A 57,671-nucleotide genomic window follows, 5' to 3' on the forward strand; every position below is an offset into this window, starting at 1 on the left:
AATATCCAATAACTTCTCTTCCACTCTTCTGACTCTCCTTTCTACTCAGTTAAATGCTTTTTGCCACCGCAAGGTACGTCTGTGATAAATATCCCGAAAAAATCAGGAAACCAAACATCACCAAATTCAAAGTAATGAACCATGACAAAGCTTTATACCATTTTTTTCCTTTATTCTGTTTATAAAACTTACTTTTTTTCTGATAAACTTCGGTTCCCGCAAGCAGGACTCCATGGTACAGTCCATATAGAATATAATCAACGGTCAGACCATGCCACAGTCCCATGAGCAACATATTAACTATAAATCCTCCTGCGGCGGCATTTAAGCGGTTCTTAAACCATTTTCCCCTAATGGCACTCATCATAAATCGCGAGAAAACAAAATCCCTGAACCAATGGGATAATGTAATGTGCCATCTGTCCCAGAATTCTTTGATATCCTTGCTGATAAACGGCTTATTAAAGTTATCAGGGGTACAAATTCCCAGAATATAGCTTGTACCAATTGCCATAAGGCTATAGCCTGCAAAATCAAAAAACATGTATATACCGTATACATACGCATACGCAACCAAATACTGCGGTTTATATCTTCCGTCAATCATCTGAAGAATTTCAAAAGCAACAGAGGATAGGACAAACTTATACAAAAGCCCGGCCATAATCTTCCAGATTCCTTTTCCTGCCAGTTCCAAATATTCCTTCCGGCTTTTGATATATTCCAGATCTTCCTCAAACCTTCTGCTCCTGTCTATAGGACCTGAGCTGATAGACGGAAAAAAGAGGAGGAACCCCATCGTCGGTATAAATTGGCTTCTTACGATGATACCATCATAGCTTTCAATAATAATCTGCAGCGATTTAAACGTCACATAGGATATTCCTAAAAATGAAAACCAATGCTGACCGTAAAGACCGCTCAGCTTTGAAATAACCAACGGAAGCAACGCAAGAAAGACCGCATGATGGAACATCTGCTTCACTGCTCCATACCGACGGAGAATCCACTGGTATATGGCAATGATATGCCATTCCAAAAAAGTAAAAGCACCCAGATACAACAACTCTGACGGTGTATCCTTATAGACCAGCACAAGCATAACTACGGAAATAAAAACAATGTACAGTTTTTTCTTTTTTTCCACAATTCCCATTATAAAAGCTGGTATCAGAGCAATGATCAGCACCATAAAAAATAATAAGCTATCATAAAAAGACATCACTGTATCTCCTGTAATTTTTTTCTGTCCACTTTTCCATTGTTAGTCATAGGGATAGATTCCACAAATATTATTTTTCTTGGAACCATATAGTCTGGTACGAACTTAGCCATTTCGGCTTTCACTTTTTTCATTTCCCGACGTTTATCTTCTATATTATTTTCATAAATACAGCAAGCTTTTAGATATTTAACTTTGCCATTATCTGAAACAGGAACCACAGCCGCCTTTTTTACTCCAGGCACTTTCATCAGATTTTCCTCCACATCCTCTAATTCCATCCGGTAGCCGTGAAGCTTAATCTGCAAATCAATTCTGCCGCAGTAAAACAGCATTCCATCTTTAAAATATCCCTTATCCCCTGTCCTGTATGAGCGTAAGAGATTTCCGCCCTGATCTGTTACATAAAATGCCCTGTCATTTTCTTTTTGGTTCTTGAAGTATCCTGCACTGACTGTATTTCCAGAAATGACAATTTCTCCCTTTTCCCCCTCGGGAACAATCTTCTCCCCATCCATAATGTGAATCTGAGTTCCCGGCTTCACCCTGCCTACCGGAAGGGGCTGAAACTGCCCGTTCAGCTTTGAATCTACTTTCACTTCTGTAACCGCAACAGTACTTTCTGTAGGACCGTAAGTATTGTATACCTCTGCCTTTGGAAAACGTTGCAATAATGCGCCTGCTGTCTTATTCGTCAAGGTTTCCCCACAGAATAGAAATAAGCGGAGATTTGGAATCAGTTTCTGGTTAAACGAAGGGTCTGCCAAACAAACATCGGCGAATGAAGGGGTAGAGACCCAAACATCTGCATTCGTCACAGCCAGCCGTTCAAACAGCCTTTTATACTCCTGCTGTGCTTCTTTTTCCAGAACACACAGACAGGACTCACTTGCCAGGCTCATATATAAATCCATGACTGACAAATCAAAGGAAAATGGTGCCTGATTGATAATCTTCTTATGCTGCTTCTCTATCTGCCCCAGACTAAGTGCCCACTCCGTAAAATGGTTGAGTGCCCCATAAGTAATCTGTACACCTTTTGGCACCCCTGTACTGCCTGATGTGAATATAATGTAGAAGATATCTTCTTCCCTTACATATCCCTCCGGGCTTACTTTAGTGCCTCCGTGATATGTATTATGCCTGACATCATAACAGAAATAATCCCTGTATGCACCAAACTCCTCTGATGCAAGTATTATCCTCGGCTCTACAGAATCGATAATAGCCTCCACCCTGCTTTTGGGTACACTGATATCCACAGGAACATAAGCCCTGCCTGATTTTACACATGCAATAAAACACACCATCATCCAGGGGCTTTTATGTCCATATACGATAACCGGAGTCTTATCTGTCCCACACTTGTCATTGATATATGCTGCCAGACTTTCCGACTTCTCCCATAGCTCCCGGTAAGTCAGGGTCTCTGTTTCAGAAATCATAGCAAGTCTCTCTGACACCTTGTATGTTTCTAATAAATCCAGTATTTTCATCTGTCATCTCCCATCACGTCATTATACTTCATATATGTCAAAAATTATAGAAAACGGTATTAAACAATCAGCATAGCATCCCCAAAACTAAAGAATCTGTACCGTTCCTTTACTGCCTCTTCATAAGCCACCAGTACATGCTCTTTTCCAGCCAGCGCGGATACGAGCATGATCAGCGTAGATTCTGGCAGGTGGAAATTTGTGATCAGGCAGTCCAGTATCTTAAACTGATATCCCGGATAGATAAAGATCTCTGTCCACCCGCTGCAAGCTTTCAGACGGCCGTTCTCATCGGCTGCTGATTCGATTGTACGGCAGCTTGTCGTGCCTACGCAGACTACCCGGCCGCCGTTATCATTGGCACGGTTGATCTTTTTGGCCGCCTCCTCATCAATCTGATAGAATTCCGAATGCATATGGTGCTCCGTCACGTCATCTACCTTGACCGGACGGAAAGTCCCGAGTCCGACATGGAGCGTAACACGTGCAATCTCAATCCCCTTTTCCTGTATCTCCTCCAGCAGCTCCGGCGTAAAATGTAAGCCGGCCGTGGGTGCCGCGGCTGATCCTTCATGGACCGCGTATACTGTATTATATCTGTCTCTGTCCTGAAGCTGGTGAGTGATATAGGGAGGAAGCGGCATCTGTCCGAGCCGGTCGAGTATTTCCTCGAAAATACCTTTGTATTCAAAATGGATGAGCCGGTTGCCTTCTTCCACTACATCGATGACTTCTCCTACAAGCAGGCCGTCCCCGAAACTAATCCTTGTACCGGGTTTTGCTTTGCGGCCGGGTTTTACCAGAGTCTCCCAGACATCATTTTCCTTCCTTTTCAGAAGAAGTACTTCTATCTTTGCATCTGTTCCTATTTTAGAGCCTATCAGCCTTGCCGGAATCACCTTTGTATCGTTGATAACCATGCAGTCTCCCGGCCTGAGGTATTCTGTAATGTCGCGGAACATCCGGTGCTTTATTTCCCCGGTCTCCTTGTCCAGCACAAGGAGCCTTGAACCTGACCTGTCCTCCAGAGGGTCCTGGGCAATCAGTTCCTCTGGAAGGTCATAATAAAAATCACTTGTCTTCAATCTCTTTTCCTTCTTTCATCGTCAGGTTTCCTTACTGTCTCAGCTCGATTCCCATCTCTTCCAGTGCTTTCAGGATTTTCTTCATTGCCGCTGCAACATCTGCCTCTTCCAGCGTCCTGTCCTTTGCCCTGAACACAATGGAGTATGCAATGGATTTGAAGCCTGCCTTGATCTGTGCACCTTCATATAAATCGAACAGCTTATAGCTTTCCAGATAAGCTCCGCCCATTTTCTCGATAATTTCTTCTATCTGCCCTGCCAGAATGCTCTTCGGCACCACCATACTGATATCACGGGTTACTGCCGGGTATTTTGCGATACCGGTATACTTTCTGTCAAATGTGGCAAATTCCATGATTTCTGGCATATCGATCACCGCCACATAAGCACGCTCACCGATACCATAATTATCCGCCACCTCAGGATGGACTTCTCCAAGGAATCCGACAACTTTACCTTCATATATAATATTTGCCTGACGTCCCGGGTGCAGATATGGTTTACCTGCATTCGGATCGTAAGTTTCTTTCTTCTTCATACCAATCTTCTCGAAGAACTCTTCCACTACACCCTTCATGCTGAAGAAATCGCCGTCCCCGTACATACCCAGCGTAAACTGCATGCGTTCTTCTGGAAGTTCTGTCAGCGGAAGTGTCTTCGGGAGGTAAATATTTCCCAGTTCATACAGACGCACGTCTTTATTCCTGCGGTTATAGTTTGTCGCCAGTGAAGTCAGCATTCCATTTAAGGAGGTCGTTCTCATAATACTGTAATCTTCTCCCAGCGGATTCATTATCTCAACAGTACTGCGAAGCGGAGAGTCTGCCGGAAGCAGTAATTTATCAAATACCTTCGGGCTTTCGAAGGAATAACTCATTCCCTGGCTGAAGCCACAGAACTCGGCGATATCCCTCGCAACTTCCTCAACCCTGAGCTTGTAGGAAAGCTTTCCTGTTGTAGCCTCCCCTGTCGGAAGGGTTGTCGGAATATTATCGTATCCGTAGAATCTTGCAACTTCCTCAGCAAGGTCTGCAAGTCTGAATAAATCGTGACGGAACGTCGGTGCAATCACTTCTTTCGCTTCTTCATCATATTCCAGACCTATCTTCTCAAAATATCCCAGCATCTCCGCCTCCGGGATCTCTGTTCCGAGCAGGATATTTATCTTATCTGCATCGAACGGTACACGTACCGGTTCTTTTACTTTACCGTATACATCGACGGTTCCGCCTACCACTTCTCCTGCTCCCAGTTCTTCTACCAGCTGGCAGGCGCGGTCAATGGCAGCCTTTGCATTATTGGGATCAAGCCCTTTTTCGAACTTACCGGATGCATCGGTGCGAAGTCCGACCCTTTTACTGGATTTGCGGATATTTACACCGTCAAAGCATGCCGCCTCGAACAGCATTGTCTGCACATCATCAGTAATCATGGAATTTTCACCGCCCATGATTCCCGCAAGACCAATGGCTTTCTCACCGTCGCAGATCATGAGGACATCTTTATCCACGTTTCTTTCCTGTCCGTCCAGTGTTGTAAATTTATCGCCGTCCTGAGCAGTCTTTACTACAATCTGATGATCTGCGATCGTCTCAAGGTCATATGCATGCATCGGCTGTCCGTACTCTTCCATTACATAGTTTGTAATATCAACCAGATTATTGATCGGGCGAATTCCTACAGAAGCCAGCCTTCTCTGCATCCATTCCGGTGAAGGTGCGATTTTGACATTCTTTACGACTCTTGCACAGTAACGCGGGCAGAGGTCCGTGTTTTCTACGGAAACCTTGATGTAGTCGTTCACGTCCTCACTGTTTCCCGTCTCTGTTACAACCGGGGGAATGAACTCTTTGCGGAAAGTAGCTGCTGCTTCCCGCGCGATTCCTATTACACTGTAGCAGTCTACACGGTTGGACGTCACTTCATATTCAAAAACGACATCGTTCAGTCCGAGTGCCTCTATAGCGCTTGCCCCGATTTCGGCATCCTCCGGCATGATGTAAATTCCATTTTCCGGCGCATCCGGATACATCTCCTTTGTGGAGCCCAGTTCTTCGATAGAGCACATCATTCCAAAACTTTCAATCCCGCGCAGTTTTCCTTTTTTAATCTTAATCCCGCCCGGTGTCTTAGACCCGTCATGTCCTCCTGCGACACGTCCGCCGTCCAGTACGACCGGAACCTTGTCACCTTCGTGTACATTGCTTGCGCCTGTCACGATCTGTACAATCTCTTTGCCGACATTCACCTGGCAGATAATCAGTTTATCCGCATCTGGGTGTTTCTCAATCTTATCTATCTGTCCGATCACGATCTTGTCAAGATCGGCATCCAGTTCTTCGAACCCTTCCACCTTAGTTCCTGACAGCGTCATTGCATCTGTATACTCCTGCGCAGTCACATTTAAATCCGGAACATACGCTTTAATCCATGATAATGAAGTATTCATCTATAATTTTCCTCACTTTCTGATTCTGATCTTTCTATAATAAGTTTAGAACTGTTTCAGGAAACGGATATCATTCTCGTACAGCAGTCTCATATCATCAATCTCATATTTCAAAAGAGCGATACGTTCCAGCCCTACCCCGAATGCAAATCCTGAATATACTTCCGGGTCAATGCCGCACATCTCCAATACATGAGGGTGCACCATTCCACAGCCCAGAATCTCAATCCAGCCTGATCCCTTACAGAAACGGCATCCTTTCCCGCCGCATTTGAAGCAGCTTACGTCCACCTCGGCACTCGGCTCTGTGAACGGGAAATGATGTGGACGGAATTTTGTCTTCGTTTCCGGCCCGAACAGCTCCTTTGCAAATACCTCAAGCGTTCCTTTTAAGTCTGCGAATGAGATATTCTTATCAATAACGAGTCCCTCTATCTGGTGGAAAGAAGGAGAATGTGTCGCATCCACTTCGTCTGAACGGAATACCCTTCCCGGCGCAATCATGCGGATCGGAAGTTTCCCCTGCTCCATCACACGCGCCTGAACCGGTGATGTCTGGGTACGCAGCACAATATCTTTGTTTACATAGAATGTATCCTGCTCATCTTTGGCCGGATGGTCAGCCGGGATATTGAGCTTCTCGAAGTTGTACATGTCATACTCGACTTCCGGCCCTTCCACGACTTCATATCCCATACCCACGAAGATACGCTCTACCTCTTCCAGCGCGATCGTGTTCGGATGTCTGTGTCCGACTGTATTTTTTCTGGATGGCAGTGTCACATCAATTACTTCTGCTTTCAGCTTCTCTTCCCTGATAATCTTCTCCATTTTCGTTCTGGATTCTTCCAGAACAGCCTCTATCGCAGCCCTCGTCTCATTCACAAGCTGTCCGACTTTCGGCCTCTCCTCAGCCGGCACGTCTTTCATCCCCTTCAGGACTGCCGTCAGCTCACCTTTCTTCCCAAGAAACTTTACACGCACATCATTCAGCTTCTCCGGAACATCAGATGACTGAATCTGTGCAATCGCTTCCGCTTTGATTTGCTCCAATTTTTCTTTCATGAATCATTCTCCTCCTTCATACTAAAAAAGACCTCATCCCTAAAAAGGGACGAAGTCAGATATTCGCGGTACCACCCTAATTCCCACAGCATAAGCTATGGACACTTAGTCTTGTGTAACGTACAACATACGTCATTCTCTACTCTTCATTCATTTCAAGAATGCAGCTATCGTGGGAATTTCGATTGCCATCTGAACTAAAGAAAACTTTCAGCCAGTGATTTTCTCTCTCTGATAGGAAATGGGGCTCTACTGTACACGGTTATCGCTTTTTTCTGGTCTATTATATTCTTCGAAATATATCGAATTCACGTTATTATTGTAACATACGGTTTTTGAATGTCAAGGATTTTCTCACCGAATATACGGTAATAGGGCCGGAAACCACGGATGCCAGCAGGGCTGATACAGGGAATGAGTACCAGATTCCTGATAATCCAAATATACTGCCAAGTAAAAATGTAATCGGAATAAAACAGATCACCTGATTACACAGCACTAGAAACAGAGAAAGCAGTTTCTTCCCAACCGCCTGAAAATATGCTGACTGGATATTTAAAAGACCATTCAGTATCATTCCTGCATTCGTGAGTTTTAAAACAGTACTTCCCAGCTTCAGGATGCCTTCATCTGTTGTGAAGAGACGAAGGATCTGACTGGAAAACAGCAGGATCACAAGATATCCAAAAGCCCCGTACAGGACCGCAAGTATCGAAGATTTTTTCAACGTTTCGGCTGTCCTTACCGGTTTTCCGGCACCATTACTGTAACCTATAATGGGCTGTATCCCCTGGACAAGTCCCATGACAGGAAAAAGAAAAAGGGTATTAACCCTGCTTACAATTCCATATGTACTGATCGGCAGATCACCGCCATATTTTCTCAAAAACTGGTTCACGATGATGATAGATATGCTGTATCCTGACATCTGCAGAAAGGATGGTATTCCAATCAATATGACTTCCCTGATGATGTCTTTATCCGGTATAAAATCTTTCACTGAAAACTTCAGACAGCTTTTGCCAGACAGGAAAAAGTAATAAATGCTCATGAACATGGAAATTGCCTGTGCCATTACGGTTCCGGCCGCCGCTCCAATAACCCCCATGCGAAGTCCAAAGATAAACAGTATATCCAGTAAAATATTAGCAGACATAGGTATCACCCAGATATACATTGCATATCTGCTGCTCCCCTCCGCACGGATCAGACTGGAAAAACCGGTGCTGGTCACGGCTCCCGCCAGTATGATCCGGGTATAGCTTTTGGCATAAGGAAGCAGGGTATCCGTCACACCCATAGCATACAAAAACTGTTCCAGAAAGCAAAGGCCAAGGATGGTCACCAGAATTGCAGTTATATAAAACAGTAAAAAGGTATTTGCCGCCGTTTTAGTGGCTTTTTCGTAATCCTTCCGGCCAAATGCCCGTGACATCACAGATGCCGCCCCGCTGCCCAGCGTCGAGGAAACTGCTGACAGAAAGAGGAAAAGAGGGAACGAGACAGCCACACCACCTACGGCACTGCTCCCCGCACCTCTTGAAATAAAAATGGTATCAAACAGATTATAAAGGTTATACGCCATAACCCCGATGATGGAAGGGACAGACATTTTTCTTATTAACGTACTAACCGGGGCATTTTCCAAAAGAGCCTGATTATCATTCGTCTCCATAGGTGCCTCACTGTCCGAGTGCTTTCAGGCACTTCCTGATCTGGTATTTTGCCCACATCCCCTGTATTCTGGAATACGGGAAATCATAGCGGAATGTCTCAGCAGCCATAATCACTGTGATATACAGACGGTAGAGCTGATATCTTACTGCATCTGCTTCGCTATAGGCATCCTTTCCGGCTGCCTTCAGATACCCTTCCAGAAATGCTTTTTCTTTCCGAATATCATCGGTAAATACAAATGCCGTCGGAAAATCGGCGATGGGGTCTCCCCAGAACGCTCGCTCGAAGTCGAGAATCCCTTCGATTACATATTCGTCCCCGCATTTTTTCACGAAAACATTTCCTTCATGGCAGTCATACTCCACAAGCGCCGGAGTCAGAAGTTCGTCCAGATATCCGGCATTGTTTCTTAAAGCCGCTTCTATTTTCCCATATGGAATCCTGACCTGATGTTCCCTTGCATCTTCCAAAATCTGCTGAAACATCCGAAAAAATGCTTTCCTCCATGTAGGATACTGCTTTTTGGTATCTTCGCTGAAATAACCAAAATAAGGCCCCTTGATCTCATGGAGCTGTGCCAGATATCCTGCAAGTTCAGCCTGAATCTTATTCAGATTCTCCTTTGTCATTTTCTTTTTTGCTTTTTGCAGAGTCACACCGGTTAATGTACTCATGAAGAAATAATTGCTCTTTATATGTTCTTTACTAAAATCACAGGCCAGTACTGACGGTACAGGCACTGTAGTCTTCTCCCTGATCATCCGGTAACATTCGACTTCTGTAGGCATGACGTCCTGCTCATAGGTCAGCAGAGTTGTTCCGGGGATGACTCCGACCTTTAATACAATACTATCCTTTTCATGGAGACGGTGGATCAGGTAGATAGAATTGAACATACCGCCTTTTAATTCCTCAATGCCGCCCACTTCACAGGAACTGCCAAAATTCACCTTAACAAGATGTTTGATTTCATCCTCGGTTAACAGATTCTTTGTTTTACTCTTCATTCACGCGTGACCTCCTTATGCTTATCTAAATGCAGTATGCATAGACAATATCACGGAAGGTATGTAAAAACAATTTTCCCGGAGGACACCTTTTTTTCCTGAAAGGACATGTTAGCTCACCGGTCCCCGGTATAACTTTCGATACGCCGCAGGAGTCATATGAAATACATGCACAAATCTTTTATAAAAACCGGAAGTACTCTTATATCCGATCACTCCCGCAACCTCCTCTACCGGAATGTCCGACCCGTTCAAAAGCGATGCCGCCTCCTCAATGCGGATCCGCCAGAGAATATCTGAAAAAGTCCCGCCTGTTGAATCCGCGATCTTTCGGCGCAGCTGTCTCCCGCTGTATCCAACGTGACGGGCCAGATCCTCAAAATTCGCAGTACATATATTCTGCCGGATATAAGAACAAACCTCATGGAAAATACTGTCCTCTGCTTTTTCAAGACTGCTCCGGCCAAGTGCAATAAGCAAAAGCTGGAGGAGATTCTTGATTGCCGGAATCCTGTAAGAGGTTCCCCAATAGGTTTCATGCAAAAGATCATCCACCAGCCGTTTGATTACATGACTTGTCTCAGTACTATTATAAAATATATAGAATTCATTTTTTTTCAGAAGCATTTCCGGCAGTCCGGTTTCCTCATCTGCAAGTTCACCATCTTCCGCCTGCAGATTATGAAGAAACGTTTTCATCATAGGAACCGGTACAATAATTTTCAAAACAATATCCCCAGCCCCGCAGGGAAGCATGGTATGGACCATACCCGGAGTCAGGATGCACAAGTCTCCCTCATGAAGTTCTATCCGCCGCGGACTGCCTGGCAGCATCTGCCCGCCTGCCCCCTGCCACACATAGATTATTTCATAAAAATCATGGCTGTGGTAATAGGGAAGAAGACAGGATGTATGCTTTCTCATGCTGAATTCCGCTGAAATCCTGACCAGTGACTCGTTAATTGAAAACTCTAACAGTTCCGCCTGTGTATATGGTATGTGATTCTGAATCATCGGGATCAGCTGTTTTGCATTGCCAAATTCTTCACTCACTGAATTCTCAAGACTCTCTGTCATCCTGTACAGGTCTTCCGTTTCCTGCCTTGCAAACTCTGCTATGAGCCTTTTATCCATAAGATCACAAACCCCTTTCCTTTCGTGCACACTTTTTCGCATATCTTACGATCTGCCACTGGCGCCTTTACCTGCTCCCGTATCCTTCCAGCAGTGCATTCAGTTCCCCTCCCAGAAGGATGACATACATACAGAAATACAGCCACAGCATAATCAGTATAATCGTTGTGAGGCTCCCGTACATACTGGAAAAACCTGTAAATATATCCAGATATACAGAAAACACGAAAGATATCAGCAGCCAGCCACACGAAGTAAACACAGCTCCCGGAAGCTGCTGCTTCATCGTCGTCTTCGAAAGGTTCGTCCTGTTCGGCAGGAACTTATACACCAGATCCCAGAAAAGTGTCAGGACGACCAGCGTCAGCAGTGTCCTGATCCGTATGATAAGATCCATGATCTTTGTCAGCACCGGCGCATGTTTATAGACAAATAAACTGATGCTGTTGCCAAATACAGACAGCGTCAGGGAGAGTACAATTGCAAGAATAAATATAACAGTGTAAAAAGATGCCCTGAACCGGAGATATATATAATTTCTAGTCTCTGTATTTTCATAAATCAGGTTCAGTCCTGACGTCATGGAAAGTACTCCCTTCCCCGCAGACCACAGGGCCACGATGATCGTTATCGGGATCACACTGCCGGACTGTGCGTAAACCTGGTCCACAATGGATACGATAAGCCCTTCCACCGAGCTTGGAAACACTTGTGTCACCGCCTCCATCACATCCGGCCGGGTCACAGGGGTAAACTGGACGAGCGTCAGCAGCAATAATATAGTAGGGATTAAGGAAAGTACAAAAAAATAAGCCGCCTGTGCCGCATACGCCCCTGTATGGTGTGAACCTACTATACGTGCCAGTGAACTCACTTTTCCAAAAGTCTTCTTCATTCTTCCCTTCACCCCGCTCTTTTTGACCTTTTACCATGTCTTACACATTTATAAAAGAAATATTTCAAATCATACCATAAAGAGGAAATTTATTCAAGTCTGACCGCATTCTGGTCTGTTCAAACCGTGCCATAATGTTACTGTTCTCTTACAAGTATAACCGCGGTCTTCCCTGTATATGAGCAAAAGCCTCAAAAAGCTGTAAATTGGATAAAAAGAAAAGACAGCTGCACGCTGACAGCTGTCTTTATCTTTAGTAAGTTTCCCCAAAATGCCGGTCCTGTATTTTGACTCCTAGCCGCAGCTAGGTGGGCAACCGCATCTGCTTTTCTGTCTTCCACTGCTAATCGGAGGCCTGACATATTACAGAAATATAAGAATCCCGTTTAAAGTATTGTAGGTTCAAAATAACAGGGTTATCGAACATTCCAGGTTTTCTCTAAATGTATTATACCCCATTTAAATAAATTTTACAACTGGTATTGAATCCTAATTTTATTTCTCACATGCCGCGTGCATTTTCTACTATTATATGGTATAGTTATTTTTATACCCAAAACGTGCCGGGCATACTGTCAGGCGCGTATACTTATCTGATAAAGGAGTCTTAGTTTATGAAAATGAATGAGTTAAAACTAGTCTATTTCAGCCCGACAGGCACTACTCGCAAGGTCATCATGGAGGCTGCCAGAAATATCGATTTAAAGTCCGTCTCCTTCGATCTCACGGTGCACAAGGAAAAGAAACCTGTGCTGCAGTTCAAAAAAAATGATTTCGTAATTTTCGGTATTCCGGTATATGGTGGTCGTGTCCCCCAGACGTTTCTGGAATACTTTGACACACTCAAAGGTGATAACACCCCGGCCGCATTGATGGCTACATACGGATGCCGGGAATACGAGGACGCACTTCTGGAGTTAAAGACTGAGGTGGAGAACCGTGGATTCAAGGTAATTGGGGCCGGTGCTTTCCCTGTGGAGCACTCTATCGTACGTTCGATCGGTCTTAGCCGTCCAAACAAATCCGATATGAAGATCATAGCCGACTTTGGCATCCAGCTGAACAGACGCCTGAAACAGGAGGAATCTTTTGACGGCTTCAACATTCAGGTGCCCGGAAACTCTCCTTACAGAAAGTACAGCCGTACTCCCCTTTATCCGAAGACAGATGTGAGCCGTTGTACTGAATGCGGAGCCTGTGCAAAGTCCTGTCCATCCGGTGCGATTTCCTCAGCAGACCCGAAGAAGACTAATAACAAGAAATGTATCTCATGTCTGAAATGTGTGCGCGGCTGCAAACAAAAAGCAAGATATGTCAATAAATTTAAACTGAAAATGGCTCAGAGAAAGCTCACAAAAGTCTGTCAGAATGATAAAGCAGCAGACATCTTCCTGTAAAAAGAATTTCCGCCAGACTCTCTGCCCGCAGGAATAAGCAAAAGACCGGCCCGGCTAATGGAATGATTCGTCCATAAAGCCGGGCCGGTCTTTTATCTGGCTGCGTGAATGGAGAATGTTTGGTCACGCAGCCAATTTGTTTATTAGTTTAATTCGTCAACAACTTTCTGGATTGCTGCAAGTGCATCCTCAGGAAGCTTGTCATATCCTTCTTTTGCTGTCTCGAATGCTTTGATCTCGTTTACACGGTCATTCATGCGGGCTTTCAGCTGTCCAACATACTCTGGGTCGTTCATATCCGGAACGAATCCTTCCCAATCCATGATCTCGATGTCTGAGATTGGTCCCCACTGGTGGAACTCAGCCTTCTTCTCAACGATTGCTTCCAGAATTCCAAGTGTATCCTTTGGCTGTACTTTCTTGCCCATGAAGTCTCCTGTGTTGATGATGTAGCAGTCTACATTCTTCTCTTCAACCAGTTTTTTGAACTTCTCATAGTCATTAACCAGAGGATAGGTTCTGAATGGGTTAGCGTAAGGTACAACTACCAGCTTGTTCGGGTCTACGCCAGGAGCAAGTCTCTCTGCTGTAGATCTCTTAGTAGCAAGTGTAGCACCCATGACTGATGCAAGGGAAGATCCTTTTAACTTAACTACCGGCGGGATTGTCGGGTCTTTCATGATCCAGAAGATTGCATTTACAGGAGCGTCAATCTTATCTACACGGTTAGGTGACCATAATTTAGACTTGATAGCACGTCCGTTACCATTTCTGATATCTTCTGTTACTAATTGGATCTTTCCGTCTTCATCAAGTGTTGCTGAGCAGTTCTGGGCTGTCAGTAAGTACTTGTTGTCTTCGCATCCTGTCGGGTAATCCTGAGTCTTATCAAAATATGTCGGCTCAATCGCGATAGATGCACATGTATCTGTGTTGATGATGAAAGCATCATCATGAAGAACTTTGATCTCATACTTTCCATCATGCTTAGCATGTGTAATTGTAGACTTACCTGATCCTGACAGACCATATACAGATGCAACATATTTGCTTCCGTCAGCAAGTGTATATTCTTTCTGTCCGCCGTGGCATGAAGCATACCCGTTACGGTTAGCAATTGCCCATACCATTGTAAGTGTACCTTTTTTATGCTCTCCGAAGTATCTCATACCAAGGATGCATGCACAGTTTGTATCTGTGTTGAAGTAGCAAAGGGTCTGCGGGTCGCTTAAGCAGCTGTAGTCAACTCCCGGATGAGAAACCGGTGCCCACTGCGGGTCTGAGAAGATGTAGATGTCTGGTTCTTTTCCTTCGCCGACAGCTACAGAATCTCTGTACATCTTTACATAGTCATCTGACATGTACTGGAAGTTCAGCATCCAGGAATACATGATGTTCTCTTCGCCTTCCGGAATCAGGAGGTGTACTTTTACCATGAATTCAGGATCAAGTCCTGCATATACAGTTGCATGATACAGCTTTTTGTAACGTGCGCTGTAGATTGCATCCATAGCCACTTTGTCCAATTTCTCACAGTCTACTCCCGGCTCACCTGCGATGCGGCGTGCTGCTGCGTAGCGTCCTGTGATGGCACCATCGTTGAATAAAAGAACTTTAGCGTCTGCATCAAGGCCAAATTCTTCGCCTCTGTATACAGGCATATCTGTTACGATTGTTCCCGGAGAATTCTTTGCAAGGTTATAAGCCTCTTTTAATGTGTTAACTGGAACTACGTTGTTTCCGTAAAATGCTGCTTCAATAATAGATCTTGTCTTTGAAAATCCTGGTTTGCCTTTTCCAATTTCACTAATTGGATAATATGCTTTAGTTGACATAGTGTTAATTTCCTCCTTCAAATCGAAATTTGTTCAATTATCTCATGTTTATATTGAAAAGTCAATACTTTTACTGAAAGTTATATTGCCCATAGTTTCATTTATGCGTGCTAATACTTGAAAAAGAGTAAAAAAGAACGTGAAAATGCAAGTTCTATTTTTCATTCCTGCATTTTCACGTTGTTTATTTATCTTTTTCTTGATATTTTATTACTTTTCAGAGATTATTCTGCAACTTCCTTGTTAAATGTTTCACTAATACACTTTTTCAACGCTGACTAAAAATATTTATTTTTCAGCTTCGTCGTGTATACCATAAACCAGATCAGTACGACGAAAAATACCGCCATAGCAATCAAATCGAGTATCCTGACTGGTGTAACATAAAAATGAATTGCGTCAATCGCTCCATACAAGGTTGTGATAACCCCTAAAACCAATACGGCCGGTACTGCCTTCTGCATATACGCACTCTTATCCTTGCAGTCCCGCTCGGTGAAATTCTTGCCAAGCAGGAGCACTTCGTTGATATGGCCGTCTTTTTTCATCTTCGCCCACGCGTAAAGACTATATACGCCACAGCATAATATCAGAATACTAATTGCACCAAACATGCTGTCCATAGATTACACCTCTACTCCCAGAATTTCCTTCACGGTTTCTTTCATCTTATCAGCATCACATTCCATAGTGTGGAGAATCTCTGCATTGCGGATTTCCTCGATGGCTGCCGGAACTTCGACCCCAGATACCTTCTCCAGTTCATCAATCAGTGCAAATTCATCCAGCTCGTCATAAGAGCTGTCAATCGCAGTCATCACACTTCTTGCAAACTTGTACGGGCTTGCCGTAGACGCAACCAGCTGCTTACGCTGATCGCCGCTGCTTTCCCTGTAAGCCCTGCATACATGCGCAGCCACTGCCGTGTGGGTATCCATCACATAGCCCGTGGAACGGTAAGTTCCAGAGATTGTCTCTTTCGTCTCCTCTTCTGTTGCATAGCCGCCTTCAAAATCCTTCAGTTTTTCTTTCATCTCAGGAGTAATCTCATACACGCCTTCTGTCTTCAGCTTATTCATAAATTCTGCATTCTTCACAGCATCATTTCCTGCAATTGCATAAATCAGACGCTCCAGATTGCTGGAAATCAGAATATCCATTGATGGAGAAGAAGTGAGGACGAACTCACGGTTCCTGTCATAGGTTCCTGTGCGGAAGAAATCAAACAGTACTTTGTTTTCGTTGGATGCACAGATCAGCTTTGCGATCGGTACCCCCATCTGCTTTGCATAATATGCCGCAAGAATATTGCCAAAATTTCCTGTCGGGACAGTCACATTGATCTGTTCTCCCGCCTCGATCTCCTCGTTTAGCAGGAGTTTCGCGTATGCATACACATAATAAACCACCTGCGGAACGAGCCGTCCGATATTGATTGAATTAGCGGATGAAAACTGGTATCCCGCCTGACACAGTTCTTTTTCCAGTTCTTTATCTTCAAAGAGAGCCTTCACACCGCTCTGGGCGTTGTCGAAGTTTCCGTGGATAGCCACTACAGAAGTATTCTTTCCCTTCTGTGTTACCATCTGGAGTTCCTGCACCCTGCTTACGCCGTCCTTCGGGTAAAACACAATAATCTTCGTACCCGGTACATCTGCGAATCCTGCAAGCGCCGCTTTTCCCGTATCACCGGACGTAGCAGTAAGGATCACGATATCCTTCGTCACATGATTCTTCTTAGCGGCCGTCGTAAGCAGATGCGGGAGAATAGACAGAGCCATATCCTTGAATGCAATCGTAGCCCCGTGGAATAATTCCAGATGATAGGTATCTCCCACTTTTACAAGCGGAGCGATCACTTCTGTATCAAACTTCTCATCATATGCGCTGTTAATACAATGTCTCAGTTCTTCTTCCGTGTAATCCGTCAGGAACTGTTTCATGACCGCATATGCTGTGTCCTGATAGCTCATGTCTTTCAGGTCGTCCATTGTTACATCCAGTTTTGGAATGCTTGTCGGTACAAACAGCCCGCCGTCTTCAGCCAGACCCTTTAATACGGCTTCGGAAGCTGTTACTGTCTTACTGGCATCCCTTGTACTTTTGTATAATAGATTCATTCTTCTACCCTCTTTATTCTTTTCTTCACTTTGTTACTGCACTGCATTATAACACAAGTTGCCTCTATATTCAAGAAAAACAAAGGCGGGGCATCCGCTCTGCATACCGCTGACGCACAGACCGGATGCCCACAAAAAATTCCTGTACACACCCGGGCATGTACAGGAATTTTTCTTAATTCTGTTTCCGCAGAAAGATGAATAAAACTCCGCTGGCCGCCATCAGCATTGGATAAAACAGGTACGGCATGATGTGGAACGGCGTCAGGCCTGTCAGGCTGGCTGCTGACAACAGCTGTGCCCCGTAAGGAATCATCCCCTGTCCTACCGATGTAAAGATATCCAGAAGAGATGCCGAGCGTTTGGGGGTGATTTCGAACTCATCGCTGATTTCTTTAGCGATAGGGCCTGCCATCACGATCGCCACGGTATTGTTCGCAGTACACAAATCTACAAACAAAGCCAGAAGGGCGATTCCGAGTTCTCCGCCGCGTTTTCCCCTGATGCGGCTTTTTATGAGATTCAGGATAAACTGGATCCCTCCGTATTCTTTCACGAGTGAAACAATGCAGGCAACGATAATGGATATCACCGTAATATCGTACATCGACGTTACCCCGCTGCCTACTACGGTAAAGATTTCAGACAGAACTATACTGCCTGTTGCCACTCCTACAATCAGGGAAACCACCGTCCCTCCGATCAGAACTAAAAAGACATTGATTCCCAGCAGCGCCCCGACCAGAACGAGGATATAGGGCAGTACCTTCCACAGGTTGTAATCCATTGTTGATGTAACCTCAAGCTGTACATTCCGCGTGATCAGCCAGAATATCAGTATAGTAATGACTGCCGCCGGCAGCACGATCAGGAAATTCGCCTTGAACTTGTCCTTCATCTCACATCCCTGGGTCTTGACTGCCGCGATTGTGGTATCCGAAATCATAGACAGATTGTCACCGAACATTGCTCCGCATACGACTGCACCGATGCAGATGGCAAGCGCAAATCCGGTCTGTTTCGATATCTCTACGGCAATCGGGGCAAGTGCCGCAATCGTTCCCATTGAAGTTCCCATTGAAATGGAGATAAAGCACCCGATCACGAACAGGCCGACAATGGCAACGCGAGCCGGGAGGATCGAGAGCCCAAAGTTAACTGTACTCTCTACACCACCTGCCGCAGTCACCGCACCGGAAAATCCTCCCGCGCACAGGAAAATGAGGCTCATCGTTATGATGTTCTCCTCCCCCGCACCTCCTGCTATCACCTTCAGTTTTTCCCCGAAACTTAACTTTCTGTTCTGTAAAAATGCTACGAAAAGGGCGATTAAGAAACCAACAATCGCCGGCATTGCATAGAAATCCTTTGTTATGATTCCTGCTCCCAGAAAAATCACAAGGAACACTGCAATGGGAAGCAGGGCAATGGCCCTGCCCTTTACGTTTTCTGTTGTTGTACTCTCCTGTCTCATTCCATATCCTCTCTTTGTTAAAATATTTCCCGTATCTTATGGAAATCCTCACCGAGCTCTTTCTGCATCTGGTCCGTAAACAGTTCCGCACTCTTATAAAAGTACATGTCGTGCCGGACACACTCTGCAGCCATTGCAACCATCGGCTTCGACCGGGTCCAGATTACTTCGGACGCCGCGTCACTGATAATCTGTCCGAATACAACTTCCTGTTTATCAGAGACAAGTGTCAGGAATCTGCCCCCCATCTCTTCCTTCTTTTCCTGAAGCATCCCATGAAAACAGACATGTTTCAATGGTATCCCGTTTTCTTCTGCCTCCCCAAAGTAGACAATTCCAAGCCGGACACCTCTTTCTTCTAATTCCTGTAACTGCCAAAGAAGTTTTGGAAGGTCCTCCTCCCAGATCTGCAGAAGCAGCTCTGACTGCGTTCCCTTTAAGATACTGCGGCATTTTGCAAATACATTCTCGTATTCTTTAATATGCCAGAACTCATCCATATCCGTCTGTGCCCTGTAATCCTTCAGCTGAACAGTAAGCTCTTCAAGTGTCGCATCAGTCTCATGCTTCACCCTTCCTGATATCTCTTCGATCGGTACAGCGGCATAACGGTTGGTATTCTCCTCCCCAGAATACAATATAAAACCTTTCATGACAAGGGATTCCAGCACATTGTAAATTTTGGAACGTGGAACAGCCGAAAATTTGCTGGCCTCATACCCCGACGCACTGCCGTTTTTCAGCAGTGTCAGGTATACTTTCGCCTCAGCGTCTGTCAGCCCGATTTTATTGAGTAAAAAAATCTTATCCTCCAGCAGCATACCTTATCTCTCCTTACGCAATCCTTTGATTTTCTGTTCTTTCTACCAGGGCTGCATCGCGCCTCCCTGTTCCGCAGGCCTGCAGTTGCGTGCAAACAGGTTCAGGCATCCTTTTTCTTCCTTCAGCGGCGGGCATACCCAGTTTGCTTTTCTTTTCTGCAATTCTTCTTCTGTCACTTCCAGTGATACCTGGCCGTTTGGAATATCAATGATAATTTCATCCCCGTTTTCCACAAGTGCGATTGTACCGCCGTCATATGCCTCCGGGGATACATGTCCTATAATGGCCCCGAAATTAAATCCGGAAAATCTCGCATCTGACACAAGGCCGACACTGGTATGAAGTCCATGCCCGATCAGGGCATCGATGCTCAGCATCAGTTCCTTCATTCCCGGAGCACCTTTACAGCCTTCATAACGGATCACGATGATATCACCCGGTACGATTTCACCGGCCTCGATGGCTTCGAACGCGCTTCTGTCCCCGTCAAATACCTTTGCTTTGCCTTTCATGTATTTCACGGAATCCGGTACCGCTGTCGGACGCACAATCGCCCCGTTCGGTGAAAGGTTTCCACGCAGTATCTTCAGGCCCGGTTCATGGAAAAGCGGCTTTTCGAGGGTATGAATCACCTCGTTTGGCTGCGCCTTCACACCAGAAAGATATTCTCCCCATGTCCCGCCATTCATCATCGGGGCATCAGTAAACAGACGGCTCTCCAGCATTTTCATCACGTTCGGCACACCGCCTGCGTAATGGAAATCTACAACCGTATATGGGCCGCTTGGAATAACCGCATTGATACACGGTATTTCTTTTGCATATGTTTCAAAATCTTCCAGTGTAATATCAATCCCTAGCTCATACGCCATCGTCAGAATATGGAGCACCGCGTTTGTAGAGCCAGCCACTGCCATATCGAACATAATCGAATTCAGCAGAATCTCCTTTGTAATCAGATCCGACGGTTTCAGTCCTGATTTCACAAGTTTTACCGCAAACTTGCCGGCCTCCCGCGCCTGGCGCAGTTTCCTGTTGTCAGATGCAGGAATCGTAGCCGTTCCCGGCATGACCAGATTCATCACCTCGCCCAGCATCTGCATGGTATTGGCCGTTCCCATCGAAGGGCACGCCCCGAAAGACGGGCACACCGCCTCTTCCAGTTCCATCAGGTCTTCTTCTGCAGATCCGGAAAATCTTGCCACATCCAGATCCGCTTCTACTACGGTCCTGCCGCAGTGGTGACCCGGCTGCATAGAACCGCCTGTCACAACCATTGACGGGATGTTGACTCTCGCGGCAGCAAGATAACACCCGGCAATGATATTGTCGCAGGATGCCACCATGACAAGGCCGTCAAAGTTATGTACTCTTGAGACAAACTCAACAGACATCGCCACGATATCACGGCCCACCTGTTCATATTTCAGTTCCTCGGCCCCATTTGCAATATTCCCGCATGTGGCCGGTATCCCAAACTCAACCGGCACACCGCCTGCCGCCCAGATTCCCTGCTTCACAGCTTCTGCAATCTGCCTGAGGTGCGCGCTTCCCGGTGATCCTTCCATATAGGAATTAGGTACCCCGATATGTGGTTTTTTGCGGATATCTGAATCAGAATATCCTGCTGCTTTCATCATAACACGGCGGTGTGCCGCCTCTGCTCCGTTCCAATATGATTCCATCTTCTAATCCTCCTAAATCATCAATACCAATTTCATCCCGGCTATTCCCAGATCGTGCCGACTCCTGCCTGTTTTGCCTTATCATAGATACGCTTTGCCGCCATCAGGTCCTGTGTGCCGATACCGACCGTCTTAAAGACAATGATTTCCTCATCATTTTCCCGGCCCTGTACTTTCCCCAGAAGTACATCTCCAAGGTCCCCGGTAAAATCATCGCGTGTAATCTGCCCGCTCTCCAGCGGTATTAGAATATCACCTGCCTCTGACAGAACCGCATCCACAGAATCAAAATAGATTTTGGATGCACGTACAAGTATTTCCGGATCCATCTCCTGCATATGCGGCTGATAAGAGCCGACGCAGCTCACTGTAGCCCCTGCCTTTACCTTCCTGCCATCGAATACCGGCCGGGAAGATGGTGTCACACAGACAAGCAGGTCCGCATCCTCCACCGCATCATCAGAGCTTGATGCAGCCACAATTCTTGTTCCAAACTTCGCCAGTTCCTCATTCATCTGATCGACAAATGCACCTAATCTTTCTGCATTCAGGTCAAATACCTTCACCTCGTCCAGATCCCGGACAGCCACCATTGCCTCAAGCTGCGTCGCCGCCTGCCCGCCGGTCCCGATCAGCGCCCCTTTCTTACAGTCCTTCTTCGCCAGCACGTCAAACGCCGCCCCTGAAGCAGCCCCGGTCCGCAGCTGTGTCACATAAGTCCCGTCCAGAACAGAAACAACAAGCCCGTTCGACGCATCTATCAGCAGCACCTGTGCCGGTGTCGTCGGAAGCCCCTGCTCAATATTCTTCGGGAACACATTCACCACCTTCAGACACGCCGCATCCAGCTCTTCCACAAAAGACGGCATAAACAACAACGACCCGTCATGCTTCGGCACCTGAATATTCGTACGCAGCGGCACCTCACTCTTCCCCTCCGAAAAAAGCCGGAACGCCTCCTTATCAGCCTCAACCGCCTCCTTCATCGAAAAAACCTCTTTAATATCCCTCTTTGACAACAACAGCATCCTTCTACCTCCTTAACCTGAAAGCACATTTCCATATTAGTATACCCCTTTGGTAACTATTAACCCCATTATACCAATCCCCCTCAAAAAGTCAACACCAAAATCCCCCTCCTCCCCCTTAATAGCCAGTAACCTCCCCCTCCAACTTAAGCCGTAGAAGTCCCCCCGTGATAGAATTTTTTCTGCCGGCCGGATGAACCAGCTTGCCGTGGAACAGGAATGGCCTTGTACGGATGCGTCTTTTCAGAATTACTGCCCCTTCATCAAAATAGAAGCCAACACATGAACGAATCGCAGGACATCAAGTCCTGCGATTCAGCCGACTTAGCGAGAATGCATCCAAGCATTCTTGCGTTTGTCGGCGGTGTTCATCGTGTTGGCTTCTATTTTGATTTAGGGGCAGTTATACTGAAAACCCGCATCCGTGCAAGGCCATTCCTGTTCCGCGGCAAGCGTCCCCCTTCATCCTCCGCCCAAAAAATCCCATCACCTACTTCTTACTATTGGTGTAGTTCACTAATCCTCCGGCCGCTATCAGTTTCTGCATGAACTCTGGGAAAGCCTGCCCCTGATACTCCGTTCCTTTCGTGCGGTTATAGATCTTTCCGCTGTCAAAATCAACTTCTACCTCATCCCCGGCATCGATCCCTTTTGCCGCCTCCGGACATTCAATGATCGGGAGACCGATATTAATTGCATTGCGGTAGAAAATCCTTGCAAACGTCTCCGCGATTACACAACTGACCCCTGCGGTCTTTAAGCACAACGGAGCATGTTCTCTGGAAGAACCACAGCCAAAGTTCTTATTTGCCACAATCAGGTCGCCCTGTTTTACTTTCTTTACAAAGTCCGGATCAATATCCGCCATAGCATGGCTTGCAAGCTCCTGCGCATCAAAAGAGTTCAGGTATCTTGCCGGTATAATAACGTCTGTATCTACGTTGTCTCCATATTTAAAAACGTGTCCCAATGCTTTCATTATTTGTCACCTACTTTCTCCGGATTTGCAATGCATCCTGCAATCGCACTCGCAGCCGCCACCTCTGGGGAAGCCAGATAAATAAGAGAATCTACGTGTCCCATTCGTCCAACGAAGTTACGGTTTGTCGTGGAAACACACTTTTCCCCTGCTGCCATAACGCCCATATGCCCGCCCATGCAAGGACCGCAGCTCGGCGTATTGACTGCACATCCTGCATCTACAAAGATATCCAGAAGTCCCTCTGCAATACACTGCTTATAAATCTTCTGCGTTGCAGGTATCACCATGACACGCACATCCGGATGGACCTGACGTCCTTTCAGGATGGCTGCCGCCTTGCGCATATCCTGCATTCTGCCGTTTGTACAGGAACCGATTACCACCTGGTCGATCTTGACAGGTTCCATTGCTTCGATCTCATCAATCGTCTTCGCATTCCCCGGAAGGTGTGGGAAAGCCACGGTAGGACGTACCTGTGACAGATCAATCTCGATCACTTCGTCATACACCGCATCCTCATCTGCCTCATATACCTGATATTCCTTAACAGAATGCTCCTTCAGGTAAGCTTCTGTCTGCTCGTCTACAGGGAATATCCCATTCTTCGCGCCTGCTTCAATAGCCATGTTTGCAATTGTAAAACGGTCATCCATAGAAAGGTTCTTAAGTCCCTCTCCTGCAAATTCCATAGATTTATAAAGTGCACCATCCACACCGATCTTACCGATAATATGGATGATCACATCTTTTCCGCTTACATACGGTCCCGGTTTTCCAGTCAATACAAACTTCATGGCACTTGGCACCTTGAACCAGAGTTCCCCTGTCGCCATGCCTGTTGCAATATCCGTCGTTCCCACGCCTGTAGAAAATGCTCCCAGAGCGCCATATGTACAAGTATGAGAATCCGCACCAATGATGCATTCCCCGGCAGCAACCACTCCAGCCTCCGGAAGGATTGCGTGCTCAACCCCGGATTTTCCCTGTTCAAAATACCACTTCAGTCCCTGCTCCTTTGCAAACTCGCGGATGGACTTGGAGTTTTCAGCCGACTTGATATCCTTATTCGGTGTAAAATGATCCGGTACCAGTACTACTTTATCTTTATCATAAACCTGTTCTGCCATCTGTCTGAAAATCGGCAGAGCCATAGGCCCTGTAATGTCATTTGCCATCACCACGTCTAATTTCGCTTCAATCAACTGTCCGGCCTCTACAGAATCAAGCCCTGCATGAGCCGCCAGAATCTTCTGCGTCATTGTCATTCCCATTGCGACAACCTCCTCTTTCATTTCATTTGAATTCTGATTTACTTTGCCTGAATATATTTCTTGGCTGTAAGTGTTTCTGCACATAATACGGCCCCGCCTGCAGCGCCGCGCACAGTATTGTGTGACAGGCCGACAAATTTATAGTCGAACATGCTGTCTTCTCTTAAACGTCCGATGGATATGCCCATTCCGTTTTCATAATCTACGTCTGCTTTTACCTGCGGACGGTTATCTTCTTCCAGATACTGGATGAACTGCTTTGGTGCGCTCGGAAGTTCGGCCTCCTGCGGGAACCCTTTGTAGCTTACCAGTTTTTCTATTAATTCTTCTTTGGTCGGTTTCTTCTCAAAGTTGATGAATACCGCTGCCGTATGGCCGTTTAAGACAGGCACCCGGATGCACTGGCAAGTAATCTTCGGGAGCTGTGCTTTTACAATCTCTCCGTTTTCCACTTTGCCGAGTACTCTCAACGGCTCCTGTTCGCTCTTTTCTTCTTCCCCGCCGATATATGGAATGATGTTCTCTACCATTTCCGGCCAGTCTTTGAATGTCTTGCCGGCTCCTGAAATTGCCTGATACGTGGTTGCAACTACTTCCTTCGGGCCGAATTCTTTCCATGCTGCAAGACACGGTGCGTAACTCTGGATCGAACAGTTCGGCTTCACTGCGATGAACCCGCGGGTAGTTCCGAGACGCTTTTTCTGAGCTTCTATTACGTCAAAATGCTCCACATTGATTTCCGGGATTACCATCGGTACATCCGGTGTCCAGCGGTGCGCGCTGTTGTTGGATACAACCGGTGTCTCTGTCTTCGCATATTCTTCCTCGATCGCTTTGATTTCTTCTTTTGTCATATCCACGGCGCTGAATACGAAATCTACTGTAGACGCCACTTTTTCTACTTCGTTTACATTCAGTACAGTCAGTTTCTTGACTGCCTCCGGCATCGGGGTATCCATTTTCCATCTGTCCCCTACTGCCTCTTCATAGGACTTTCCTGCTGAACGCGGGCTTGCAGCCACTGTTACTACTTCAAACCACGGATGGTTCTCAAGCAGGGAGATGAATCTCTGACCAACCATTCCTGTTGCACCTAAAATACCAACTCTTAATTTCTGTTCCATCTTTCCCTCTCCTTTATCTTTCACAAAATTTGATAATCCTTATTCTACATTCAGATACATATCATACGCCATGATAACGTCCCCCATAGCTGATTTGCCCGGGGCGCCGGTTGTATTACGCATCTCTACACAGGTTTTCATACTGATTGCATCATAGATATCTTCTTCAAATACCGGAGAAATTGCCTTGTATTCTTCCAGTGTCATATCATCAAGAGCAATATTCTTCTCGATGCAGTGAAGTACCAGCTGTCCGACAATGCCGTGTGCATCCCGGAATGGTACGCCATGATTCACGAGATAGTCAGCCGCGTCGGTTGCATTTGTAAAACCGTTCTTCGCGCTGTCTTCCATACGTTTTTTCTGGAAACGTATGGTATTAATCATGCCTGTAAACAGGGCAAGACATCCTTTTGTCGTATCGATGGCATCAAATACCAGTTCTTTATCTTCCTGCATATCTTTATTATATGCAAGGGGGATTCCCTTCATGGTTGTCAGCAGAGACATCAGCGCCCCATAGACACGTCCTGTCTTCCCTCTGACAAGTTCGGCGATATCCGGGTTCTTCTTCTGCGGCATGATGCTGCTCCCTGTACTGTAGGCATCATCAATCTCCACAAATTGATACTCGTTGGAATTCCAGATGATCACTTCCTCTGAGAAACGGCTCAGATGCATCATCACCGTTGACATTGCCGACAAAAGCTCGATCAGGTAGTCTCTGTCGGATACGGAATCCATGCTGTTCATCGTCGGACCCGCAAACTCCATCAGTTCTGCCGTATACTCTCGGTCAAGGGGATAGGTCGTACCGGCCAGTGCACCGGACCCGAGCGGGCAGTAATTCATTCTATTATAAATATCCTTCATGCGTGAGCGGTCACGTTTAAACATTTCAAAATAAGCGCCAAGATGGTGTGCCAGTGTAATAGGCTGTGCCTTCTGTAAATGTGTGAACCCGGGCATGTAGGTCTCTGTGTTTTCCTTCATCAGCCTCAGCAGAACTTCCAGAAGTTCCTTCAGAAGTCTGTCCAGTTCCAGAATCTCATCGCGGGTATAGAGCTTCATATCCAGAGCCACCTGGTCATTACGGCTTCTTCCTGTATGTAACTTCTTGCCCGCGTCCCCGATCCGGTCAATCAGATTTGCCTCCACGAAGCTGTGAATATCTTCATACTTATCTGTAATCTCAAGCACACCTCGCTCCACATCTGAACGGATGCCCTCCAGACCTTCTATAATCTGATTCTTCTCATCCTCTGTCAGAATCTTCTGCTTCGCCAGCATCGTAACATGCGCGATACTGCCGCGGATATCCTGCTCATAAAATTTCTTGTCAAAAGATATTGATGCATTGAAATTGTACACTAACTGGTCTGTTTCCTTCGTGAAACGACCGCCCCATAACTGTGCCATTTCTTTATCCTCTCTTCTCTTTTTGTGATTTTCTCATTAGTTTATCATAGTAACGTGTTAATGTCCACATGAAAGTTTACGGTTTTGCTCTCTTTTCCAGTACTTTCTTTAGAACTTTTTTACATTCATTATCTTGAAAACTCGCAGCCGCAGTAATCCTGCCTGTAAAGGCCGTATTCCTTTGACAGTTCAATGGAACGCTTGTACCCGTTCTTCTTTTTAAAATCCGACTGCAGATACTTTACCCCATAGCGGGATGCAATCTTGGTTCCGATCGAATTTAATTTTTCTGCATTCTTTAAAGGACTGATGCTCAGCGTTGTCGTAAAATAGTCAAAGCCGCCCTTCACTGCCATCTCGGCCGCCTCTGTAAGACGGAGCTCATAGCATTTGAAGCACCGTGCACCTCCCTCTTTCAAATGCTCCATTCCTGCCGCCATTTCATAAAATTTCTCTTTATCATAATTCCCTGCCAGAAAAGATACCGGGTTTTTAAAGTGCATATCGCCAATCAGTGTCTGCTGCTCCAGCAGGCGTTTCGTATATTCACTTTCCGGAAAAATATTCGGATTATAATAAAACACGGTAATTTCAAAATACTCCGACAAATATTCCAGCACATAACTGCTGCAGGGAGCACAGCAGCTGTGAAGCAGAAGTGTCGGCACACGCCCCTCCTTCTGGATTACATCAATCAGTTTGTCCAGTTCCTTCTGGTAGTTTATATTTCGATAGTTCATCTTGATTCTGCACCTTTCTTCTAAAAAAAGCCATACTTTTATTATAATACCATACTTTTCTAAAGATTTGAATCTTCCTTTAAAATCACTTTATAGCCTTTGGTTCTCTTACATTAAGTGTTTGTCACCTATCTTCTGTTTTCTCATAAACTAACTATATACTTGTCGAATGGAGTGTCTGCATGGAACCAATACTTGAATTAAAAAACATAAATTATGCGTACCACACTTTAGAAGGAGAAACCAAGGCACTGACAGATATCTCTTTTTCTATTGCCGCCGGCGAATTTGTCGCTCTGGTCGGCCCATCCGGGTGTGGGAATGCGATGGGTGAGCAGCGGAAACAATTCAGATGGCAGCCACTGATATTCTTCCGCTCTTTTCCCATCAATGGCTGCCATAGATAAAAATATGGGCTTCCTCCCCGTCCCATACAACCCTCTCTAAAATCATGTGCAGATACTCACGTTTCTCCACAACACTCAATGCAGGAAAAAGTGCCTTGAAGGAAGATAGCTGTTCCATTACAAATTCGATCTGTTGCTGATCGCCCTGCATGCCACATTTTTCCTCGCCTAAGTTTCCTCTCTCTTTCTCAAATGCGGCACATTCCTCATTCAATCTGGTAATCTCTTCTTCAATTTGCTTTATAAATTCTTCATTTCCCGATTTTGCAATTGCGGTAATCAGATTTTTCACTTCTTTTTTCCGCTTTATGATCTCCTGCTCTAATACCTCTCCTTCTGTTACTTTATCCGTCTTAGACTCCATGATTCTTTTTTTTGCCCTTTCAAGCATAATGCCAATATTAGAATTTTTGTCTGTATAACTTAACACTTCTTCACATACAAGCCGATCCAATGTATTGCCCTGAACATTTGGCACTGAACATTTTTCCCCATGTGTTAGATCCTTATATGGGCAGAGATAGGAAAATTTCCTGTCCCCGTTTTCTGTCACTTGTGCGGTTGAATAGTTTTTGGGACGCATTGCATGACCACAAGAACAATATAACAGACCTGATAATAATGCTACCGGATTCTGTGGCTTATGCCAGCTGTCCCCTTTCGAGCTATTTTGTTTCAATATTTTTTGTATTTTCACAAAATCCTTTCCTGATATAATACCTTTGTGCCTTCCTAACGCAATAATCCATTTTTCTGGCGGATTATCTTGGTTTTTATATTGCGATGAAGAGGTTTTCGCATAAGAAATCAGACCATATCTGCCATCGGCTTCCTCCTCGTCCATGCATACCTGACAGCCTAAATCCCAGAAATATTTATATGCATCTTGATCCGCAGTACAATATACAGGATTCGTCAGAATATCCTTAATGGTAGTGGTTGTATACTCTTTCCCTCTTTTTGTCAGCATCCCGTGACTTAGGAAATACTTCACAATCCCCACCAACGACTGCTTTTCTAAGAACTCTTGAAAAATAAATTTCGTAATCTTCATATCCTCTGCGTCTTCTTTTAATCTGAAACACTTCTTATTTTTCCCATTAATATTAATCTTCTCTTCTGCCTCAGCACGGAATCCAAGAGGTGTATTGCCACCAAGCCATCTTCCTTTTCTTGCAAGCATAATCATGTTGTCGCGCACACGCTCTGCTATCTGTTCCCGTTCCATTTGTGCCAGAACTCCTGCAAAATAAATCATGGCTTTCCCTATGGGTGTAGAGGTATCAAACCGCTCTTTTATACTTATAAAAGATACATTTAATTTATTTAAAGTTTCAATCAAATTAGCTAAGTCAGCAATATTTCTGCCCAGCCTGTCTAATTTGTAGCAAACAAGATAGTCACATTGACCTTTTTTAATATCACTCATCATCTTTTGAAACTGTGGACGGTTTGTGTTCTTCCCTGAATAACCCTCATCTTCATACTCCACAATTTCCGCTTTATCTGCCCCCTCAATATTATATAACATATACTCCCGGCACATAGCGATTTGATTTTCAACACTCTCACCCCTGCCAGTCCATTTTGATTTCCTGCTGTAAATATAAATGATCATTTTCTTCTCCCTTCTTCTAAAAAAGAAAGACAGGCTATTAAACACCTGTCTTTAGAATTTCTCCCATCGCTTTTCTAAATGTTCCTTGATTATATCTAAGATTTTTCCCGCTTTTGCTAACTGTTCTTCGGACATTTCGACAGACACAATCACAAAATCTTCATAATCCGCCTTTTCTCTCAGACGAAATGCGGTATCCAGCATCTTGGAAAAGCCCTTGTCAAAAATACCTTCTTTTACATAATTCCGATTTATATATGCAATCACGCCCGAATGTTTACTTGAATCAAATTGATCCAAAGCTGTTACCGCACGTAATGCATGAAAAATGGCATAATAGGAACGGTTTACAGAAGCCTTTAAACTTTTAGCCCCAAATAGCAGCCTTGCGGTTTCGTAATCCTCACAAGCCCGTTGAAAACGATATTGGGACAGCTCTTTTATGCTGCCTTCCATAAAACAATCCCCTCCCTATTCACATTTTGGTAGAAAGGCATAACTTTCTCCCATTTTTGAAACTTGTCATAATCAATATCTATTACAGAAAAAACTTTATCATACTTCAAATTCAAATCTACAATGATATCCGACAGCCTATCTTCGGTATCTTTATCCAGATTCCCTTTAACCAACAATGCAATATCTATATCTGATTCTTCCGTAGATGTCCCCCTTGCAACAGATCCGTACAATACAATACGAACTACACGTTCTTCCATTATATCCAGAATACCTTTTACTAATTCCATATATGCTTTCTGATTCATCATCTCACCCCGTTCTCCTATTATAGATACAGTTGTTACTATAATACCACATATTTCAAGAGTTTTGAATCTTCCTTTGTAAGTATTTCAACAGAACACATAATCTTACTTATGGACATTACATATTCTTCAAAATGAGGCGAGTAAATTGTACTCGCCTCGATTCACCTCTTATACTAACCAGTATATGCACATCCAATTCAATAATCTTTACTATACTAACTACTGCAGGGCAATATGAATTTTTCCGGTTTTCCGACTATATACATATATGCTGTCACCCAGCCGTTCTTCTTCCTCTACTTGTGACTCATTAACTTCCTTAACAATTTCTTTCAGCATTTCCGGACAGATTTTCTTACTAAACGGGATTAATATCGTTTCATGAATGCTGGAGGGAAGAATATACAGGTCGCTTCCCCTGTTTTCTGCAAATTCATGAATCATATCTATTAGGAGCATCCCCGCCGCCCCCTCTGCCCTTTTGGAGTTCTGCATCACATACATATCAGCTTCCATATCAACCGAATCTGCGTCTGTTTCTCCGCCCAGTATTTCCCTGCATATTGACAGCATATCACGAATCTGGTAGCCATCCTTTTTCAGGTTTTTGGCAGCATTTTTATGGAGTTCAGCCTTGCTTATCCCCCATACTTTTAACAAAGCATCTGTAACTTTCACTGTTGCCATATTCCCCTCAGACAGGGGGTACAGTATCTTATAAAATATTCTCAGATCAAGGAAGGATACACTTGGCATACCAGCATACTCTCCCATATTTTCTTTCACCGGGCGCATGACAGGGTATACATAATCTTTTGCCCATTCCCATTTTCCCACAATTTCTATCAATTCTAATTTTATCATCTCTGTACATTCCATATGTTTATCTCCTTCAAATCAATTCTGACAAAATCTGTATCCAAAAGCGCATCCCCAATTTAAATCCATGCGACATCCCAATCCCTGCCGCACTACTTAACAATTCTTCCAACTCATATGCATCAACGGTTCTTTCCTTTGCAGTTCCCAGTAAATCTTCTATTTCCTCGTCCAGCTGGGATTCTTCCTGTTCCCCGGCTTCCATTCCTGCATAGACTCCGTTATATATTTTCTCAATCAGCATCCGGCCGCCTCCTAAACACTCTGTTCCGTATAATCAGCATCCCATATATCTTCTCCCTGTATCTCGGTCATATCAGTGGCAAGCTCATTTTTAATCGTCTCATCGCTTGAAAGTGCCCTCCTGAAATCTGCTTTCAGCGGGGCGAACTTCAATGCCTGCTTAATCACAGTTTTTTTCGCCATCCCGATATAATTGTTCTTCCACGGGCTAAATGATGAATCGAATGCTTTTGAATATTCCCTTGCGAAATTATCAATATCGTTCTTGCTCATGACCTCAAAGCCAAACCCTCCATTGGTCAGCTTGAAAAATCCGTAGAAAAGCTTCACTTCCCCGCGGTCGCCTACTGCCGGACGGTGGACCAGTTTTGGATTCAGTCCCAGCTCGTACTCAAATTCATCATTTCCATAGACTGCCTGTGCCTGTATGATCTGCATCTGCGGGTTCCTGTAACTTAAATCAATCATCCCCTTGTATCCAATCTGGAACTGGCATTCCATCGTTCCTTTATTGTTATATGGAATCAGGTATGCCTGTCCTAAAGGGGTGTTCGGCTCCAGACCAAGCTGCGCCGCATTCATGAGGGCAGCCAGAAAACTCATCTGTGTGCATTCCTTCAGTTTTGGTGTCGTGTTTAATGCGGACAGTGCCATCCTCGTAAACCGCTCCGGGGTAATTACTTCCGGAAGGGCTTTTTTGATTTCAGGCTCCATTGCCTTAATCAGGTCCGAAATGCTCATTGATTTGGTCAGTTTCCCTGCTGTATCCCCCTTCCTGCTTTCCACCTTTTTTGCCAGTTCTTCCTTAATCTCTGCCTTTGCCGCCATAGTGTCTCCTTCCTATTAAAGAGAGGCAGGGTATCCATGCCCTGCCTCTATCGTGCTGCTCTTCTCGTTTCCATTCTGTTTCCTGCTCCTGCTGTTTGCTATACTAAGCTGCTTTTACTGTGAATCTCCGGCTCACGATTTCCTTGCGGTATTTCTCGTAAACCTCCGGCTGCTCTTCTTTCAAACGTTTTTCATCCAGTCTGTTGCTGCATACCTGTTTCCACGAAACCCTGTACCGCTCATTTTCAGCCACCTCTGCTTCTCCAAGATAGAGTTTCAGTTCCTGCTCTATCTTCTTCCGCTCTGCATCCATGCGCTCCATAACATCAAGGAGTTCCTGTCTCCGTTTTAGCTTTTCATCAAAACCAGAGAGGTTAATTGACACTGGCACGGAATCCCTGAAATACTCCAAAATTACGCTGTCAGCCAGTTTGGAGCCATCCGGTTCTGGCATCACCCGTTTCAATACATGGTTCTCCCAGAAATCCTGCTCTAACTGTCTCAGGTATGCGATCAGTTGTTCATCCCTCTCTATTCTGTAGTACTTCAACTCCCGTCCATAAATCAGGACCGCTATATACCAGGCCTCTGCATTGCACACCGACATATAATGGTAGCACTGTATCTGGTATGACATGGGAATCTTCCCGTCTGCCCATTTATCTGCCATGTAGGGACTGGCAGTCTTACATTCCAGTCCTGCATTTTCCCCTGTTACTATGCGGTCAACATCAGCAAGCATAAAAGGACGTTCTTCATCGTAATACATGGCATTGGCTCTGCGGACTTTCTTCCCCGTCGCTTCCATGAACCGCCTTGCCACATAGTCCTCAAATTCCCGTCCCTGTCGCATGGCTTCGTTGTCAATATCTTCTGTCTCTTCGGAAATCTTATCCTGATATACCTGCATTGCAGTCCGGTATGGATTGAATCCGCATACTGCCCCGGCATCCGAACCGCCAATCCCAAGCTTTCGGTATGACAGCCAGTCCTGTTTATCCAAATCTAATGTAGAAATTAATTTTTTCATGCTTTATCATCCTCTCCATATTAGGCACACATTAACTGGTAAGCCTTATCAATCAGTGGGTTTCCTTCCACCGTCCGGGCAAACAGGTTTTCCTTATAGTTCACAGTCTTCCTGAGCGGTTCTGCATGGGTCGCAAAATCAGATACCGCATTCACGAATCTGTAAGCGTTCTTCCCAACATCCTGCAGATCAGGGGCATCGAAATACCGCATCTTTAAATCCTCACGCAGACGCCTGATATTTTTTGCCTGCTGGGGCGTGGTTGAGTCTTCCATCGGAAGAAGGACTTCTATATAGTCCATCACCTGTTTATCCGTTATCTTCTTCATGCGCAGGTTTTCAAATTCTTTCCCGAGGCTGTCCATATATTTCTCTGCCATGAACAAAGTATCCTGTGCTTCCTGTATTTTCTCTTTGATATCCCCGGTATGGATCATAGACCATGACCGTTTTGCCGTGGACAGTGCAAGGTTCAGTGTATTGTTACACACAACACGGATCGGTGTTAAAGCGACCTTGATAGCGCCGGAACCGTCATGGGTATTTGAGAACAAAAGATATGGGCTGATGTGTTCGCCTGAAATGATATATTCATGAGGCATATGTGCCAGCAGCCATACTTTCTTTCCGCCCTGCAGACTGCCAGCCGTTTCATAGCGTACCCCTTCCCCTAAAAGTGCATCAGTAAACGCAAATGCTTCGTTGTTCTGGATTACCTTGTACCGGTCTGTCACTACCCCCAGTACACTTCTGTCAGAATCCCTGATGTTTGCCTTATACCCGTCAATTAATTCTTCCGTTTCCGTATAAATAGGTTCCTGTACCACGTTCCAGTTTAATCCCGCTACAATCAAAGCATCCCTTGAATCCGGAGCCTCCATAACCCTCGTACCTAAACCGTGCCAAGGGGTTTCCCTTACATAAAACATACTTTCAACGTTTGCTGCCATAATCTTTCTCCTTTTCTTCTTTCTCATATTTTCATTCTTTTCTCTTATTGCCACATTTCTTGCTAAAACTATATAACGCTACTCCTGAAGACTTTAAACGCTGCTCTTTGGCTTACTCCTCTTCAAAAATTTCATATAAACTTATCGCACATCCTATAATTGCTAACAAAATTTTTCCCCAATTCATTACACGCCTCCTACCATCTCAGTACAATGTTCAATAAAGTTTTACCCAACTTCTTCATAGTTACAATAACCTCATAGCCAAACATTAGGACCCCCTTCCCAGCCGGTATAAACAGGAACTTTTTCTATTCTCCATGTATCTGTGGAAATACCCGCATTAACTTTTTATGGCAGACAAAGCGAAATTGCCCTGCCTGCCACAACATAATCATTTTCAAATCCTTTTTCTTTTTAACCAGATAAGCGTACAACTATTATAAACTTTCTGCGTTGCTTTACTGGTGACAATGCAAGTTAGTAATGTGCTTCCCTCCTTTTAAAATAAATTAACGGCAGGAAATAAACTTCCTGCCGCCGATCTAACTTGCTTCATAGTAATAATATGTAATTGTAATTCAAAACTTTTACCAGCCACCCTTATTCAGCTTTATATTCTGTCCCTCTCTGCCTGACCAGCAGACTTATTTTTCACTCCGTTACATAACACTCGTCTTATCAGTTAAATCAGTTCGTACCACCCACTAAACTCGCCATCACCTTCAAGAGAAATTTTACCATTTGTAAAGTACCTGAAATAATATTCTATCCCATCAATATTACATGAAACCAAATACTGCATCACATCTTTATGAAGTGCATATTCTGCCGAAAAGGAGTATGTGCAATATTTATTTGTCAATGGTGCACTTCCATAATACCCAATTGCAACAAAATCTCCGGTAGACGTAAATTCAACACTGAGTTGTGAATCCACCTTATGAAATTTTTTATCCACAACAGAATTATACGCATTATCTATTGCTGCTTGTTTCTCTGCTTCCTGTCTGGCCGCTTCTGCCGCCGCTTCCTCTGCTGCTTTTTTCTCTGCCTCTTTTTCCTCTTTCTTCTTCTGGACTATTCCGGCATATTCATCCAGTTTAGAGCTGTTTGTAACCAGTCCCTTCTGTTCATCTGTCAATGCTTCAAACTGCTCTTTCATTGCCTGAATAGAAGTATCTGTATCGGTAAGCTTATTCGCATCAATTTTCTCTATTGCATCTATCACCACCTGGGCAGCTTGCTCGTCCTTTTTCACCTTCAGATCCGCATATGCCTTTTCCAGTTCTCTATAATTGGAGACCAATTTTTTCTGTTCATCTGTAAGGGCATCGTACTTTGTCTTTACTTTATTCAGGTCTTCTTCTGACGCAACTGTAATTTCACTATCCGCTAAAGAAGAAATAGCATCAATAACCTTATCTGCTTCTGCTTGATTTTTCTTGTCCTGCTGATATTCTTGTACCTGTGGGTATATCACTGTGACACCTATGCCGGCTATTGCTACTATCAAAACAATGGCTGCCGCTAGGATGATACTCTTTTTCTTCCCCTTTGGATTGTCAGGTTTACTTTGTTTTTCGTCATTGTCTGGCTTTGGAGTATCCATACCCTCTTCTATTTTATTTCCACATACAGGACAAACCTTCCATCCTTCCTGTAATTCTTCCCCACATTTTTGGCAATACACTATGAATCCCCCTTTTATCCTCATTTGCATAACTAATATTTTCTCATAGTTTTTATTGTAATTTCTTCCCTGTAACTCTCTAAAGATTTTTCGACTTCCACCTCTTAATGTATTACAGTAGATTAAATCTATTTATCGCCCTCGCTCTTCTGTTCTGGATAAACATGCAATTTTTCTCTGTAGTCTCTGGTAATTATATAATTTCCTTGTCTAAGTTGGTCTGCCTTTTCTTTATAGTGCTCTGCAACCCCATATGCTTTTATAGCTTTGCCATAATGAGCCTCTTGATAGCCGTCCTCATTATTTTTTAGGTATGCCCACTCCCGTGCCCCCTTCTTCTCATAAGTTTCCGCTGTATGGTCCATACGTTTTATCATGGAATCTACCCTGTTTAATACAATATCCCTGTCATCTGTTGATAAATCTTCTAGCTTAACAGTTCTTTCTCCCTCAATTTTTTCATTTTGCTCGCCTGTTAATCCTTCTTTACCTTCATTAGCCTTAGTTCCCTCAACCTCACGCTTTTCCTTGTTATCTTCAATAATAGCGGATAAAGAAGAGCTTTTTACAGCCTCTATATCAGCTTCTTGAGCTACTTTTTTTTGGACCTCTGAGATTTCCTTTACTTCTATAAAAGACATATGTTCAGAATTATTTTTAGTTTCCTTAGTTTTTTCAACTGCATTACCCATACCCTCTTTAATAGCTGTTGCAAATATCCCGCTCATACTTACTACTACCTCCCATTTATTATATTTTTAATTTCAAGGACATCACCATCTGACACATTAAAGAAATAATTTCTAATTGTTCCTGAAATATCTGTTTTTTCTGCAGCCCCATGATATACCAACTGCGCAACAATAAATTTCCCCTTGTATGCCGGGTCATCTTTATATGCTGTCTTTAACATTTGCTTAACTGCCGAAAGTTTATTCTCGCTAGGTTTAGCAAGTAATTCATAAATTCCAATATGCAGCTCATTCGCTATAAGCTGTTTAATGCTGTATACTCCGTTCAGCAGGTACTGGAGAATTGCTTCTGAAAGCAATTCTGCATATATTGAGTTCTCATCTTCGCACATCACCAGTTTAACATTCTTCTTTACTAATTTGGATTTGACAGACTTTCTATAGCTTTTTATTGCCTCACTAACTGTTCCATATTCCTGTATCATGATAGAATTGAGCATTTTCAAACCAGTTACATCAAGCGAATCAGCAAGCGCTTCCTTTGCCAAGTTAATATTGATACGGTAAAAGCGGCCTTCCATGTCACGGCTGTAAAGCATTCCGTCAGAAACGTTTACATCCTGCACCGCAGGTATCTGTACGCGAACAGGAAGACTCATTCCCTCTTTATGGCACAAAGCTGTCCCTGTAATAAGACTTCCGAGATCCAGACTATCTTCTGCTGACAGTCCTATTGTATTAGCAACTAATTCCTGATCTTCTGCTGCAACAAGTCTCTGGATTATTTTATTAGACGAGTTTTTAATTACATCCGGAGCCAGCTTACTCGGAATCTGTTCAGCCACTATTACACCTTGTCCATAAGATCTCATTTCTGCTAACATATTGGTGAAGTGCTCCACGGCCTTGCCTTTGGGATTTCCCATATCCTCCGAAGTTTTTTCTGTATTTACATTTTTTAAAAGTCTATGTGCTTCTTCTATCACCAAAATATGTGACAATTCTTTATCCATGTTCATAGTTTCTTTTGTTATCTGACGATATTCATTAATAAAAATAATCAAAAGTCCTACACAGAAAGCCTTATCAGAATCATCTGCTAAACCTTCCAACTCAAAAACCGTATTATCTGTCAGCAGTGCCCCCATATCCGCATATTCATAGGTGTTGAACATATAACCTTTTGTTCCAGAACAAAGATTCTCTAATCGGGATTTTATAGCTGTTTTAATATTTCCGGCAACTTCCCCTTCATAATCCATCTCTTCTTCAACATACCTTTCAATTTCAGATTTGAGTTCCTGCATTGTAGGAAAAAGATACTTGTGGGACTTTGACATATACTTTTCCTGCACATAGGATTCTTCAAAAAAATCAGCCGAATTTATAGAATTAACAAGATATGGATGAAATCCCAGAGTCAGATTCCACCCCTTTCTCTCGTAAACATTCTGCAGACATTTTTCTAAAATATATGGCATCGGACCATAAAAAGAAAAAGACGCGTTAAATAAATCTTTCAGAAAGTCTATATGCATCTGCGGAGAAATGCCGCACTGAATATAGAACGGATTAAACCTCAGACAATTGATTTCTGGTTTCCCCAAAGTGTATATTTGAAGCTTTTTACTGTTTTCTAAATGGATATTTCTATACTCTTTTTTTGCCGATTCAATTACCAAAAATGGTGTTTTTGCATTTCTTAAAATACCTTTTACAGTAGTTGTCTTTCCACTTCCAGTGATTCCGCACACAAACGTGTGCCGGGCTAAATCTTTATAGGTAAGTGAAAATGGCATATTTGTAAGGCTGCGCTGCCCATCACATACATATCCGATATTGACATCAGTCGTATTGTCTGTAATAAGCGGATACACCTTTCCTTTTTTTAGTTCAAAATTTGGCACTGGCTCATCAGGCAAAGTACACATCAGCCCTAATTCTTCTGATGTAACAGCTGTACAAAGTGGTGATGAAGCACTTTCACCCTTCATAATTTTAGGGACCAGAATAGCGTTTTCTTTTGCTTCATTAGCATCTAAATGGAAACTATGTACTGCCTGCGGCAAAATATTGGGATTTGGTTTTGCAAATTCACCTGAGATACATGCCTGAATAATTCCAGCTACCATTTTGGAGTCCGCAGAATATGAAATTGCAGTCTCCCACATTCCATTATTCTTTCCTTGACGGAACCTTTCTATTGCCTGATCAGCATAATCAATCAATTCCAGTGCAAAGCCATTTTGTATGTCTGCAGAAATACTTTCATTTTGGTTGACAGCCTCTGTAATAGTTTTGCCATAATTATTCGAAATTGAATAACTGTCTGTTTCTGTCCTGCCACTAGATTTATTAGGACTCAAAAGAAACGCAAGTCCAAACCCCTTGGTTTTTGATATACCTGTACTATACGCGCTTGTCTCTGACTTCCCTTCGGTCTCTCCTATAGATTTTGACGTGCCTTGTTGTCTTGATACATTTCTTTTACTAACAGCAAAGCATTGGTCCTTTATCTGTATTACTTCACCATAAGTCTGGGATATTTTTTCTTGTGATAAAGGACGCGAGATAAATAGCACTGTATAATCCTGCCCATTTAAACTCCTCATCATGGGAGCCAGTGAAAACGTCTGTTTTTCTTCACCTATTTTGACGGACGGAATGGCTGTGATTAATCCAACCTCCCTATCTTTCGTTTCTCTTCCTGCGAGATTCATTTTGTAAGTTCTTAATTCAACACCATCTAACAGGCCTTCCATGACCCCCTTCAGCAATTTGGCATCGTTGTCCGAATCATATATACCAACAACAAGGTTCATCGTTCCTTGATATGAGACTATACCATATAGAACAGGTTTCCCCACGGAATATAATGCTGTATAAAACTTGCCCATTTTTCCATTAAGAAATTCAAACATATCCTCTACTTCATCAGTTGTACAGCTGACAATTCTGAAAAAACTAAAAGCATCCAACAGCTCGTTCGAACTTGTATAGGATAAATCCATTATTTCCTTCTTTGTATTGTATAAATATGAAGGATGAATATTCTTAACGAACAATGAAGATTGTTCAGCAACAATAGCTGTATCCCGTTCAAACTGTTCTTTTATTACTTCCTGACTTGCATTTTTTTCTAGCTGGTCGTTAATATCCGGCTTATTATCCTTACTCATGTGATTTCTCCTGTCTGAGAGTACGTACCTGAGTATCAAGATAACGTTCCACTTCTGTCAGCCAGTCTAAAATTTCGTTCTCCATGTCATTCAAAAATTTATTTACCGCTCTACTGTATTCCTTTTTATTCTTCACCGGCACAGAAACATACGTTGCCAACCCAGCAATTACTGCACCTGCAATAATAACTGCAATCGGAACATGGACAAGTCCCGAAATTGCAAATTTTAATATGCCACCGAGAGCTAAAGTGCCTGCTGCTGTCCCGGCAACCGCATACAATTTATTTAGCTCATCGAACGTAATTCCATTCTTATAGGAATCTAATGATTTTACTTCAAAATGATAGTTGTCATTAAGTTTCTCTCTAAGGTTAAGCCTATAAAAAGCATTCAGATGTACGGGATCTTGGAAATACTTCTCACTCTTAATCTTTATGACAAGAGAATTATACACATCGACAATATATCCTTCGCATTCAGCCGATACTTTAGACGAAACTGCCTCACTAATTCTCTCTGTCGCCATCTGTGCTGTCTGGGAAGTTTCTATGATTTTTTTTGATCTAACAGCCAGTTCTTGAAACATAACATGGACTTCTTTTTTTAATTCGTTATTATACATTGCCCTCAATTCCTCCCTTTAATTCTTTAATATCCATTTCCTTCGATTCCAAGGATTCCAACACTTCCTTTAGTTTTATAATAATTTGCTCCATTTCTTCCGCTGTTTTTTTTGCCTCTTTGACTTGTTCCAGTTCATCTTTCTTAATATCACTATTTTTTTGAAGTTCTTTCACATACTCAAGAACTATACATGACACAAACATACGAAGATCTCTTATCGCCTGATTCTTAATGGATTCAAGTCGATCAATAATACTGTCCTTTACAAGATTATAGTGTCTATACTGCGAAAAATATGATTCCGTGTGTGTCTTTTTAAATGTAGCGCCTGTTGTATATGTATACGTTTCATTTGCTTCACGCTTCATATCCTCTTTTATCTTTTTAATTGTTTCCTCAGAAAATTCTGGTTTCAATGATACATATTCAACCATATTATTATCGCTGAGTGTAACTTTCAGAACCTCATTACACTCAGCAACTACCTTTTTTTGTAAATCAGATTCAAAATCTAAAAAAATATCAACCTGCCGAAGGGAAAGCTTCTCAAGTTCATTAAAACCAGATTCTTTATTTCCATCTATCTCCTCTATTTTCTTTTTGTATTCAGCCATTACTTCCGCAGCACGTTGAGCTATTAGCCCCTTCGTTCCCGAACCCCCATACTTTGCTTCAATAGCATCGACTTTATCGTTCATTCTGTTCTCGATATCACACAGTTCTGCCTTTATCTTCTCTATTTTTGTCTTTAACTTTCCAGAATCTTCTGCCTTCAATTCATAGTTTGCTATTTTCTCACGAAGACTAATCTCAATCTTTGAATACACTGTCAGCATTGTATCAAGGAATCCACTTAATGCTAAATTCTGTGCTTTCCTTCCAAATCTATTCATAGACTGGTCAATCATATCGAAATTAGAATAATGTTTGAGTTCGGAAAGAAATGCTTCTTTTTCTCCAAACGCATCAAGCCAAGCCATCCTAACAAATGGTTCTATTTTCTTTTCTGTGCGCATCTGTTCTATTGCTGCTTTGATTTCTTCTGTAGACATTGAATAAAATTTGTTATAATAAAGTTCAGCTTTGCTATCAACAGGAATAATCTGCTCCTTAATAATTCCATGCCACTTTTCGTTTTTCTGGATACCAAACACATTAACACATTCTTCACACGCGCGCTCAATTGTCTCTTCTGATTCTGAAGCCGCCCTAGTTAAAACCAAAAACATAGCGTTCTTATTTCTATCAACGCTCTTTGACTCCAAGAACGCTTTAAAGCTATTTGCTTCAATAGCGGCACCTGTAATAGGTCTTACGAATATAATAGCATCTGCAGATTCAATGTATTTCTCTGTAACCTCACCGACTCTACCCGCGGCATTTACACCCGGAGAGTCAATAATTCTTACACCGCGCATATTTTCATCTACAAAGGGGCACTCAATATTAATCTTTTTAACAATATTTCCCCACTCCGGTTTCTTTTTCTTTATATACGCTCTAATTTTTCTGTTATATTCCTCAAGCGGAAGATGATGAATGTTTTCACTTTCAACACCTTTTAATAAATCAACAATCACTCTTTCCGGAATCTTAGCATCACGATACTTAAGAATTATCTCGTTATTGATCGTTGTAATTGGAATATCTCTATAGTCATCATCCAGTGCAGCATTTTTTTTAAGAAATGCAGTAATGTTCTTTTCTCCAAATTCTTTTTTTATTTGCCCATCCTCATAAACTGCGTCTAAAACAAACTCTGCACCATGTTTAATTTCAACGACAGAACTGGTACACTGAAGCACATCCATTGGAAGAATCTCTGTGCCAAGGTATGCATTTATAAATGTTGATTTTCCACTTTTCGCCTCTCCTGCAATCATTAGGCAGAATCGGTCTTCTTTGATCTTTTTTGCTTTATTTTTAAGGTTCTCGAAAGATGTATCCTTTTCTGAAAATCCTGCCTGACGCACAACATCTAAAAACTCTTCATAAAAATGTAAAACTTTTTCTTTAGACTTTTCATAACTAGTAATCATACCCACTTTCTCCTTAGTTTATCGTTTTATCTTGATTTTTGACTTCTAATGCAACAATTTTAAATGAGATTTTTTCATGATTATGTATCACCCACCTAAACTATTTGACATTAATATTCAAACGCTTCTTCTTTCTTTATTGTAACATATTGTTCCTTTTGTTTCAATTTATATTACAATCCTTATTGTTACATGTCAGGATTATTTATTTTATGCTTGCTATAATTACTCCAAAAGGAGTTTTTATTATGTCATTGCCTTTATTATCTGCCAAATTAATAGAACTACGTCATCAAAAGGAGTATTCACAACAAGATATCGCAGACTTTCTCGGGGTAACAAGAGAAGCTTACAGCCATTATGAACGCAGTACCAGAGAGCCTAATTTAGAGATTATACTTAAATTAGCCAGATTCTATCAAATAGAAGTCTCTGAATTAATTAATGAAACCACAATACCTATTGCTCCTAATATAGCTGTAGCTGTTCCAACTGGAAAAGTTCTAGGCTTTACTTCTCTCAGTATTGGCTTGCAAACTCCCAAACTTTCAAAGAATATTCATCATTTTTTGAAGTTATTTTCAGGAAAAAATACCAGCATAGATTATACTTCTATTACCAAAGAAGACCTGAATATTCTTGCCCAGTATAAAGCTCTAGATAAACAATCACAAAAAGAAGTGAAAGACTTTATTAAATTTAAACATATGCAAAATAAAAAAAATGATACTGCAGATTAAATTCACAGCAGTATCATTTTTTAATCTAGTGTTTAAGTCTACATCCCTACATACACCCTGTCTGTATTTCCCTGTTTTCCTGACTCTTCTTTTTCCTTCTATTCCAGTATCATATTCAGAATGTATTTTATATTTTAATAATTCACCAAACATTTTAATAACTAACAATAATCTTTCAGGAGGTTTTATAATGTTTGAAAATGAATACGCAGAAATAATTACTGTAGATGAACTTTGTGAATGGCTAAACATAGGGAAAAATACTGCTTATGTTTTATTAAATGCCGGCGACATTAAAGCATTTAAAATTAAAGGTTTTTGGAAAATACCTAGGGGAGCAGTGGTAGAATTTATTAATCGTAAAAGTAAACGCCCATTCCCACCGAGTTTGCATTAATTAAAAATAATCTTCAATAATCATTGGTAATTAGAAATAATCTTGCTAACAATTAAGTAGGGGTTAGATAAAGTATATATGTATATACAAACGCTAATCCTGCTATCCCGTCAATATTACAAATAAAAAGTGAGGAATCAACTATGGACACGAAAAATAAGAAAAACAAAAGTATCTGTATCCGGTTAACAGATTCAGAATACAATCAGCTGACTTTATTAGCTGAACAAAATCATAATACTTTAAGTGCATATATGCTAAATCAATCATTACATCCTGCATCAGGTATATACTCAAAAGAATTTTTCAATATAATCATGGAGTTAAGCCAAATGGTCAGCAGTATAGATGCAGCCGCCCCTTCCTCTCTCAAAGAGCTAACTTTATTAAGAGAGGAGGTTCAAAGATTATGGCTGTATTTAAAATAGTAAATGAATCATACTGCAGTTTGGATGATATATACAGAGAACTTACCTATATTTATAATCATAAGAAATGTGTCTATCATGGGACGAGTAATTTACTTGATGGCGATATCACCGTATTACAAAATCAATTTTTATATGTTAAAAATTATTACCGGAAAACCAAAGGTAAACAACTTGAAAATTTCATATTATCTCTAGATTCTGCAGTAGAGGAAAAACATATAGACTTACGAACACTTAACGCTGCCGCCCGTTATATTATAGAATTTTGCCTTGAGGAGTATCAGGTTGCATATGCCATACATAATAATCGGTCTAATTTCCATGTGCATTTTATTATGAATACGGTAAATATCCGCACAGGTAAACACTTCCGGCTAAATAAATCAAACTTTCATGAATTTATGGGGAACATAGCAATGTGGTTGGAATTACACGGGATTGCATTACAAAATTATTCTTATTATGATGAAAAAGGAAAATTCCGTTGTGGAAAAAATGATGATATTGGATTATATCTGCATAAAATGCCAAATTATATTTAAGTTGTTAGTTTTATGCAAAAATGAGAGGCTTCCCCGGAGGCCCCTCATTCATCTTTCGCCTTTATTCATTCCTACTCAACACCATATATCCTGATCAGCTTCTCCGCCGCATTCCCAAGTGATGTCTCATGGAGCGGGGAATACTTGTCATACAGTTCTTCCGGCTTAATCTTTTCTGCGATAGAAAATGAAGAAATACTATATTTCCACTGCAGATAAGTATAGATATCAGCCATCCATTCCAATACAGATTCGTCATAATCTTCACTGATATCAAACTCAGTTTTCACCCGGATTCCCAGACTCCCCAGAATCTGCTTTGGCGTTTTATTCAAATAAAGCGGATTTCCCTCATCCATCTGCCTGCGGTATTCACTTCTCAGATAATCGTCTATTACCTGAAACGGCTCCTTCGCATTCCTCCCGATTAGCTTGAACAGATACCGTGCTTTCTGGAGCATACTGTCAATATAGCACTCATCATAGGCCGTCTTACTCATAATAATCACCTTCTTTATGATATGTCAGCAGTTTATTGGCCGCATATTGAGCCGTAATTCCGGGAACTGCAAAACCATCCAGCAGGATTGCCTTCATCCTTCCCTGCATGAACTTATTCACTTCGCGCCGTGCCTTAATGTCTTCCTGCTTATGGCTGTTTTCCGGAGTCACCTCATAATAGCCCGTCCAACGAATCTGTGTAAATGCTTTTTCCGATTTCAAAAAAATCTGATTTCCTAGCGAGCCCTTGTAAAACATACGTTCCACTTCCATAATATTAATCTGGTTCGTCAGGAAAGCCTCAACCACCTGTGTATAACTATCGTCTGCCCGATAGCCTTTTATGATGTCAAATTCCTCCGTGTTAACCTTATACATCTCCACCAGTTTCCTGCCGACTATAGCCGCTGCCTCTTGATTCATTCCCCGATTAGAAACCACTTCCGCAATCCATGCCAGTACACCATATTCATTTAAATCCAAAATGCATAATCCTTCCAGATCCAGCTCGTAGGAATTTACAATAGCCTTGTTTGCATTCCCATTCAACGCGGCCCAGCTCTTAGCACGCTCCTCGTATTCCGTTGTATAAAAACCATTTCCGTAATCATTGTCTTCTTTACCGCCAAGATATTCCGGTCCCCTGATGATATGGTCTGATCCATGAAATACATTAACTATCTTCATAATTTCCTCCCGATTCATATGTTTCCCCAACAGCTTGTCTATCTATTATAATAGCCGATTTTCATATGTTTGTATACAATAAATCAATCTCTCTCCTATTTATTAGCCCTTATTTTATCTATAAGAATATCTATGTCGGTGCCCTCATAGTCCTGTAATTTATTAACTATTTTATTAATCCAAAACTCATCAAATTGGCTGCCACTACAGATTTCTGTTCCATTCACCGGAATATGTACAACTATTCGGATTTCTTTACTTCGTTTTGCCATAACAACCTACTTTCCACAGATAGGTCTCATAACATTATATGAATGCCCTCTCTATTTATACTTTTTAGATTGTTAATAGCCTTTTAAAAATCAAATTGTGGTTTTTGATTATTTTCTCAAAGAGAAAAACCGTTGAATACTGATCAACGGCTTATGGCTTTTATTTCTTATTCTTTTATCTTTTCTACAATTTTATATAATATTTTCCCTTCAGAACTATCATCACTTCCTTTAAGCCTTTGCATTGTCATTTCATACCCCAATTTTGCATACTCAACACATGAATTGAATAATTTTGTAGAAAGAGGTCGATCGTTCTGCCCCAAATATTTGATATTTCTGTCCTTTTCATCCTCATCACTTTTATATTTAACAAAGTAACAAAACTGATCTTTTAGACGTAGTTTAAATTCGATATTTTGTCTTTTTGTCAATTCAGTGCCTATTATTTCTTGAATAGCCCGTTCTAGTTCCTCACGATGTTTCTCGTACACTGTCTTATCCGCCTCTTTAATAGTACTTGCAATATCAATTCCTGATTTTCCCAGCCATCTCAACTGCTGTTTTAAAAAAGCATTTTCATCTTTCTCCAATTGATCAGCCATATCTTTGTAGTACTTCTCAAGGTCATCGCAACGCGAAATTGCTAATTCATTCATGGTAACGATACCATTAAGAGCATAACTGAACCTATAAAAATGCTGTTCCAAAAAATCATGTGACAAAACAGCATTTAAAATAATTTGTTGATATTTCTGACATTCACGATGAAACTGTATATTTGGGTAGTGTACAGCATCAATATAGTGCATATTATCATTGTTATTATCCGCTGTTTGTACATTGTTTCCACATATATAAGGCTTATATAGAAGCTTCAACTCTTTTTCGTATTTGTCGTAACACTTTAAAATATTATTAACATTTTGGAAACGTTTTCTAAAATGCTCAGAATTCCGTCTTAATATATACAGCGTTATTTTTTCATTTGCTCTTCTTTTTCTCCCTAACATTTGTATAAAAGTTTCTTCTGTATCAGCAAATACAGCAATATTTACCAAATCTGTATCTTGGAACGTTACGCCGTTGTCCATAACTGCTGTTGATATTACTACTTTTTTACTAGAATGTTTCTTTTCAACGATTTCTCTTACACTTTCATGCTTATTTTCATCGTATTCATAGTCTGCATCTAAAAATATGACATCTTTTTTAGCAATACTCACATCTTTATTATCAAGTAGTTCCCTTTGTAATATTTTTCCTTCTGAAATACTGTCTACAAATACTAGCCATTTTTCTTTCGTTTCATTTATATTTTCTTTTATTTTTCCGACCAAATCTTCCGTTCCATTTACAACTATTATATCCAAATCACAATGCTCACCCCCATGACCATACTTTATTATATGCTCTCCGCATCTCGCATAAAAATCCGAAAAGCTAGGATTAACAAGTCGCTTTCCATTAATATAGTCCGCTATATTTTCTAAAATTTTCTCTGAAGTAGCAGATATGTAAATCCGGATTTTATTTTCAAATAGTTTTCGTATATATAAATATGATAATTCTGTCGCGGTATTAAAATTTGAATCCGAATAAAAATAGTGGCACTCGTCACAAACGACACAAGAAAATTTATCCATAGCCGAATCGAGTTTCCCAATGTCACCATTTTTTATTTTCTTTTCAATATATTGATAAGTCTCAATATTAATATATTCTTTTAAAGCCTTCCCTGTTTGTCTATATACATCACGGAGTTGCCTCGATACTTCTTCATTTAATTCCCTTCGTAACTGCTTCTGGAGTATTCTCCTGTTGACTAAATAAAGAATCTTAAAGTTTTTTTCTATTGCCCATTTTAAATATTTATAAAGAACAAAATGGGTTTTTCCTGAACCTGTCGGTGCCGTAATAAATATAATATTACCCTCACGCCAATTCTGATATTCTTCCCCAATCTCATCACTAATATATTTTTTCTCTGTACTTTCGCTCATTCTTTTAATTCTCCACGTATAATAAGGTTATAGTTGATAGCTACACAGGCTCTTGTACATCTGTCGCGTCAGCGATGATTACTTCATAGTTCTTCATGTCTGCAAATGGAAATAACAAAATATGTGTTTTTCCATTTTCCAATTCCACCATCATTGAGCCCCATTAACAGTTAAAACAGTCAGACACGTGTTAGCTGGTACAAATTTAATTATACAACTAGTCAGGCGTTTATCAACATCTTTTTTCAAAATGGGAATTAGGCAATTTCCATTTTCCAATGCAGATATTGATATCCATTATCATTATTTCAGCTTATTCTTCACACTTTGTACCTGTAGAAAAATATCACAGGTGTATTCTTTAATATTCCGCCAAGCTATTATAGCTTTACATGCTGCCAGTATCGTTCTGGAAGCCTTGCATCCCCTGTCTCATATTTCTTATAAGCTGAAAGAGGGATATGCACCTTAGACGCAAATTTTCTCTGTGACATATTTTCTTTCTTCCGCATCTGCCTCAGATACTCAGGAACATCTGTCGTATCAATAAAGATAAGGTATTCATTAAAAAAGTAATATCGATCCAATTTAAAATACTGTGCCATTTTTTTCAGCAGATCCCTATTCATATTCCCTTCCTGTGTCTTGCCATGAACATAACTGAACACCGTATCCTTTGAACACCCCAATACCATTGCTAACTCAGGCTGTGAAATCTTCGCTTTCTTCATTTGATATTTAATTCTCAAGGCTATGGATTGCTTCATTACATTTTCGTCTTCGAACATACATTCAAATATTCTGCTGCTTTTGGTTAGAACTGCCCCATTTGTTTCCACTACTATACCATCGGGAAGTCCACCCTCCTGTCCATTATTTCAGGACTGCTGGAACCGGAAGAAGGGCTGATAAAAATGAATGGAAAAGACTGGAAAGAAAGTACGATGAATATCGGATATATGCTGCAGCATGACCACCTGTTTGAATGGAGGACTGTATACAGCAACATTCTTCTCGGGCTGGAAATCCAGCATATGCTCTCTGCAAAAACACGGGCAAAAGCTAATGAATTGCTGGAATTGTATGGACTAAAACAATTTGCCAATTCAAAACCTTCTGAATTATCAGGCGGAATGAGGCAGCGTGCCGCATTAATCAGAACTCTGGTGTTGGAACCGGACCTTCTGCTTCTGGATGAGCCGTTTTCCGCACTGGATTATCAGACCCGTTTATCTGTCGGGGATGACATCGGGCAGATCATACGCAATGCACATAAGACAGCACTTTTAGTAACGCACGACTTATCCGAGGCCGTCAGCCTTGCCGACCGGGTAATCATTCTCACAAACCGGCCGGCCCACATTTCCAAAATCGTGCCGGTCACATTTACTCTTGAAAAAGACACTCCTCTTCTTCGGAGGAATGCTCCCGAATTTAAAAACTATTTCAATATTATATGGGGGGAGTTGAATCAAAATGAGTGAAATCTCTGTTGGACAGCAAAGTTACCTGAATATGCGCAAAAAGCACAAAAGGATTGTGCGTGTCTCACGCGTCGCAATCCTTTTGAGTTTTTTATTTCTGTGGGAATTTACGGCTAATGTGGGGATCATTGATTCCTTTATCTTCAGCAGCCCGTCCAAAATAGCCTTATGTTTCTGGGGGATGGTTCTGGATAAAAGTATTTTTGTCCATCTATGGGTCACATTGTACGAAACAATTGCCAGCTTTCTGCTCGTCACCGTCATCAGCGTTTTGATTGCTGTGATCTTATGGTGCAGTAAAAAGCTGTCGGAAATTCTGGACCCCTATCTCGTCGTACTGAACAGCCTGCCGAAATCTGCCCTGGCGCCGCTGCTCATCGTATGGCTGGGCGCTACTAAAACAACCATCATCGTTGCCGGAATGTCCGTCGCCATCTTCGGAAGTATTTTAAATCTATATACCAGCTTCACGACTGTAGATGAAGAAAAAATCAAACTCATCTATACGCTGCGGGGGAACAAATGGCACGCCCTTTCTAAAGTGGTTCTGCCGAGCTCCATCCCCGCCATCATCAGCAATATGAAAGTCAACATTGGGCTGTGCCTTGTCGGTGTGATCATCGGCGAATTTCTGGCCGCACGGGACGGACTGGGATATCTGATTATCTACTCAAGCCAGGTATTCAGCTGTGTTGTGTAAGTGACACAATGTCAGGCACCGGTGCGATATACTAAGGCCGCCTCAACACACATCAAACAGATTTTAATACTGCCACCCTATCTAACACCTGCTCCCATTGTCTGTCACTCAGGAAAGCAGGGCGCGGTTAACAGCCCATTCTCTTCTATCTCCATTAATAGCTGATCTTTTAATAGTAACTGCATAACATTTCTTACTCCCCATCTTTTCTGATGCTCCCACTTGGTACTTCCTGCTTTTTATCCTCTTGATTCTCTGTCAGCTTAAGAAATTTATATACCGTCTCCGCGATCACTTCGTTGCCTTCTGCATTTGGATGAACCCCATCCACAAAGTAGCCGGGGTGTTCCTTTGTCGTGTTATAGATATCTATGACCGGAACATCACATGCTTCTGCGGCTCTTTTAATAATTGCCACAATCTCCGTTGCCAGCACCGACTTGTTCACCTGAAACGCAACCACGTCTTTGCCGTCTGTGCCGAAAGCGGCACAACATGTCATCAAATATACCCTCGGACTGCCCGGCAGTTCTTTGTATCCGTTAACAAAATCCCGAAGCTGTCTTTCATATTCCCCTGCATTCCAGTTGTATGCCTTCGAATCATTTGTACCCAGCATAATCAGGACGATATCCGGATCTGCTTCCTGTGATTCTTTAAATGCATCCTGATTTCTGTATGATTTATTCGTTTCACTCAGTAGTGTGGAACCACTTACCCCGAAATTAAGGACCGTATACCCATCCCCGAGCAGTCCCGCCAGCTTTGCCGGATAAGAATCCCGCTCCCGGGATGTCATCACACCTGCACCATAGGTAATACTGTCTCCGACACACGCCACCCTTATCTTTTCAGTCACGCGCTTCGGCTCCTCCTGTTCTTCCTCATCCGTCTTCACCGCAGGCTCCTTTACTTCTTCCTCATCCGCTGGCACCGGTGCCGCTGGCCTTTGTATCATACGCGCATAAACCACACCCCCGGCCCCGGCTGCAACAACCATCAAAACGATGATGGCAAGCACCCTTTTAACCATCTTACTCATATTCCCAATATCCCTTTCAAATAATTCCTCTTTATATAATACAAGGACACGTTTTCAGACGCGTCCCTATTCATTATCATATATATTTTATTATACTTCATATTCCGCCATTTCACAATCACTTATCCCGTCCCGTCCCTTCCCCGGTCATTTTTCTATGAAGCGTACCTTCCACTCGCCGTGTCCGCCCTTCCCGTTATAATGGATCCTCCCCTGCCGCTTCAGCCTGCGGATTCTTGCATTTGCCGCGGACAGGCTGATTCCCTCTTTTTCTGCAATCATCTTTGCAGTAATCCGGGGATTATCATGCATGTAATCCAGAATCCTCTGATTTTCGGATTCTTTTCTTGATGCATACTGGAAATCGGCATCCAATGGGATTTCTATACGGGGATTCTTTTCTGCCCCGTGCATTTCAGGTTTACAGGTAAGAACGAGTCTGGACGGAAATACTTCAATTTCTTCGATGTAATCCAGCATTACCTCGATTTCTGCCTGCCGGACTGCACCGTCTGCCAAACGCTTCTGTATTTTCTCCAGTCTTTGTTCCGGTATGTTCTGTGTGCTCCCTGCATCATTTAATTTTTCCAACTGGTGATTAATGTTTTCTATCTTCTGTTCAATTTGCGATCTTTTTTCTTTATAGTCTTCATCCGTAATCACATCCTCGAGCAGTTTCTCCAAAAGCCTTTGTTTTTGTCCTGCATAGCGTTCTGCCTCTTTTTTCAGGTGTTTCACCTGTCCGGCCGGGTCATCCTGCTCCAGCGTTTCTGTAAGAATCTGCATGATGATACCTGTGATTTCTGAAACATCTGCTTTTGCCACGTCACTGTATTGCCCCGCTGCCTTTTCCAGTATGGCAGACAGCCGTTCTTCATCCAGATGGATATTGTCACAGCCCCACCCTTCTTCCGGCTCTGTTTCCCGGCTGTTTTTACAGTCCTGCTTTGTCAGGTTCCTGCCATTATGAATGTAATTCCGGCACTGCCACACTGCGGCCGTTTTTTTCTGTTTCTTTCTGTACCGGCGGTAGTAAGGACTGCCGCATTCACCACAGCGGATTTTCCCGGAAAGCCGGTATTTCCCGGGATTTTTCCCCCTTGGCTGGTCCTCATTTAGGCTGTACGCCCTTTTTCTCCGGTCCATTGCCTCGTTTGCCTCCTGCCATTCCTGCTCAGGGACAATGGCCGGAACGGCATTTTTATGGATCATCCACTGGTCTTTTGGGACCTGCATGGTCCTTCCGGTCTGGAAGTCGAAATGCCTTTTATTTTGAATGACCGTTCCGCACCTGATCGGATTACGGATAATCCTTCGGATGGTTTCTGCCTGAAATACTTTTCCGTTCCTGTCACGGATTCCATTTTCCTCCAGATAACGCCCGATTGAAGTACACCCCATGCTTTTACATAGGAAAAACATAATCCGGATTGCTTCTGCCTCCTCCTTCTGAAGCTCAACCGACCCATCCGGGTTTCTTTTTAATCCGTAGGTCTGGGACGGGAGAATGAATTTCCTGCCGTCCCGCTGTCTGTAGTAATGGGCATTGTTTATCTTTTTCGAAAGCTCCCTGCTGTACTCCTCGGCCAGAATCGCCTTGATCCCGGTAATCAGGGCATCATCCGCCGAATAAAACTTACCTTCCAGATACATAAACAGTTTTTTACCGTTTGTAACCAGACGGTCTATAAATAAGTACCAGTCTTTTGTGTTGCGCATGAGCCGGTCCTGACTCTTGATGACTACAATGTCAAATTTATCCGTCTGTAATTCTTCGTATAAGCGGTTATATTCGTCCCGCCCTGCCGTCGTTGTCCCGCTTTTTGCTTCTATATATTCGTCTACGAGCAGCCATCCCTGCCGTGCCACGCTAAGCCGTGATTCGGCGGCCTGCTTAAAAAGGGCATCCTGCTGGCTCTCTTCCTCAGTACTGCAGCGGCAGTATATGACGGCCCTGGTCAAAGCCTGTACCTCCGGTATATCTGGTTTTCTGCCCGGATTCGCCCGGCCACGGATATCAATTTCTCACGGCACAGTATTTCGACCGTCTTAAGGAGAATCCTCATCTCTGCGGCATCTTTCTGTTTCGCGTTCTCATTTTTCATTGTCTGTCACGGCTTTTACCATTGTCACTTTAGCGTATGAGAAAACGCCTTGTACTTATGAATCATTTTTTGATAGAATCTGCATATTTTTTCACATAACCGATGAGTGGTTCCAAATAGGATCTTTCTGTCCAGTCATAGCTTCCGCCATCTGCTTCGAAAAATGCTTTCATCCACGGTTCCAGTGTATTCGGATCTTTTTTGCTCAACGATTTTTTCAGCATCCTGCATAAGGTTCTGTCTTTAAAGTCCATAACCGTCTCATCGTATGCACCTCTGCCATAGAACATCGGAATTTCAAAGGGAAGGTTTTTCAGGTTATGTTCCTTAACCGCTTCGAATTCTTTTTCATGAAACGGGCTTGCACCAACAGCAAAAATAATGATATTCCTATCTTCAAGAAGCCTGATATTCTTCCGTATGTATTTCATAACCGACACGCCGCCTGCGTACATGCCGCCGATGGCCACAATCAAATCATACTTCTTTATCCCACTGAAGTTATAGCTCCCGATTTCAAAAACATCGCAGGAAAACTCCTCCTTCAGCATTTTGGCATATTTTTTTGAAGCGCCGTATTTCGATTTGTACAGTACCAGAATTTTACACATATTTATTCTCCTTTTCGTCTCCATTCGTTATCGCAGCTTCTTTTCCAGATTGTCTATGCCGGCATACAGTTTCATCATCAAAGTAAATAACTGTCCGATTTCTTCAATAGTATAGACTTCAAATAGATAATTTAACTGCTTTTCATATGTTGCAAATACGGTATTAAAGTATTCGGTTAATTTTTCTGTCGGATAAATACCCGCGGCACGCAGATCATTTTCGCTTTGTTTTATGACGACGAATCCTTTTTTTTCTAAAGCTTGTGCCAATTTTTTGATATTCTGTCTGGAACAGCCAAGAAGCCTGCCTAATTGAGTGAATGTCAGTTGTTCCTTCGACTGTCTGATCATCGTTAAAAGCATGAACTGCTTTAGCGACACCTCCGGAATATTGTTATCAAAAACTGTCTGAAGCCTGTTCCCCGCAATAAAAAGTGTGCTAAAAATAGCCTTCCCCTGATTTTCCGGCGAATCTGAAAATCTTTCTATCAAATCTTTTATTTCCATGAGCCCCTCCTTGTTTAGTAACTTGTTACTTGATTATAGCAACAAGTTACCTTTTTGTCAACAAAGAGGCTGACATTTTGACATTTTGCCGTCCCGCCTGTTTAAAATGGATTGGCTCCTGATGTCTATCGTACTTCTTTGTATTATGGCGATGGGGCTGTATGCAGTCATTAACCTGATTGAAAAAATTTATCTGGAAAAATTCTGACCTCATCCCTTTTCGGGATGATGAAGGGAATAAAGCAGAGGTGCTGAACCGCGCCTCTGCTTTTTGTATATATTGCTTATTTTTGCAATTATTTTTTTGCTTTTCATAGTGTATTTTGTATTATTTTCAGACTTCACGTGATATAATAAAGACTATATCAGGTGGAACGGTTTTCCCTGTACGGGCCGTATTACGGCATCTTATTTACGGTGCAGTCTGCGTTCCCGCCTGTACTTACTATCAAAGGAGGAGAGACATGAATTTTAATCCCAGCAGCACTTTTTTATTTTTACTCGCAGGCATGATCATTCTGTTCGTTATCTGCCAGTCTGTATTTTTCCTTGTGCGGGCATACCGGAGGGGGAAATCGCTCGGTATGGACATGGGCAAGATCAAAAAAACGATGATTTCCACTGCCATTTTTACCTTTGCTCCGGCACTTTCCATACTGCTTGGAGTCATCACGCTCTCGAAATTTCTGGGGCTTCCGCTGCCGTGGCTGCGCTTAAGTGTGATCGGCGCCATTACATATGAACTTCCCGCAGCGACCACGACAGCAAATGCGCTCGGCATCTCTGCACTATCTGAGACGATCACGGACCCGAAGGTATACACCGCAATCGCATGGGTTATGACCCTCGGAATCTTCCCGGGGCTTCTCTGGGTACCACTGTTCATCCGCAAGATTCAGGGAGGGCTGATGAAGATCAAGAACAAGGACAGCAAATGGGGGGATATCCTGATGACGGCCCTGTTTCTTGGAATGATTTCCGCATTCCTCGGGATGGTATTCGCTGATATCCGCTCGGGCTTAAAGGGCTGGATCCCGATCTTCGTCCTCTTATTCTCGGCCCTGATCATGGGAGTCTGCGGACTGCTTATTAAAAAATGCAGCATGAAATGGCTGGAAAACTATGCCCTCCCTGTCAGTATGCTGGGAGCCATGATATTTGCAGCGTTTATTACACCACTGATAGGAGGCTGATATCAATGAAGACGAATCGTACTTACGAAGACAAAACACACCTTTACGGGCGGATCTGGATACTCACGGCTCTTATCATGATCTTTTCCTTCCCTGTTGCCGCCTGTATCTACTATGATGCATGGCCGGGATGGACGCCTGTGCTCAAAGGACTGCTCGGCGTTGCCCCGATCTTCTGGACAGTCGGGCTGATCGAAGTGCTCACGTTTGTCCCCATGCTCGGAACGGCCGGATCGTATCTCGCTTTTGTTACGGGCAACCTGACAAACTTAAAGGTACCTGCGGCACTGACAGCAATGGAGAATATGAAGGTGAAACCAGGAAGTGAAGAAGGCGAAGTGGTGTCCACGATTGCCATTGCCACCTCATCCATCGTTACAACCCTGATCATCGCCGTGGGCGTTGCGCTCCTTGTGCCTTTGACCCCGATCTTAAATTCACCGCTCTTGAAACCGGCTTTCGATAATATACTTCCCTCCCTGTTTGGAGGACTTGCGGTCGTATATGTAAGTAAAAACTGGAAGATTTCGATTGCACCGCTCATTTTCATGATTGTGCTGTTCCTGCTGGTGCCGTCACTCTCCGGTTCTGTCGGCGTCCTTGTTCCGGTTGGTGCACTGATCGCCATCGGCGGTGCCCGGATTCTTTATAAAAAAGGAAAACTGTAATCTGTCACTGAGCAGTTACAAAGGAGGTTTTATTATGATAGTTCTATGGGTTATTCTCATTTTAATTGTGCTTTTTCTTGCAGTGCTGATTGTACGTGCGCTCGGCTACAAGCCAGAAGAAAGATACATGCCGTCCGGTGATGCCCTTGCCCTGGACAGCGATAAGATTGTAAAAGATATGGCAGAAATGATCCGCTGCAGGACGATTTCTTATAATGATCCCGATCTGATTGACAAGGAAGAATTCCGTAAGTTTCAGGAACTGCTCCCTGCATTGTTCCCACATATCCATGAAGCATGTTCCCGGGAATTTGTAGGTGAAAACGGAATGCTTTACTGTTGGAAGGGAAAAAGCCCCGACAGTCCCGTCGTGCTAATGTCCCACTATGATGTCGTCCCTGTCGAGGAGTCCCAGTGGGATAAACCGGCATTCGATGGAATCGTGGAGGACGGTGTTCTCTGGGGGAGGGGTACGCTGGATACAAAGGGGACTCTGTGCGGAATTATGGAAGCCGCTGAAAAACTGATACAGGAAGGTTTTGTTCCGGAGCATGATATTTATTTTGCATTTTCCGGACAGGAAGAGATCAACGGGCCGACCTGCCCCGCCATCGTGGATTTATTCGAACAGCGCGGCATCCGCCCTGCGCTTGTCGTCGATGAGGGCGGCGCTGTTGTGGAAAATGTTTTCCCGGGCGTTGATAAGGAGTGTGCACTGATCGGTATCGCCGAAAAGGGACTGACCAACATCGAATTCCATGCAAAGAGCGGCGGCGGCCACGCCTCCATGCCCCCTGTACATACGATTGTCGGGGAACTGGCACAGGCCGTCACGGAAGTGGAAAACCACCCGTTCCCACGGCAGCTTACAAAACCGGTCCGAGAAATGCTGGATACACTGGGCCG

The 57,671-nt window shown here is 42.9% G+C and carries 55 protein-coding genes, 1 other RNA gene, 1 pseudogene and 1 other annotated feature (2 of these 58 cut by a window edge); of the genes and pseudogenes, 11 read left to right on the forward strand and 46 right to left on the reverse strand.

Annotated elements, in window-relative coordinates:
- The 11 genes from dltC to ssrS form a co-directional block, all read right to left on the reverse strand.
- On the reverse strand, window positions 1-24 hold the 5' portion of the coding sequence (dltC, locus tag DWX43_RS14615; protein ID WP_118620803.1) for a D-alanine--poly(phosphoribitol) ligase subunit DltC. Its footprint begins 213 nt before the window's first position; 24 of the gene's 237 nt are visible here — the first part of the coding sequence; its start codon is at window positions 22-24; its stop codon lies beyond the left edge, outside the window.
- 25 nt (window positions 25-49) lie between these two features.
- Window positions 50-1,222 (reverse strand): D-alanyl-lipoteichoic acid biosynthesis protein DltB, encoded by a 1,173-nt coding sequence (dltB, locus tag DWX43_RS14620; protein WP_118620804.1) that lies wholly within the window; start codon window positions 1,220-1,222, stop codon window positions 50-52.
- Window positions 1,222-2,718 carry a D-alanine--poly(phosphoribitol) ligase subunit DltA gene (dltA, locus tag DWX43_RS14625; protein WP_118620805.1) on the reverse strand — a complete coding sequence of 499 codons (1,497 nt, stop codon included), beginning with the start codon at window positions 2,716-2,718 and terminating at the stop codon, window positions 1,222-1,224. The genes dltB and dltA overlap by 1 nt, the downstream gene beginning before the upstream one ends.
- Before the next feature lie 59 nt (window positions 2,719-2,777).
- Window positions 2,778-3,803 (reverse strand): tRNA preQ1(34) S-adenosylmethionine ribosyltransferase-isomerase QueA, encoded by a 1,026-nt coding sequence (queA, locus tag DWX43_RS14630; protein ID WP_118620806.1) that lies wholly within the window; start codon window positions 3,801-3,803, stop codon window positions 2,778-2,780.
- Window positions 3,804-3,834: 31 nt separating this feature from the next.
- Entirely contained in the window at window positions 3,835-6,252 is a 2,418-nt protein-coding gene (gene pheT / locus DWX43_RS14635; protein WP_118620807.1) for a phenylalanine--tRNA ligase subunit beta, read from the reverse strand.
- A gap of 45 nt (window positions 6,253-6,297) precedes the next feature.
- Window positions 6,298-7,317, reverse strand: a complete 1,020-nt coding sequence (pheS, locus tag DWX43_RS14640; RefSeq protein ID WP_109732115.1) for a phenylalanine--tRNA ligase subunit alpha — start codon at window positions 7,315-7,317, stop codon at window positions 6,298-6,300.
- A gap of 42 nt (window positions 7,318-7,359) precedes the next feature.
- Window positions 7,360-7,592: a binding site (T-box leader), on the reverse strand.
- Between the two features lie 41 nt (window positions 7,593-7,633).
- Window positions 7,634-8,992, reverse strand: coding sequence for an MATE family efflux transporter (locus tag DWX43_RS14645; RefSeq protein ID WP_118620808.1), 1,359 nt, complete (start codon window positions 8,990-8,992; stop codon window positions 7,634-7,636).
- A gap of 7 nt (window positions 8,993-8,999) precedes the next feature.
- Complete coding sequence (locus DWX43_RS14650; RefSeq protein ID WP_118620809.1) at window positions 9,000-10,001, reverse strand: aminoglycoside phosphotransferase family protein; 1,002 nt, start codon at window positions 9,999-10,001, stop codon at window positions 9,000-9,002.
- Window positions 10,002-10,112: 111 nt separating this feature from the next.
- Window positions 10,113-11,135: an AraC family transcriptional regulator gene (locus tag DWX43_RS14655; protein WP_182440711.1), complete on the reverse strand. Its 1,023-nt coding sequence runs from the start codon at window positions 11,133-11,135 to the stop codon at window positions 10,113-10,115.
- Between the two features lie 67 nt (window positions 11,136-11,202).
- Window positions 11,203-12,030 carry a YihY/virulence factor BrkB family protein gene (locus tag DWX43_RS14660; RefSeq protein WP_181368750.1) on the reverse strand — a complete coding sequence of 276 codons (828 nt, stop codon included), beginning with the start codon at window positions 12,028-12,030 and terminating at the stop codon, window positions 11,203-11,205.
- 259 nt (window positions 12,031-12,289) lie between these two features.
- A non-coding RNA gene (gene ssrS / locus DWX43_RS14665) (6S RNA) lies at window positions 12,290-12,468 on the reverse strand.
- Between the two features lie 176 nt (window positions 12,469-12,644).
- Here ssrS and DWX43_RS14670 point away from each other — a divergent pair.
- Window positions 12,645-13,427, forward strand: coding sequence for an EFR1 family ferrodoxin (locus DWX43_RS14670; RefSeq protein ID WP_109732110.1), 783 nt, complete (start codon window positions 12,645-12,647; stop codon window positions 13,425-13,427).
- Window positions 13,428-13,570: 143 nt separating this feature from the next.
- Here the strand turns inward: DWX43_RS14670 and DWX43_RS14675 are convergent, their stop codons facing one another.
- The 12 genes from DWX43_RS14675 to DWX43_RS14730 form a co-directional block, all read right to left on the reverse strand.
- On the reverse strand, window positions 13,571-15,262 hold the full coding sequence (locus tag DWX43_RS14675) for a phosphoenolpyruvate carboxykinase (ATP) (RefSeq protein WP_109732109.1): 1,692 nt from the start codon (window positions 15,260-15,262) through the stop codon (window positions 13,571-13,573).
- Between the two features lie 278 nt (window positions 15,263-15,540).
- Entirely contained in the window at window positions 15,541-15,885 is a 345-nt protein-coding gene (locus DWX43_RS14680; protein WP_109732108.1) for a hypothetical protein, read from the reverse strand.
- Window positions 15,886-15,888: 3 nt separating this feature from the next.
- Window positions 15,889-17,382, reverse strand: a complete 1,494-nt coding sequence (gene thrC / locus DWX43_RS14685) for a threonine synthase (RefSeq protein WP_118620811.1) — start codon at window positions 17,380-17,382, stop codon at window positions 15,889-15,891.
- A gap of 175 nt (window positions 17,383-17,557) precedes the next feature.
- Window positions 17,558-18,856 (reverse strand): Na+/H+ antiporter NhaC family protein, encoded by a 1,299-nt coding sequence (locus DWX43_RS14690; RefSeq protein ID WP_118620812.1) that lies wholly within the window; start codon window positions 18,854-18,856, stop codon window positions 17,558-17,560.
- A 17-nt stretch (window positions 18,857-18,873) separates the two neighbouring features.
- Complete coding sequence (locus DWX43_RS14695; RefSeq protein WP_243099320.1) at window positions 18,874-19,677, reverse strand: TrmB family transcriptional regulator; 804 nt, start codon at window positions 19,675-19,677, stop codon at window positions 18,874-18,876.
- 42 nt (window positions 19,678-19,719) lie between these two features.
- The gene (gene ilvD, locus DWX43_RS14700) at window positions 19,720-21,363 is read right to left on the reverse strand and encodes a dihydroxy-acid dehydratase (RefSeq protein WP_118620813.1); all 1,644 of its coding nucleotides are present in this window, start codon (window positions 21,361-21,363) and stop codon (window positions 19,720-19,722) included.
- Between the two features lie 41 nt (window positions 21,364-21,404).
- A complete protein-coding gene (locus DWX43_RS14705; RefSeq protein ID WP_109732104.1) occupies window positions 21,405-22,391 on the reverse strand; it encodes an ornithine cyclodeaminase family protein in 987 nt (328 codons plus the stop codon).
- 490 nt (window positions 22,392-22,881) lie between these two features.
- Window positions 22,882-23,370 (reverse strand): 3-isopropylmalate dehydratase small subunit, encoded by a 489-nt coding sequence (leuD, locus tag DWX43_RS14710; protein WP_109732103.1) that lies wholly within the window; start codon window positions 23,368-23,370, stop codon window positions 22,882-22,884.
- Window positions 23,370-24,644: a 3-isopropylmalate dehydratase large subunit gene (gene leuC, locus DWX43_RS14715; RefSeq protein WP_118620878.1), complete on the reverse strand. Its 1,275-nt coding sequence runs from the start codon at window positions 24,642-24,644 to the stop codon at window positions 23,370-23,372. Before leuC ends, leuD begins: the two co-directional genes overlap by 1 nt.
- 38 nt (window positions 24,645-24,682) lie before the next feature.
- Window positions 24,683-25,768, reverse strand: coding sequence for an aspartate-semialdehyde dehydrogenase (asd, locus tag DWX43_RS14720; RefSeq protein WP_109732102.1), 1,086 nt, complete (start codon window positions 25,766-25,768; stop codon window positions 24,683-24,685).
- Between the two features lie 39 nt (window positions 25,769-25,807).
- A complete protein-coding gene (argH, locus tag DWX43_RS14725; RefSeq protein WP_109732101.1) occupies window positions 25,808-27,187 on the reverse strand; it encodes an argininosuccinate lyase in 1,380 nt (459 codons plus the stop codon).
- A gap of 128 nt (window positions 27,188-27,315) precedes the next feature.
- The gene (locus DWX43_RS14730) at window positions 27,316-27,927 is read right to left on the reverse strand and encodes an epoxyqueuosine reductase QueH (RefSeq protein ID WP_109732100.1); all 612 of its coding nucleotides are present in this window, start codon (window positions 27,925-27,927) and stop codon (window positions 27,316-27,318) included.
- Window positions 27,928-28,109: 182 nt separating this feature from the next.
- Between DWX43_RS14730 and DWX43_RS27635 the strand changes: the two genes are divergently transcribed.
- Window positions 28,110-28,334: a hypothetical protein gene (locus DWX43_RS27635; RefSeq protein ID WP_330582259.1), complete on the forward strand. Its 225-nt coding sequence runs from the start codon at window positions 28,110-28,112 to the stop codon at window positions 28,332-28,334.
- Here the strand turns inward: DWX43_RS27635 and DWX43_RS14740 are convergent.
- From DWX43_RS14740 to DWX43_RS14800, 13 genes are all read right to left on the reverse strand, one after another.
- A complete protein-coding gene (locus tag DWX43_RS14740) occupies window positions 28,315-29,952 on the reverse strand; it encodes a recombinase family protein (RefSeq protein ID WP_118620814.1) in 1,638 nt (545 codons plus the stop codon). The genes DWX43_RS27635 and DWX43_RS14740 overlap by 20 nt on opposite strands.
- Window positions 29,953-30,003: 51 nt before the next feature.
- Complete coding sequence (locus DWX43_RS14745; RefSeq protein WP_118620815.1) at window positions 30,004-30,408, reverse strand: HEPN domain-containing protein; 405 nt, start codon at window positions 30,406-30,408, stop codon at window positions 30,004-30,006.
- Window positions 30,393-30,722 (reverse strand): nucleotidyltransferase domain-containing protein, encoded by a 330-nt coding sequence (locus tag DWX43_RS14750; protein WP_243099321.1) that lies wholly within the window; start codon window positions 30,720-30,722, stop codon window positions 30,393-30,395. Before DWX43_RS14750 ends, DWX43_RS14745 begins: the two co-directional genes overlap by 16 nt.
- A gap of 219 nt (window positions 30,723-30,941) precedes the next feature.
- A complete protein-coding gene (locus tag DWX43_RS14755; protein ID WP_118620816.1) occupies window positions 30,942-31,601 on the reverse strand; it encodes a DUF5688 family protein in 660 nt (219 codons plus the stop codon).
- A gap of 13 nt (window positions 31,602-31,614) precedes the next feature.
- Window positions 31,615-31,845, reverse strand: coding sequence for a hypothetical protein (locus tag DWX43_RS14760; protein WP_118620817.1), 231 nt, complete (start codon window positions 31,843-31,845; stop codon window positions 31,615-31,617).
- Window positions 31,846-31,856: 11 nt separating this feature from the next.
- Window positions 31,857-32,672, reverse strand: coding sequence for a recombinase RecT (locus tag DWX43_RS14765; RefSeq protein WP_118620818.1), 816 nt, complete (start codon window positions 32,670-32,672; stop codon window positions 31,857-31,859).
- 103 nt (window positions 32,673-32,775) lie between these two features.
- Window positions 32,776-33,702, reverse strand: coding sequence for a lambda-exonuclease family protein (locus tag DWX43_RS14770; RefSeq protein WP_118620819.1), 927 nt, complete (start codon window positions 33,700-33,702; stop codon window positions 32,776-32,778).
- 20 nt (window positions 33,703-33,722) lie between these two features.
- Complete coding sequence (locus DWX43_RS14775) at window positions 33,723-34,652, reverse strand: DUF932 domain-containing protein (RefSeq protein WP_118620880.1); 930 nt, start codon at window positions 34,650-34,652, stop codon at window positions 33,723-33,725.
- 685 nt (window positions 34,653-35,337) lie between these two features.
- Window positions 35,338-36,345 carry a zinc-ribbon domain-containing protein gene (locus DWX43_RS14780; RefSeq protein ID WP_182440712.1) on the reverse strand — a complete coding sequence of 336 codons (1,008 nt, stop codon included), beginning with the start codon at window positions 36,343-36,345 and terminating at the stop codon, window positions 35,338-35,340.
- A 128-nt stretch (window positions 36,346-36,473) separates the two neighbouring features.
- Window positions 36,474-37,073 (reverse strand): hypothetical protein, encoded by a 600-nt coding sequence (locus tag DWX43_RS14785; protein WP_118620821.1) that lies wholly within the window; start codon window positions 37,071-37,073, stop codon window positions 36,474-36,476.
- An 8-nt stretch (window positions 37,074-37,081) separates the two neighbouring features.
- Window positions 37,082-40,216 (reverse strand): DUF87 domain-containing protein, encoded by a 3,135-nt coding sequence (locus DWX43_RS14790; protein WP_118620822.1) that lies wholly within the window; start codon window positions 40,214-40,216, stop codon window positions 37,082-37,084.
- On the reverse strand, window positions 40,209-40,841 hold the full coding sequence (locus tag DWX43_RS14795) for a hypothetical protein (protein WP_118620823.1): 633 nt from the start codon (window positions 40,839-40,841) through the stop codon (window positions 40,209-40,211). Before DWX43_RS14795 ends, DWX43_RS14790 begins: the two co-directional genes overlap by 8 nt.
- Window positions 40,834-42,882, reverse strand: a complete 2,049-nt coding sequence (locus DWX43_RS14800) for a dynamin family protein (protein WP_118620824.1) — start codon at window positions 42,880-42,882, stop codon at window positions 40,834-40,836. Before DWX43_RS14800 ends, DWX43_RS14795 begins: the two co-directional genes overlap by 8 nt.
- Before the next feature lie 248 nt (window positions 42,883-43,130).
- Here DWX43_RS14800 and DWX43_RS14805 point away from each other — a divergent pair, with 248 nt between their 5' ends.
- The 4 genes from DWX43_RS14805 (at window position 43,131) to DWX43_RS14820 (ending at window position 44,992) form a co-directional block, all read left to right on the forward strand.
- Complete coding sequence (locus tag DWX43_RS14805; protein WP_182440713.1) at window positions 43,131-43,622, forward strand: helix-turn-helix transcriptional regulator; 492 nt, start codon at window positions 43,131-43,133, stop codon at window positions 43,620-43,622.
- A gap of 190 nt (window positions 43,623-43,812) precedes the next feature.
- Window positions 43,813-44,019 carry a helix-turn-helix domain-containing protein gene (locus tag DWX43_RS14810; protein WP_118620826.1) on the forward strand — a complete coding sequence of 69 codons (207 nt, stop codon included), beginning with the start codon at window positions 43,813-43,815 and terminating at the stop codon, window positions 44,017-44,019.
- A gap of 143 nt (window positions 44,020-44,162) precedes the next feature.
- Window positions 44,163-44,447 (forward strand): hypothetical protein, encoded by a 285-nt coding sequence (locus DWX43_RS14815; protein WP_118620827.1) that lies wholly within the window; start codon window positions 44,163-44,165, stop codon window positions 44,445-44,447.
- On the forward strand, window positions 44,429-44,992 hold the full coding sequence (locus DWX43_RS14820; RefSeq protein ID WP_118620828.1) for a relaxase/mobilization nuclease domain-containing protein: 564 nt from the start codon (window positions 44,429-44,431) through the stop codon (window positions 44,990-44,992). Before DWX43_RS14815 ends, DWX43_RS14820 begins: the two co-directional genes overlap by 19 nt.
- 71 nt (window positions 44,993-45,063) lie before the next feature.
- Here DWX43_RS14820 and DWX43_RS14825 read toward each other — a convergent pair whose 3' ends face one another.
- The 5 genes from DWX43_RS14825 to DWX43_RS14840 all read right to left on the reverse strand — a co-directional run bounded on the left by DWX43_RS14825 (window position 45,064) and on the right by DWX43_RS14840 (window position 49,186).
- The gene (locus tag DWX43_RS14825) at window positions 45,064-45,492 is read right to left on the reverse strand and encodes a hypothetical protein (protein WP_118620829.1); all 429 of its coding nucleotides are present in this window, start codon (window positions 45,490-45,492) and stop codon (window positions 45,064-45,066) included.
- On the reverse strand, window positions 45,485-46,180 hold the full coding sequence (locus DWX43_RS14830; RefSeq protein WP_182440714.1) for a DUF3990 domain-containing protein: 696 nt from the start codon (window positions 46,178-46,180) through the stop codon (window positions 45,485-45,487). Before DWX43_RS14830 ends, DWX43_RS14825 begins: the two co-directional genes overlap by 8 nt.
- A gap of 95 nt (window positions 46,181-46,275) precedes the next feature.
- Window positions 46,276-46,452 carry a hypothetical protein gene (locus DWX43_RS27190; RefSeq protein WP_187370893.1) on the reverse strand — a complete coding sequence of 59 codons (177 nt, stop codon included), beginning with the start codon at window positions 46,450-46,452 and terminating at the stop codon, window positions 46,276-46,278.
- 167 nt (window positions 46,453-46,619) lie between these two features.
- A complete protein-coding gene (locus tag DWX43_RS14835) occupies window positions 46,620-48,455 on the reverse strand; it encodes a DEAD/DEAH box helicase family protein (protein WP_118620831.1) in 1,836 nt (611 codons plus the stop codon).
- A 380-nt stretch (window positions 48,456-48,835) separates the two neighbouring features.
- Window positions 48,836-49,186, reverse strand: a complete 351-nt coding sequence (locus DWX43_RS14840; protein WP_182440715.1) for a helix-turn-helix transcriptional regulator — start codon at window positions 49,184-49,186, stop codon at window positions 48,836-48,838.
- Between the two features lie 120 nt (window positions 49,187-49,306).
- Here DWX43_RS14840 and DWX43_RS14845 point away from each other — a divergent pair.
- Both DWX43_RS14845 and DWX43_RS14850 read left to right on the forward strand, forming a co-directional pair.
- Window positions 49,307-49,939 (forward strand): annotated as a pseudogene (locus tag DWX43_RS14845) (ATP-binding cassette domain-containing protein); the annotation flags it as partial.
- Complete coding sequence (locus tag DWX43_RS14850) at window positions 49,932-50,639, forward strand: ABC transporter permease (protein ID WP_242996121.1); 708 nt, start codon at window positions 49,932-49,934, stop codon at window positions 50,637-50,639. The pseudogene DWX43_RS14845 and the gene DWX43_RS14850, both read left to right, overlap by 8 nt.
- 193 nt (window positions 50,640-50,832) lie before the next feature.
- Here the strand turns inward: DWX43_RS14850 and DWX43_RS14855 are convergent, their stop codons facing one another.
- The 5 genes from DWX43_RS14855 to DWX43_RS14870 all read right to left on the reverse strand — a co-directional run bounded on the left by DWX43_RS14855 (window position 50,833) and on the right by DWX43_RS14870 (window position 54,904).
- Window positions 50,833-51,681 (reverse strand): GDSL-type esterase/lipase family protein, encoded by an 849-nt coding sequence (locus DWX43_RS14855; protein WP_118620833.1) that lies wholly within the window; start codon window positions 51,679-51,681, stop codon window positions 50,833-50,835.
- Window positions 51,682-51,828: 147 nt separating this feature from the next.
- Window positions 51,829-53,643, reverse strand: a complete 1,815-nt coding sequence (locus DWX43_RS14860; protein WP_118620834.1) for a recombinase family protein — start codon at window positions 53,641-53,643, stop codon at window positions 51,829-51,831.
- Window positions 53,640-53,786 carry a hypothetical protein gene (locus DWX43_RS27000; RefSeq protein ID WP_182440716.1) on the reverse strand — a complete coding sequence of 49 codons (147 nt, stop codon included), beginning with the start codon at window positions 53,784-53,786 and terminating at the stop codon, window positions 53,640-53,642. The genes DWX43_RS14860 and DWX43_RS27000 overlap by 4 nt, the downstream gene beginning before the upstream one ends.
- A gap of 62 nt (window positions 53,787-53,848) precedes the next feature.
- Window positions 53,849-54,397, reverse strand: a complete 549-nt coding sequence (locus DWX43_RS14865) for a flavodoxin domain-containing protein (protein ID WP_109732096.1) — start codon at window positions 54,395-54,397, stop codon at window positions 53,849-53,851.
- 27 nt (window positions 54,398-54,424) lie between these two features.
- A complete protein-coding gene (locus tag DWX43_RS14870) occupies window positions 54,425-54,904 on the reverse strand; it encodes a MarR family transcriptional regulator (RefSeq protein WP_118620835.1) in 480 nt (159 codons plus the stop codon).
- A gap of 464 nt (window positions 54,905-55,368) precedes the next feature.
- Here DWX43_RS14870 and DWX43_RS14880 point away from each other — a divergent pair, with 464 nt between their 5' ends.
- The 3 genes in view from DWX43_RS14880 to DWX43_RS14890 are tightly spaced (at most 34 nt apart) and all read left to right on the forward strand, a layout consistent with a single transcriptional unit that may run on beyond the window.
- Complete coding sequence (locus DWX43_RS14880; RefSeq protein ID WP_118620836.1) at window positions 55,369-56,097, forward strand: DUF5058 family protein; 729 nt, start codon at window positions 55,369-55,371, stop codon at window positions 56,095-56,097.
- A 5-nt stretch (window positions 56,098-56,102) separates the two neighbouring features.
- Window positions 56,103-56,765 (forward strand): hypothetical protein, encoded by a 663-nt coding sequence (locus tag DWX43_RS14885; RefSeq protein WP_109732093.1) that lies wholly within the window; start codon window positions 56,103-56,105, stop codon window positions 56,763-56,765.
- Window positions 56,766-56,799: 34 nt separating this feature from the next.
- Window positions 56,800-57,671: the 5' portion of a M20 family peptidase gene (locus tag DWX43_RS14890; RefSeq protein WP_118620837.1), read on the forward strand. Its footprint extends 565 nt past the window's final position; the window shows 872 of its 1,437 coding nt (coding positions 1-872); the start codon lies at window positions 56,800-56,802; the stop codon falls past the right edge of the window.

Origin of the sequence: Clostridium sp. AF19-22AC (genome assembly GCF_003479085.1) — a bacterium.
GTDB lineage: Bacteria > Bacillota > Clostridia > Lachnospirales > Lachnospiraceae > Faecalicatena_A > Faecalicatena_A orotica.

Excerpts from the sequence above, each read along its gene's own strand:
- dltB (WP_118620804.1), bottom strand. The coding sequence starts at position 1,222 with ATGTCTTTTTATGATAGCTTATTATTTTTTATGGTGCTGATCATTGCT.
- dltA (WP_118620805.1), bottom strand. The coding sequence starts at position 2,718 with ATGAAAATACTGGATTTATTAGAAACATACAAGGTGTCAGAGAGACTT.
- pheT (WP_118620807.1), bottom strand. The coding sequence starts at position 6,252 with ATGAATACTTCATTATCATGGATTAAAGCGTATGTTCCGGATTTAAAT.
- pheS (WP_109732115.1), bottom strand. The coding sequence starts at position 7,317 with ATGAAAGAAAAATTGGAGCAAATCAAAGCGGAAGCGATTGCACAGATT.
- DWX43_RS14645 (WP_118620808.1), bottom strand. The coding sequence starts at position 8,992 with ATGGAGACGAATGATAATCAGGCTCTTTTGGAAAATGCCCCGGTTAGT.
- DWX43_RS14650 (WP_118620809.1), bottom strand. The coding sequence starts at position 10,001 with ATGAAGAGTAAAACAAAGAATCTGTTAACCGAGGATGAAATCAAACAT.
- DWX43_RS14655 (WP_182440711.1), bottom strand. The coding sequence starts at position 11,135 with ATGGATAAAAGGCTCATAGCAGAGTTTGCAAGGCAGGAAACGGAAGAC.
- DWX43_RS14660 (WP_181368750.1), bottom strand. The coding sequence starts at position 12,030 with ATGAAGAAGACTTTTGGAAAAGTGAGTTCACTGGCACGTATAGTAGGT.
- DWX43_RS14670 (WP_109732110.1), top strand. The coding sequence starts at position 12,645 with ATGAAAATGAATGAGTTAAAACTAGTCTATTTCAGCCCGACAGGCACT.
- DWX43_RS14675 (WP_109732109.1), bottom strand. The coding sequence starts at position 15,262 with ATGTCAACTAAAGCATATTATCCAATTAGTGAAATTGGAAAAGGCAAA.
- DWX43_RS14680 (WP_109732108.1), bottom strand. The coding sequence starts at position 15,885 with ATGGACAGCATGTTTGGTGCAATTAGTATTCTGATATTATGCTGTGGC.
- thrC (WP_118620811.1), bottom strand. The coding sequence starts at position 17,382 with ATGAATCTATTATACAAAAGTACAAGGGATGCCAGTAAGACAGTAACA.
- DWX43_RS14690 (WP_118620812.1), bottom strand. The coding sequence starts at position 18,856 with ATGAGACAGGAGAGTACAACAACAGAAAACGTAAAGGGCAGGGCCATT.
- DWX43_RS14695 (WP_243099320.1), bottom strand. The coding sequence starts at position 19,677 with ATGCTGCTGGAGGATAAGATTTTTTTACTCAATAAAATCGGGCTGACA.
- ilvD (WP_118620813.1), bottom strand. The coding sequence starts at position 21,363 with ATGGAATCATATTGGAACGGAGCAGAGGCGGCACACCGCCGTGTTATG.
- DWX43_RS14705 (WP_109732104.1), bottom strand. The coding sequence starts at position 22,391 with ATGCTGTTGTTGTCAAAGAGGGATATTAAAGAGGTTTTTTCGATGAAG.
- leuD (WP_109732103.1), bottom strand. The coding sequence starts at position 23,370 with ATGAAAGCATTGGGACACGTTTTTAAATATGGAGACAACGTAGATACA.
- leuC (WP_118620878.1), bottom strand. The coding sequence starts at position 24,644 with ATGGGAATGACAATGACGCAGAAGATTCTGGCGGCTCATGCAGGGCTT.
- asd (WP_109732102.1), bottom strand. The coding sequence starts at position 25,768 with ATGGAACAGAAATTAAGAGTTGGTATTTTAGGTGCAACAGGAATGGTT.
- argH (WP_109732101.1), bottom strand. The coding sequence starts at position 27,187 with ATGGCACAGTTATGGGGCGGTCGTTTCACGAAGGAAACAGACCAGTTA.
- DWX43_RS14730 (WP_109732100.1), bottom strand. The coding sequence starts at position 27,927 with ATGAACTATCGAAATATAAACTACCAGAAGGAACTGGACAAACTGATT.
- DWX43_RS27635 (WP_330582259.1), top strand. The coding sequence starts at position 28,110 with ATGGAACCAATACTTGAATTAAAAAACATAAATTATGCGTACCACACT.
- DWX43_RS14740 (WP_118620814.1), bottom strand. The coding sequence starts at position 29,952 with ATGATCATTTATATTTACAGCAGGAAATCAAAATGGACTGGCAGGGGT.
- DWX43_RS14745 (WP_118620815.1), bottom strand. The coding sequence starts at position 30,408 with ATGGAAGGCAGCATAAAAGAGCTGTCCCAATATCGTTTTCAACGGGCT.
- DWX43_RS14750 (WP_243099321.1), bottom strand. The coding sequence starts at position 30,722 with ATGATGAATCAGAAAGCATATATGGAATTAGTAAAAGGTATTCTGGAT.
- DWX43_RS14755 (WP_118620816.1), bottom strand. The coding sequence starts at position 31,601 with ATGGAATGTACAGAGATGATAAAATTAGAATTGATAGAAATTGTGGGA.
- DWX43_RS14760 (WP_118620817.1), bottom strand. The coding sequence starts at position 31,845 with ATGCTGATTGAGAAAATATATAACGGAGTCTATGCAGGAATGGAAGCC.
- DWX43_RS14765 (WP_118620818.1), bottom strand. The coding sequence starts at position 32,672 with ATGGCGGCAAAGGCAGAGATTAAGGAAGAACTGGCAAAAAAGGTGGAA.
- DWX43_RS14770 (WP_118620819.1), bottom strand. The coding sequence starts at position 33,702 with ATGAAAAAATTAATTTCTACATTAGATTTGGATAAACAGGACTGGCTG.
- DWX43_RS14775 (WP_118620880.1), bottom strand. The coding sequence starts at position 34,652 with ATGGCAGCAAACGTTGAAAGTATGTTTTATGTAAGGGAAACCCCTTGG.
- DWX43_RS14785 (WP_118620821.1), bottom strand. The coding sequence starts at position 37,073 with ATGAGCGGGATATTTGCAACAGCTATTAAAGAGGGTATGGGTAATGCA.
- DWX43_RS14790 (WP_118620822.1), bottom strand. The coding sequence starts at position 40,216 with ATGAGTAAGGATAATAAGCCGGATATTAACGACCAGCTAGAAAAAAAT.
- DWX43_RS14795 (WP_118620823.1), bottom strand. The coding sequence starts at position 40,841 with ATGTATAATAACGAATTAAAAAAAGAAGTCCATGTTATGTTTCAAGAA.
- DWX43_RS14800 (WP_118620824.1), bottom strand. The coding sequence starts at position 42,882 with ATGATTACTAGTTATGAAAAGTCTAAAGAAAAAGTTTTACATTTTTAT.
- DWX43_RS14805 (WP_182440713.1), top strand. The coding sequence starts at position 43,131 with ATGTCATTGCCTTTATTATCTGCCAAATTAATAGAACTACGTCATCAA.
- DWX43_RS14810 (WP_118620826.1), top strand. The coding sequence starts at position 43,813 with ATGTTTGAAAATGAATACGCAGAAATAATTACTGTAGATGAACTTTGT.
- DWX43_RS14815 (WP_118620827.1), top strand. The coding sequence starts at position 44,163 with ATGGACACGAAAAATAAGAAAAACAAAAGTATCTGTATCCGGTTAACA.
- DWX43_RS14820 (WP_118620828.1), top strand. The coding sequence starts at position 44,429 with ATGGCTGTATTTAAAATAGTAAATGAATCATACTGCAGTTTGGATGAT.
- DWX43_RS14825 (WP_118620829.1), bottom strand. The coding sequence starts at position 45,492 with ATGAGTAAGACGGCCTATGATGAGTGCTATATTGACAGTATGCTCCAG.
- DWX43_RS14830 (WP_182440714.1), bottom strand. The coding sequence starts at position 46,180 with ATGAAGATAGTTAATGTATTTCATGGATCAGACCATATCATCAGGGGA.
- DWX43_RS27190 (WP_187370893.1), bottom strand. The coding sequence starts at position 46,452 with ATGGCAAAACGAAGTAAAGAAATCCGAATAGTTGTACATATTCCGGTG.
- DWX43_RS14835 (WP_118620831.1), bottom strand. The coding sequence starts at position 48,455 with ATGAGCGAAAGTACAGAGAAAAAATATATTAGTGATGAGATTGGGGAA.
- DWX43_RS14840 (WP_182440715.1), bottom strand. The coding sequence starts at position 49,186 with ATGAAGAAAGCGAAGATTTCACAGCCTGAGTTAGCAATGGTATTGGGG.
- DWX43_RS14850 (WP_242996121.1), top strand. The coding sequence starts at position 49,932 with ATGAGTGAAATCTCTGTTGGACAGCAAAGTTACCTGAATATGCGCAAA.
- DWX43_RS14855 (WP_118620833.1), bottom strand. The coding sequence starts at position 51,681 with ATGAGTAAGATGGTTAAAAGGGTGCTTGCCATCATCGTTTTGATGGTT.
- DWX43_RS27000 (WP_182440716.1), bottom strand. The coding sequence starts at position 53,786 with ATGAAAAATGAGAACGCGAAACAGAAAGATGCCGCAGAGATGAGGATT.
- DWX43_RS14865 (WP_109732096.1), bottom strand. The coding sequence starts at position 54,397 with ATGTGTAAAATTCTGGTACTGTACAAATCGAAATACGGCGCTTCAAAA.
- DWX43_RS14870 (WP_118620835.1), bottom strand. The coding sequence starts at position 54,904 with ATGGAAATAAAAGATTTGATAGAAAGATTTTCAGATTCGCCGGAAAAT.
- DWX43_RS14880 (WP_118620836.1), top strand. The coding sequence starts at position 55,369 with ATGAATTTTAATCCCAGCAGCACTTTTTTATTTTTACTCGCAGGCATG.
- DWX43_RS14885 (WP_109732093.1), top strand. The coding sequence starts at position 56,103 with ATGAAGACGAATCGTACTTACGAAGACAAAACACACCTTTACGGGCGG.